The sequence below is a fragment of the Microvirgula curvata genome (assembly GCF_054781615.1).
Genome location: NZ_BAAGUB010000036.1, coordinates 278,713 through 336,383 on the forward strand (window position 1 = coordinate 278,713; position 57,671 = coordinate 336,383).

The 57,671-nt window shown below is 64.7% G+C and carries 46 protein-coding genes (1 of these 46 running past the window's edge); 26 read left to right on the forward strand and 20 right to left on the reverse strand.

Features of this window, described 5'->3' with window-relative positions:
• Window positions 1-51 precede the first annotated feature (51 nt).
• Together ACYVG8_RS18275 and ACYVG8_RS18280 are read right to left on the reverse strand one after the other, a co-directional pair.
• Complete coding sequence (locus ACYVG8_RS18275; RefSeq protein ID WP_028498217.1) at window positions 52-369, reverse strand: TFIIB-type zinc ribbon-containing protein; 318 nt, start codon at window positions 367-369, stop codon at window positions 52-54.
• A 42-nt stretch (window positions 370-411) separates the two neighbouring features.
• Window positions 412-2,694: a heavy metal translocating P-type ATPase gene (locus ACYVG8_RS18280; RefSeq protein WP_460746506.1), complete on the reverse strand. Its 2,283-nt coding sequence runs from the start codon at window positions 2,692-2,694 to the stop codon at window positions 412-414.
• A 104-nt stretch (window positions 2,695-2,798) separates the two neighbouring features.
• Here ACYVG8_RS18280 and cadR point away from each other — a divergent pair, with 104 nt between their 5' ends.
• The 5 genes from cadR to ACYVG8_RS18305 all read left to right on the forward strand — a co-directional run bounded on the left by cadR (window position 2,799) and on the right by ACYVG8_RS18305 (window position 8,165).
• Complete coding sequence (gene cadR / locus ACYVG8_RS18285; protein WP_028498219.1) at window positions 2,799-3,260, forward strand: Cd(II)/Pb(II)-responsive transcriptional regulator; 462 nt, start codon at window positions 2,799-2,801, stop codon at window positions 3,258-3,260.
• 384 nt (window positions 3,261-3,644) lie between these two features.
• Window positions 3,645-4,622, forward strand: a complete 978-nt coding sequence (locus ACYVG8_RS18290; protein ID WP_028498220.1) for an ABC transporter substrate-binding protein — start codon at window positions 3,645-3,647, stop codon at window positions 4,620-4,622.
• 104 nt (window positions 4,623-4,726) lie between these two features.
• Window positions 4,727-5,629 carry an ABC transporter permease gene (locus tag ACYVG8_RS18295; RefSeq protein ID WP_028498221.1) on the forward strand — a complete coding sequence of 301 codons (903 nt, stop codon included), beginning with the start codon at window positions 4,727-4,729 and terminating at the stop codon, window positions 5,627-5,629.
• Window positions 5,626-6,420 carry an ABC transporter ATP-binding protein gene (locus tag ACYVG8_RS18300; RefSeq protein ID WP_028498222.1) on the forward strand — a complete coding sequence of 265 codons (795 nt, stop codon included), beginning with the start codon at window positions 5,626-5,628 and terminating at the stop codon, window positions 6,418-6,420. The genes ACYVG8_RS18295 and ACYVG8_RS18300 overlap by 4 nt, the downstream gene beginning before the upstream one ends.
• Window positions 6,421-6,575: 155 nt before the next feature.
• Complete coding sequence (locus ACYVG8_RS18305) at window positions 6,576-8,165, forward strand: DUF342 domain-containing protein (protein ID WP_460746508.1); 1,590 nt, start codon at window positions 6,576-6,578, stop codon at window positions 8,163-8,165.
• Window positions 8,166-8,330: 165 nt separating this feature from the next.
• Here the strand turns inward: ACYVG8_RS18305 and ACYVG8_RS18310 are convergent, their stop codons facing one another.
• On the reverse strand, window positions 8,331-8,747 hold the full coding sequence (locus ACYVG8_RS18310) for a VOC family protein (protein ID WP_460746509.1): 417 nt from the start codon (window positions 8,745-8,747) through the stop codon (window positions 8,331-8,333).
• 278 nt (window positions 8,748-9,025) lie between these two features.
• On the opposite strand from ACYVG8_RS18310, the gene ACYVG8_RS18315 reads away from it, so the two are divergent.
• Window positions 9,026-10,603 (forward strand): methyl-accepting chemotaxis protein, encoded by a 1,578-nt coding sequence (locus tag ACYVG8_RS18315; RefSeq protein ID WP_281660281.1) that lies wholly within the window; start codon window positions 9,026-9,028, stop codon window positions 10,601-10,603.
• A 45-nt stretch (window positions 10,604-10,648) separates the two neighbouring features.
• On the opposite strand, the gene ACYVG8_RS18320 is transcribed toward ACYVG8_RS18315, so the two are convergent.
• The 4 genes from ACYVG8_RS18320 to ACYVG8_RS18335 form a co-directional block, all read right to left on the reverse strand.
• A complete protein-coding gene (locus ACYVG8_RS18320) occupies window positions 10,649-12,241 on the reverse strand; it encodes an ABC transporter substrate-binding protein (RefSeq protein ID WP_036385221.1) in 1,593 nt (530 codons plus the stop codon).
• Window positions 12,242-12,369: 128 nt separating this feature from the next.
• Window positions 12,370-12,684, reverse strand: coding sequence for a helix-turn-helix domain-containing protein (locus ACYVG8_RS18325; RefSeq protein WP_028498225.1), 315 nt, complete (start codon window positions 12,682-12,684; stop codon window positions 12,370-12,372).
• Window positions 12,685-12,779: 95 nt separating this feature from the next.
• Complete coding sequence (locus tag ACYVG8_RS18330; RefSeq protein ID WP_107890251.1) at window positions 12,780-13,124, reverse strand: helix-turn-helix domain-containing protein; 345 nt, start codon at window positions 13,122-13,124, stop codon at window positions 12,780-12,782.
• Between the two features lie 242 nt (window positions 13,125-13,366).
• A complete protein-coding gene (locus ACYVG8_RS18335; RefSeq protein ID WP_028498227.1) occupies window positions 13,367-15,169 on the reverse strand; it encodes an acyl-CoA dehydrogenase C-terminal domain-containing protein in 1,803 nt (600 codons plus the stop codon).
• Window positions 15,170-15,463: 294 nt separating this feature from the next.
• Between ACYVG8_RS18335 and ACYVG8_RS18340 the strand changes: the two genes are divergently transcribed.
• The 6 genes from ACYVG8_RS18340 to ACYVG8_RS18365 all read left to right on the forward strand — a co-directional run bounded on the left by ACYVG8_RS18340 (window position 15,464) and on the right by ACYVG8_RS18365 (window position 22,101).
• A complete protein-coding gene (locus ACYVG8_RS18340; protein ID WP_028498454.1) occupies window positions 15,464-16,012 on the forward strand; it encodes a DUF2062 domain-containing protein in 549 nt (182 codons plus the stop codon).
• Window positions 15,999-16,559, forward strand: a complete 561-nt coding sequence (locus tag ACYVG8_RS18345) for an NUDIX domain-containing protein (RefSeq protein ID WP_028498228.1) — start codon at window positions 15,999-16,001, stop codon at window positions 16,557-16,559. Before ACYVG8_RS18340 ends, ACYVG8_RS18345 begins: the two co-directional genes overlap by 14 nt.
• Entirely contained in the window at window positions 16,549-16,854 is a 306-nt protein-coding gene (locus ACYVG8_RS18350; RefSeq protein WP_084299822.1) for a PilZ domain-containing protein, read from the forward strand. Before ACYVG8_RS18345 ends, ACYVG8_RS18350 begins: the two co-directional genes overlap by 11 nt.
• Window positions 16,855-17,076: 222 nt before the next feature.
• On the forward strand, window positions 17,077-19,005 hold the full coding sequence (locus ACYVG8_RS18355) for a PrkA family serine protein kinase (RefSeq protein WP_028498230.1): 1,929 nt from the start codon (window positions 17,077-17,079) through the stop codon (window positions 19,003-19,005).
• A 278-nt stretch (window positions 19,006-19,283) separates the two neighbouring features.
• Complete coding sequence (locus tag ACYVG8_RS18360) at window positions 19,284-20,561, forward strand: YeaH/YhbH family protein (protein WP_028498231.1); 1,278 nt, start codon at window positions 19,284-19,286, stop codon at window positions 20,559-20,561.
• Window positions 20,562-20,580: 19 nt separating this feature from the next.
• Window positions 20,581-22,101 carry a SpoVR family protein gene (locus ACYVG8_RS18365; protein WP_460746512.1) on the forward strand — a complete coding sequence of 507 codons (1,521 nt, stop codon included), beginning with the start codon at window positions 20,581-20,583 and terminating at the stop codon, window positions 22,099-22,101.
• A gap of 2 nt (window positions 22,102-22,103) precedes the next feature.
• Here the strand turns inward: ACYVG8_RS18365 and hemH are convergent, their stop codons facing one another.
• The 4 genes from hemH to ACYVG8_RS18385 all read right to left on the reverse strand — a co-directional run bounded on the left by hemH (window position 22,104) and on the right by ACYVG8_RS18385 (window position 28,820).
• Window positions 22,104-23,126, reverse strand: a complete 1,023-nt coding sequence (gene hemH / locus ACYVG8_RS18370; protein ID WP_051528665.1) for a ferrochelatase — start codon at window positions 23,124-23,126, stop codon at window positions 22,104-22,106.
• A 79-nt stretch (window positions 23,127-23,205) separates the two neighbouring features.
• Window positions 23,206-25,560, reverse strand: a complete 2,355-nt coding sequence (locus tag ACYVG8_RS18375; RefSeq protein ID WP_460746513.1) for a DNA translocase FtsK — start codon at window positions 25,558-25,560, stop codon at window positions 23,206-23,208.
• A gap of 757 nt (window positions 25,561-26,317) precedes the next feature.
• Window positions 26,318-27,430, reverse strand: coding sequence for an anhydro-N-acetylmuramic acid kinase (locus ACYVG8_RS18380; protein ID WP_028498233.1), 1,113 nt, complete (start codon window positions 27,428-27,430; stop codon window positions 26,318-26,320).
• Window positions 27,431-27,485: 55 nt separating this feature from the next.
• Entirely contained in the window at window positions 27,486-28,820 is a 1,335-nt protein-coding gene (locus ACYVG8_RS18385) for a M23 family metallopeptidase (protein ID WP_028498234.1), read from the reverse strand.
• Window positions 28,821-29,112: 292 nt separating this feature from the next.
• Here ACYVG8_RS18385 and ACYVG8_RS18390 point away from each other — a divergent pair, with 292 nt between their 5' ends.
• Genes ACYVG8_RS18390 through recJ form a run of 3 tightly spaced genes read left to right on the forward strand, consistent with a single transcriptional unit; the run spans window position 29,113 to window position 32,280 of the window.
• A complete protein-coding gene (locus ACYVG8_RS18390) occupies window positions 29,113-29,520 on the forward strand; it encodes a hypothetical protein (protein WP_028498235.1) in 408 nt (135 codons plus the stop codon).
• Complete coding sequence (locus tag ACYVG8_RS18395) at window positions 29,517-30,530, forward strand: hypothetical protein (protein WP_028498236.1); 1,014 nt, start codon at window positions 29,517-29,519, stop codon at window positions 30,528-30,530. The genes ACYVG8_RS18390 and ACYVG8_RS18395 overlap by 4 nt, the downstream gene beginning before the upstream one ends.
• 58 nt (window positions 30,531-30,588) lie before the next feature.
• Window positions 30,589-32,280, forward strand: a complete 1,692-nt coding sequence (gene recJ, locus ACYVG8_RS18400; protein ID WP_028498237.1) for a single-stranded-DNA-specific exonuclease RecJ — start codon at window positions 30,589-30,591, stop codon at window positions 32,278-32,280.
• A 354-nt stretch (window positions 32,281-32,634) separates the two neighbouring features.
• Here the strand turns inward: recJ and hrpA are convergent, their stop codons facing one another.
• The 3 genes from hrpA to ACYVG8_RS18415 all read right to left on the reverse strand — a co-directional run bounded on the left by hrpA (window position 32,635) and on the right by ACYVG8_RS18415 (window position 39,489).
• Window positions 32,635-36,510: an ATP-dependent RNA helicase HrpA gene (gene hrpA, locus ACYVG8_RS18405; RefSeq protein ID WP_460746515.1), complete on the reverse strand. Its 3,876-nt coding sequence runs from the start codon at window positions 36,508-36,510 to the stop codon at window positions 32,635-32,637.
• A 65-nt stretch (window positions 36,511-36,575) separates the two neighbouring features.
• Window positions 36,576-37,244 (reverse strand): response regulator transcription factor, encoded by a 669-nt coding sequence (locus ACYVG8_RS18410; RefSeq protein ID WP_028498240.1) that lies wholly within the window; start codon window positions 37,242-37,244, stop codon window positions 36,576-36,578.
• Window positions 37,213-39,489 carry an ATP-binding protein gene (locus tag ACYVG8_RS18415; RefSeq protein ID WP_051528666.1) on the reverse strand — a complete coding sequence of 759 codons (2,277 nt, stop codon included), beginning with the start codon at window positions 39,487-39,489 and terminating at the stop codon, window positions 37,213-37,215. Before ACYVG8_RS18415 ends, ACYVG8_RS18410 begins: the two co-directional genes overlap by 32 nt.
• Before the next feature lie 177 nt (window positions 39,490-39,666).
• Here ACYVG8_RS18415 and ACYVG8_RS18420 point away from each other — a divergent pair, with 177 nt between their 5' ends.
• The gene (locus tag ACYVG8_RS18420) at window positions 39,667-40,461 is read left to right on the forward strand and encodes an alpha/beta fold hydrolase (protein WP_460746517.1); all 795 of its coding nucleotides are present in this window, start codon (window positions 39,667-39,669) and stop codon (window positions 40,459-40,461) included.
• Here the strand turns inward: ACYVG8_RS18420 and ACYVG8_RS18425 are convergent.
• Entirely contained in the window at window positions 40,458-41,063 is a 606-nt protein-coding gene (locus ACYVG8_RS18425; protein ID WP_107888521.1) for a LysE family translocator, read from the reverse strand. The two genes, ACYVG8_RS18420 and ACYVG8_RS18425, sit on opposite strands and share 4 nt — an antisense overlap.
• A gap of 138 nt (window positions 41,064-41,201) precedes the next feature.
• On the opposite strand from ACYVG8_RS18425, the gene ACYVG8_RS18430 reads away from it, so the two are divergent.
• A complete protein-coding gene (locus ACYVG8_RS18430; protein WP_460746519.1) occupies window positions 41,202-42,647 on the forward strand; it encodes an aminotransferase-like domain-containing protein in 1,446 nt (481 codons plus the stop codon).
• A 3-nt stretch (window positions 42,648-42,650) separates the two neighbouring features.
• Here ACYVG8_RS18430 and ACYVG8_RS18435 read toward each other — a convergent pair whose 3' ends face one another.
• From ACYVG8_RS18435 to ACYVG8_RS18455, 5 genes are all read right to left on the reverse strand, one after another.
• A complete protein-coding gene (locus ACYVG8_RS18435) occupies window positions 42,651-42,905 on the reverse strand; it encodes a PhaM family polyhydroxyalkanoate granule multifunctional regulatory protein (protein ID WP_460746521.1) in 255 nt (84 codons plus the stop codon).
• A gap of 89 nt (window positions 42,906-42,994) precedes the next feature.
• Complete coding sequence (locus ACYVG8_RS18440; RefSeq protein WP_028498245.1) at window positions 42,995-45,271, reverse strand: NADP-dependent malic enzyme; 2,277 nt, start codon at window positions 45,269-45,271, stop codon at window positions 42,995-42,997.
• 273 nt (window positions 45,272-45,544) lie between these two features.
• Window positions 45,545-46,831 (reverse strand): TRAP transporter large permease, encoded by a 1,287-nt coding sequence (locus ACYVG8_RS18445; RefSeq protein WP_028498246.1) that lies wholly within the window; start codon window positions 46,829-46,831, stop codon window positions 45,545-45,547.
• Complete coding sequence (locus tag ACYVG8_RS18450) at window positions 46,828-47,487, reverse strand: TRAP transporter small permease (RefSeq protein ID WP_460746522.1); 660 nt, start codon at window positions 47,485-47,487, stop codon at window positions 46,828-46,830. The genes ACYVG8_RS18445 and ACYVG8_RS18450 overlap by 4 nt, the downstream gene beginning before the upstream one ends.
• 111 nt (window positions 47,488-47,598) lie before the next feature.
• Window positions 47,599-48,603 carry a TRAP transporter substrate-binding protein gene (locus ACYVG8_RS18455; RefSeq protein WP_028498248.1) on the reverse strand — a complete coding sequence of 335 codons (1,005 nt, stop codon included), beginning with the start codon at window positions 48,601-48,603 and terminating at the stop codon, window positions 47,599-47,601.
• Between the two features lie 284 nt (window positions 48,604-48,887).
• Between ACYVG8_RS18455 and ACYVG8_RS18460 the strand changes: the two genes are divergently transcribed.
• From ACYVG8_RS18460 to ACYVG8_RS18500, 9 genes are all read left to right on the forward strand, one after another.
• A complete protein-coding gene (locus ACYVG8_RS18460; protein WP_051528667.1) occupies window positions 48,888-51,248 on the forward strand; it encodes a PAS domain-containing sensor histidine kinase in 2,361 nt (786 codons plus the stop codon).
• A gap of 246 nt (window positions 51,249-51,494) precedes the next feature.
• Complete coding sequence (pcnB, locus tag ACYVG8_RS18465; protein WP_028498250.1) at window positions 51,495-52,844, forward strand: polynucleotide adenylyltransferase PcnB; 1,350 nt, start codon at window positions 51,495-51,497, stop codon at window positions 52,842-52,844.
• Window positions 52,841-53,320: a 2-amino-4-hydroxy-6-hydroxymethyldihydropteridine diphosphokinase gene (gene folK, locus ACYVG8_RS18470; RefSeq protein WP_028498251.1), complete on the forward strand. Its 480-nt coding sequence runs from the start codon at window positions 52,841-52,843 to the stop codon at window positions 53,318-53,320. Before pcnB ends, folK begins: the two co-directional genes overlap by 4 nt.
• A 120-nt stretch (window positions 53,321-53,440) precedes the next feature.
• Window positions 53,441-54,079: a deoxynucleoside kinase gene (locus ACYVG8_RS18475; RefSeq protein ID WP_028498252.1), complete on the forward strand. Its 639-nt coding sequence runs from the start codon at window positions 53,441-53,443 to the stop codon at window positions 54,077-54,079.
• A 29-nt stretch (window positions 54,080-54,108) separates the two neighbouring features.
• Window positions 54,109-54,900: a 3-methyl-2-oxobutanoate hydroxymethyltransferase gene (gene panB, locus ACYVG8_RS18480; RefSeq protein WP_028498253.1), complete on the forward strand. Its 792-nt coding sequence runs from the start codon at window positions 54,109-54,111 to the stop codon at window positions 54,898-54,900.
• A 76-nt stretch (window positions 54,901-54,976) separates the two neighbouring features.
• Window positions 54,977-55,810 (forward strand): pantoate--beta-alanine ligase, encoded by an 834-nt coding sequence (gene panC, locus ACYVG8_RS18485; RefSeq protein WP_107888520.1) that lies wholly within the window; start codon window positions 54,977-54,979, stop codon window positions 55,808-55,810.
• A 36-nt stretch (window positions 55,811-55,846) separates the two neighbouring features.
• Window positions 55,847-56,230, forward strand: coding sequence for an aspartate 1-decarboxylase (gene panD / locus ACYVG8_RS18490; protein WP_028498255.1), 384 nt, complete (start codon window positions 55,847-55,849; stop codon window positions 56,228-56,230).
• A 150-nt stretch (window positions 56,231-56,380) separates the two neighbouring features.
• Complete coding sequence (locus tag ACYVG8_RS18495) at window positions 56,381-56,869, forward strand: ProQ/FINO family protein (RefSeq protein WP_158537409.1); 489 nt, start codon at window positions 56,381-56,383, stop codon at window positions 56,867-56,869.
• Window positions 56,870-57,018: 149 nt separating this feature from the next.
• Window positions 57,019-57,671: the 5' portion of an NAD(P)H-quinone oxidoreductase gene (locus tag ACYVG8_RS18500; RefSeq protein WP_028498256.1), read on the forward strand. The gene runs 316 nt beyond the window's last position; 653 of the gene's 969 nt are visible here — the first part of the coding sequence; it begins with the start codon at window positions 57,019-57,021; its stop codon lies off the right edge, out of view.

Here is a 57,671-nt window from a genome sequence, read left to right on the forward strand (position 1 = left end):
CCCCCGTTCAGCGGGGATGTTTGCTGGTACCCCTGCAGTTCAGCCGCTCTTTCAGTCGAAAATCTCTTCCCAGAACGACTTGCGACGTTTGCCATACTGCTTGTCGCCATGCTTGTCATAACCGTGTTGCGGGTAGCCTTGCTGTTGTGGGTAGCCCTGCTGCGGTTGGGCATGGTGTGACGGTTGTGGTGGCGGCGGTGCCATTTGCGGCGCGCTGGCGGCGGACAGTTGCTGCTGCGAGCGCTCGATGATCTTGTCGAGCTCGCCGCGATCGAGCCATACGCCACGACACTGCGGGCAATAGTCGATCTCCACGCCCTGGCGATCGCTCATGACCAGGGTGGCATCCGGGCAGACGGGACATTTCATGATGGCATTCCTTGTGTGAAAACAGGGGGACGCTGCCGGGGCTCAGCGGTGGCGGAGCAGCCGCAGGCCGTTGCCGACCACCAGCAGGCTGGCGCCGACATCGGCGAACACGGCCATCCACATGGTGCCCATGCCGGACAGCGTCAATACCAGGAATATCGCCTTGATACCTAAAGCCACGCTTATGTTCTGCACCAGAATGTTGTGAGTGGCGCGCGACAGGCGGACAAAAGCCGGCAATTTGCGCAGGTCATCGTTCATCAGCGCCACGTCGGCGGTCTCGATGGCGGTGTCGCTGCCGGCCGCGCCCATGGCGAAGCCGATGTCGGCGCGGGCCAGCGCCGGCGCATCGTTGATGCCGTCACCGACCATGCCGACCGATGCATCCCGGGCCAGCAGCGACTCGATGGCGGCCAGCTTGTCGGCGGGCAACTGGTTGCCGCGTGCCTCGTCGATGCCGACCTGGCCGGCAATGGCGGTCACGGTATGCTGGTTGTCGCCGGACAGCATCAGCGTGCGCACACCCAGCGCATGCAACTGGGCAATCGCCTCGCGGCTTTCCGGCCGCAGCGTGTCGGCGACCGCGAACAGGCCGAGCACTTCGTGTTCGCTGGCCAGCAGCACCGTGCTCTTGCCGGCGGTCTCGAAGGCCTGCAACTGTGCCTCGATGGCCGGTGAGCACACGCCGCGTTCTTCGATCAGCCGGTGATTGCCCAGCCAGTATGTCTGTCCGTCGATGGTGCCGTGCACGCCGCGGCCGGGCAGGGCGGTAAACCCGTCTACCGGGGCGGCCAGTTCGCTGCGGCCATCGGCAATTGCCTGCGAAACCGGGTGGTCCGACCGGGTGGCCAGCGAGACGGCCAGCCGCTCGGCATGGGCCGGCGGGGTATCCCCCTGCGGGGCGAAGTCGGTACGCACCGGCCGGCCGGCCGTCAGCGTGCCGGTCTTGTCCAGCGCGATCCAGCCCAGGCGGCGACCCTGTTCCAGATAGGTCCCGCCCTTGATCAGGATGCCGCGTCGCGCGGCCAGCGCCAGCCCGCTGACAATGGTCACCGGGGTGGAAATGACCAGGGCGCACGGGCAGGCGATGACCAGCAGCACCAGCGCGCGATAACTCCATTCCAGCCAGGCGCCGCCGGACAGCAGCGGCGGCAGCAGGGCCACCAGGATGGCGAACACCAGCACCGCCGGCGTATAGATGGCCGCGAAGCGGTCGACAAAGCGCTGGGTTGGCGCCCGCGCCCCCTGGGCTTCCTCGATGGCGTGGATGATGCGCGCCAGCGTGCTGTTGCCGCCGGTCGCCGTCACCCGGTACACCAGTTCGCCCGAGGTGTTGACCGTGCCGGCAAACAGCGTGTCGCCGATGCCTTTTTCCACCGGCAGGCTTTCGCCGGTGATGGCGGCCTGGTCGACGGCGGACTGGCCGCTTTCCACCTCGCCATCCAGTGCGACGCGCTCGCCGGGGCGAACCCGGACCCGGGCGCCGACCGGCACCTGCGCGGCGTCACACTCGGCCCAGCCGTCGGCGGTTTCGACGCTGGCGGTCGGCGGCGACAGCGCCAGCAGACCGCTGACCGCATTGCGGGCCCGGTCCAGCGAGCGCGCTTCGATCCACTCGGCCAGTGTGAACAGCACCATGACCATGGCGGCTTCCGGCCACTGGCCGATCAGCATGGCGCCAGTCACGGCGATGCTCATCAGGGCATTGATGTTCAGGGTCAGATGGCGGATGGCGATCCAGCCCTTGCGATAGGTGCCGAGCCCGGCCAGCAGGATGGCCACCACCGCCAGGGCGGCGATCAGCCAGTCGGGGCCGCCCCGGCTGAATTCGACCGCCTCGGCGGCGGCGGCAAATACGCCGGCCAGCGCCAGCGGCAGACCGCGCCGGACCGGGCCGGGCGCAGCCTGCGGGGCGGCATCGAGCGGTTCCGGCGTCAGGCCGAGCCCGCGCACCAGTGCCAGCAGGTCGTCCAGCGCCTGCGGCTGGTGAGCCAGGGTCAGCACGCGCTGCATCAGGTTGAAGCGCAGCCAGCCGACGGCCGGATGCGCGCCGAGCGCCTTGCGGATCAGGGCTTCCTCGGTCGGGCAGTCCATTTCGCCGATACGGACTGCGGTGATCACCATGCCCGGGGGAACCGGCTCGTCCGCCACGGTGATGACGGCCGGGGCATCGCTGCCGCAACTGCCGCAGCAGGCTGTCGGCGCCGGGGCGTGATCGTGTGCAGGGCCGTGCTCGTGCCCATGATCGTGTCCGTGGTGACGATCATGGTCATGATCGTGGTGATGATCCTGCCCGTCGTGCCGATGTGAGGTGTGTTGTGCCATGACGAAGTCCGGTGTGACCGCTAAGATGATCCTATTCCACACCGTGAAGTGGCTACAGGGTCAAGCCCGGTATTGCACTTCGTTCTCATCCCGGAGCGTTCATCATGAGAATCGGCGAACTTGCCCGCCAGGCCGGCTGCCCGGTCGAAACCGTGCGCTATTACGAACGCGAGGGGCTGCTGCCGCTGGCAAACCGCAGCGAAGGCAACAATTACCGCGTCTACGACCACACCCACCTGGAGCGGCTGTTGTTTATCCGCCGCTGCCGGGCGCTGGACATGACCCAGGACGAGATTCGCGTACTGCTGGCGGCGCTGGACAGCCCGGAGGCCGATTGCGAGACGGTCAACCGGTTGCTGGATGCGCATCTGGCGCATGTCGAAGCGCGGATTGCCGAGCTCGACCGTCTGCGCGGACAGCTCGAATCGCTGCGCCAGGCATGCCGGACCGCCAGTGCCGCGCGCGACTGCGGGATCCTGCAGCAACTCAATCGTGCCGGCGAGACACCGGCCTCACCGGCTGCCGATGGCGACCACAGCCATATTCCGGGTGTGCATCATCGCTAGCCGGCAGGCAGGTTGACCGCATATCCTGCCGGTAGACGGGTGAAAAACGGTGAATTTTTGTGCCGGATGCCGTTAATGACACACATCGTGCTGCATGAAGTGATTCATGATTATTTTTGACCTCGATTTCAGCATGATCATCCAGCAATGACGGGTTTTGAGCCGGGTTTTCCGGCTTGCAGCAAGGCGACTGCAACGAAATAGCCTTTTTTGCGTACCGGAGGCAATTAAGTCCGGAGAAGGGCGCAAACCGTGCACGGGTTTTGCAATAAAATTGCCCGCGATTTAATGTGCATATGCCATTGCGCGTATTTCCCCAACGGGGCACACCGTCACACACCCTGTGAGGGGTGCCCCTTGTGAACCCATTACCCGGAAACGATCATGATCCCTGTGTCCCGTCGTATTGCCCTGAGTTGTCTGGCCGCCGGCGTGCTGGCCGCGTTTACGCTTCCCGCCATGGCGGCTGAACAGAAATCCGTCGCGGTGACGTCCATCGTCGACCACCCGGCGCTGGATGCCGCCCGCAAGGGGGTCGAGGACGAACTGAAAGCCGCCGGCTTCGAACCGAACAAGCAGATCAAGTACCAGTACCAGAGCGCCCAGGGCAACACGGCGACCGCGGCGCAGATCGCGCGCAAATTCATCGGCGACAAGGCCGACGTGATCGTCGCCATTGCCACGCCGAGCGCACAGGCCGCCGCTGCCGCGACCAAGACCATCCCGGTGGTGTTCACTGCCGTGACCGATCCGGTCGCAGCCAAGCTGGTGCCGGGCTGGAAGCCCAGCGGCACCAACGTGACCGGCGTGTCCGACATGCTGCCGCTGGAACCGCAGATCGACCTGATCCTGAAGGTCAAGCCGGGCGCGAAGCGCGTCGGCATGGTCTACAGCCCGGGCGAAGTGAACTCGGTCATCGTGGCCAAGGAACTGAAGGCCGCCCTGGCCAAGCGCGGCATGACGCTGGTCGAGGCCGCTGCGGCCCGCACCGTCGACGTCGCACCGGCGGCCAAGAGCCTGATCGGCAAGGTCGACGTGATCTACACCTCGACCGACAACAATGTGGTGTCGACCTATGAGTCGCTGGTGCGCGTCGCCAGCGATGCCAAGATCCCGCTGATCGCCGCCGACACCGATTCGGTCAAGCGTGGTGCCGTCGCGGCGCTGGGCATGAACTACTACGACATGGGTCGCCAGACCGGCAAGATCGTCGTTCGTCTGCTGAAGGGCGAGAAGGCTGGCAGCATTGCGCCGGAGAAGGGCAGCAAGACCGCGCTGATGGTCAATCCGGCCGCGGCGCAGAAGCAGGGGGCGACGCTGTCGCCGGCCCTGCTGAAGGAAGCCAAGGACGTGGTGAAGTAAGACCGGCCGGGCGGAAGCCGGCCTGGCCGCCTTCCGCCCCCGTCGCAGCTTCCGTAGTGCCCGGCCCGCAGCGGTCCGGCTTTGTTGTTTGATTCGAGGTTTGCATGTCGTTCATTTCCGTCATGGGTGCGCTGGAAATCGGCCTGATTTTTGCGCTGGTCGCACTTGGCGTGTTGATTTCCTTCCGTATCCTGAATTTCCCCGACCTGACCGCCGACGGCAGCTTTCCGCTCGGCGGCGCCGTGGCGGCGACCCTGATCGCCGGCGGGCATGACCCGTGGCTGGCGACCGGCCTGGGCACCCTGGCCGGCGCCGGCGCCGGCTTTGTCACCGGCTGGCTCAATGTGCGGCTGAATATCCTGCAGCTGCTGGCCAGCATCCTGGTGATGATCGCGCTGTACTCGATCAACCTGCGCATCATGGGGGCGCCGAACGTGCCGCTGATCGGCGAACCGACCGTGTTCGCCCCGTTCGTGACCGAAGGCAGCGAAAGCGCCTACTGGATTCAGCCGCTGGTGCTGGCCTGCGTGGTGGTCATTGCCAAGCTGGCGCTGGATGCGTTCTTTGCGTCGCAGGCCGGTCTGGCCATGCGTGCCACCGGCGCCAACCCGCGCATGGCCCGCTCGCAGGGCATTTCGACCGACCGCGCCACGCTGCTCGGCATGGCCATCTCCAACGCGCTGATCGCGCTGGCCGGGGCACTGTATGTGCAGACCCAGGGCGGTTCGGACATCTCGATGGGCATCGGCACCATCGTCGTCGGTCTGGCGGCGGTCATCATCGGCGAGACGCTGATTCCGAGCCGCTCGCTGTGGGTGGTGACGCTGGCGGCCGTGATCGGCGCCATCCTGTACCGGCTGTTTATCGCCGTGGCGCTGACGGCCGACTTCATCGGTCTGCAGGCACAGGACCTGAACCTGATTACTGCCGTGCTGGTCGGCTTTGCCCTGGTGCTGCCGACGCTGAAATCGCGGGTACGGAAATCCCTCGGAGGGCGCGGAAAATGATGCAGGCCACTGGACTGACCAAAACTTTCAATCCCGGCACGCCGATCGAAAACCGGGCGCTGCGCGGGCTGGACCTGTCGATCCCGGCCGGCCAGTTCGTCACTGTCATCGGCAGCAACGGTGCCGGCAAGTCGACCTTCCTGAATGCCATCAGCGGCGACCTGATCGTCGATGAGGGCACGCTGTCCATCGACGACAGGGACGTGACCCGGCTGAATGCCTGGCAGCGTGCCGGACTGGTTGCCCGCGTGTTCCAGGACCCGATGGCCGGTACCTGCGAAGGGCTCAGCATCGAGGAAAACCTGTCGCTGGCCTGGCAGCGCGGCGAACGCCGCGGTCTGGGCCGCGCGGTGACGCCGGCGCTGCGCGAGATTTTCCGCGACAAGCTGTCCATTCTGAAGCTCGGGCTGGAAAACCGTCTGACCGACCGCATGGGCCTGCTGTCCGGCGGCCAGCGCCAGGCGGTCAGCCTGTTGATGGCGTCGCTGAAGCCGTCGCGCATCCTGCTGCTCGACGAGCACACCGCGGCGCTCGATCCGAAGACCGCCGCCTTCGTGCTGGAACTGACCGACCAGATCGTGAAGTCGAACCAGCTGACCACACTGATGGTCACCCACTCGATGCGCCAGGCACTCGACCACGGCGACCGGACGGTGATGCTGCATCAGGGTCGGGTGGTGCTGGACGTCAGTGGCGAGCAGCGGGCAAAGATGGACGTGCCCGATCTGCTGGCGCTGTTCGAGCGTACGCGCGGCGAAGTGCTGGCCGACGATGCGCTATTGCTTGGCTAAGCCATGTTTAGCCACGACAATGCCCGGTACGCGCCGGGCATTGTTCATTCATGCCAATGGTGTTGCGGCTTGCCGTAGATCAGAAGTCTTGAGCTATGACTTGAGGCATTGTCTGACGAACGGCAGAATGAATGAAAATTACATGAGGCGACGGTGTGAGCATCCATTTTGAGCTTGGTGGCGAGCAGAAGGCGAAGAGCAGTCAGATTCTGGTCCGTTACGAGCCGGTCGAGGATCCACCGTCGGTACCGCCGGACCGGAACCGCGTGCTGGACGGGCTGGTGGCCAAGGGCTGGAAGGATGCGGCACTGGACGATGTGGCGCTGAAAGCCTTCGTCAATCGCTGCCAGACCGAAAAGGGCGTGATCGCCGCCGCGATCGGCGAGGTGCAGGACGGCGTCTGCGAAGTCAGCGTCGCCGAAGACTCGATGAGTGCCTGGCTGACCATCGTGCCGCCGGCCGGTGGCAAGCCGGTCACGCCGGAAGAAGTGCGCGATGCCATTCGCGCCCGGCGCATCGTACATGGTGTGCAGATGGATACGCTGCGCGCAGCCCTGGTGGCCGGCAGTTGCGACCGCAAGGTGATCGCCCGCGGCGAGCCGCCGACCTCCGGCCAGCCGACCCGTTTTACCAGTGTGCTGGAAGCACCGGTGACGCCGGGCGATGACGACGAATCCACCTCGGTCGACTATCGCAGCATGGGCGTGCTGGTGCTGGTCGGCGTCGGTACCCCGCTGATGCGGCGCAAGCCGGCGCGGCAGGGCCTGCCGGGCAAGGACGTGCTGGGCATGCCGGTGCCGGCCAGTCCGGTCATGGACCTGCCTTTCGCCAGCAGCCTGGTCGGCGTGGCGCCGGACCCGGCCGATCCCGACCTGCTGGTGGCGACCGTGGCCGGTTCGCCGTCGTTTCTGGACAAGGGGGTCAATGTCACCCAGGTGGTCGATGTGGCCGAAGTCGGCCTGACTTCCGGCAATATCGACTTCGACGGCACGCTGAATGTGAAGGGCGATATCCGCGCCGGCATGACCGTTCACGTCGGTGGCGACATTGTCGTCACCGGCACCATCGAGGCGGCCGAAGTGGTCGCCGGCGGCAATGTGTCGGTCAAGGGCGGCATCATCGGCAAATCCGGCGGAGCCGACACCGCTGTCATCCGTTGCGAAGGCAGCGTGGTCGCGCGCTTTATCGAGAGCGCGCGGATCGACGCTGGCGGCTGCGTGCGTGCCGAACGCGGCATCCGCCAGGCCGAGGTGAATGCCGGCGACAGCGTGCTGGTCGAATCGGGCGGCATCAGCGGTGGCAAGACCTGTGCATTGCAGCGCATTCAGGCCGCCGTCCTTGGACAGCCGTCCGGTCTGCCGACCGTGCTGCAGGCCGGTTTCCATCCCGGCGTGCAGGCCGCGCACCAGGAAGCCGAGCAGGCGCGCAAGCACAAGCTGGATGAGCTGGGCAAACTGCTGCAGGTGCTGATCTTCATGGAGCAGCACCGCGACAAGTCCACCCCGGAGATGCTGGAGAAAATCCAGCGCAGTATCGGGCAGATGAAGGGCGAACTGGCCGAGATCGGCTTCAGGCTGGCCGACCTCGAACAGCGGATGACGCTGTCGGGCGGCGCCACGGTGGTGGCGGGCAAGCGCTTTCACGTCGGCGTCGAAATCCGCATCGGCCATCGGCGGCTGGTGATCGACGAGGACCGTATCGGCGGCAAGGCGTGGCTGAAGGGCTCGCAGGTCGAGATCGACTGAGTCGTCCGGAATCTGCGGTCTCGGCAGGCAGATCGTGTCGGGCAGACCGTCGAAGTGGCGGTCGCACGATGGTTGGAACGATGCTGTGCGCTTGATCCGGAAACCTGTTCTCCAGCACATTGCCGATGGCACATGGATGCCTTGAGACTTGGCCGGATACGCCGCTCAATCCGCGACGTAAATCATCCACGACACGCCGAAGCGGTCCTCGACCATGCCGAAACACGGTGAGAAAAAGGTCCTGGCCAGCGGCATCTGCACCTTGCCGCCGTCGCCCAGTGCCGTGAACAGCCGCCCGGCCTCGGCCGGGTTGGCCGGCGTCAGCGACAGCGAGAAGCCCTGGAAGCTGGCCTGCCCCTGACAGTTGCCATCCGAGGCCATCAGCGTGGTGTCGCCGATGCGCAGGCTGGCATGCATGATCTTGTCTTCCGAGCCGGGAGGCATCATGCCGGGTGGGGGTGGCTCTGGGCTTTCCTTCATCCGCATCAGCTGGGTGAGCTCGGCACCCAGCGCGCCCTGATAGAACGCGAGGGCTTCTTCGCAGCGGCCGTTGAAAAACAGATAGGGCTGGATATGCATCATGATGTCTCCTGGTCTGAACGACGCCGGAGCCGGTCGGCTCCGCTTCCCGTTCTAGCCGATGACATGGCCCGCTGACGGGGCAGGCGACGAGCTGCACAGCCAGTGCACGATGCCGGTGCAACATTTCATTACCATTCATGCCTTAATGCACTGTGGCGGGGACGTGCATTCCATCGCATCATTGTTATGATGCTGGACTATTATGGGCGGCGCCTGTGGTGTGGCCACAGAAGGCTCGCCCCTGTCGCTGGCCGGCGACACCATTTCCGGGAGGCTGCATGACCATCGTAAACAAACTCAGGATTTTCGCCGTCGTGACCTGCGGCATGCTCGGCATCGTGCTGCTGACGGTTTTTCTTGAGCTGGGCAAGGCGAAGGACGAACTGGAAACGGCAGGACGGCGTGACCTGTATACCCGCGAGCTGGTGGAGATCAAGGCCAGTGCCCTGTCGACCATCATGCTCGATCCGTCATTGCCGGAAACCGCAGCGGTCATGACGGATGCGGAAAAGACCATCGTCGACCGGCAGGGCAGGATCCTGGCGGCGATCAAGCGTCCGCAGGTGCGTGCCGAATTGCAGAAGATCCTCGATGCCTGGCAGAAATACGACCAAGACAGCCAGGCGCTGATCCAGCTTGCCAAAACGGACGCGGCAGCGGCCAATGCCCGCCTCGTGCCGCTGTACAACGCGCAGTTCAAACCGCTCGGCGAAGCACTGAACGCATTTATCGCCGTACGTTCCGACGAAGCCAGGAAAGGCAGCGCGTCGGCCATGGCCGCGTTCGATCGCGCTTACATGATCACGGTCGCCCTGCTGGCGCTGGCGGCAGTGGTCATCGTCGGCTTCGTGCTGGTGCTGTCGCGGTCGCTGCAGCGCAATCTGCGGCACATGCTCGACAAGCTGAAGCCGCTGAAGGAAGGCCATCTGCATGAACGGCTGCCGACCGCATCCCGCGATGAACTCGCGCAGATTGCCACCGGCGTGAACGAGTTTGTCGGTGAAGTGCAGCAGATCGTGCGCCAGGTTCACGACGGCGCTGATGAACTGACCGTGGCCAGCAGCCAGCTGGCGTCGACGGCGCAGCAGGTGGCGCTGAGTTCCAGCTCGCAGGCGGACTCGGCATCGTCAGTCGCGGCGGCGGTCGAACAGCTGACGGTCAGTGTGGCCTCGATCGCCGATACCAGTGACGAGGTGCGGGTACTGACCAGTACCAGTCTCGACAACGCGGACAAGAGCGGGCAGAGCATTCTGCTGCTGCAGGGCGAGATCGATCATGTCAAGGCTTCGGTCGAATCCATCGCCAGCGAGATCGAGTCGTTCATCGGCAATACCAATGCAATCAGCAACATGACGCAGCAGGTGCGCGAAATTGCCGACCAGACCAATCTGCTGGCGCTGAATGCGGCGATCGAAGCTGCGCGTGCCGGCGAGCAGGGACGGGGTTTCGCGGTAGTGGCGGACGAAGTGCGCAAACTGGCCGAGCGTTCCGCGCTGTCGGCCGGCGAAATTGCCTCGGTAACGCAGGTGCTGAACAGCCAGTCCGAGCAGGTGGTGAAAAGCATTTCCGTGGGGCTGGGCGCACTGGAAACCAGCCGGCAGTGCGTGCAGACCGTGACCGCATCGCTGGAACAGGCCAGCAGCTCGGTGCGCCAGGTCGGGGTCGGGGTCAGTCAGGTAGCGAGTTCGGTGCAGGAGCAGAAAGTCGCCAGCGCCGATATCGCCCGCTATGTGGAAAGCATTGCCCAGATGGCCGAGGAGAACAGCGCCGCCAGCCAGGAAAGCTCGACGGCATCGGCGCGGCTGGAAACCCTGTCCGGCACGCTGAAAGGTGCCATCCGCCGCTTTACGGTGTAAGCCACGGGCCGCCGGAAGCCGGGTCGGGCTTCCGGCGGCCAGCCGTCAGTTGCGGATCGACGTGCCTTCCCACAGCAGCATCAGCGGGCTGATGCGGAAGTTCTGCACTTCCTTGCGGGTCGGCTTGTAGACGATCGAGTGCGCGATCGGACTGAACGGCAGTTCCTTCATGAACACGGCCTGGGCCTTCGAGTACAGCTGGGTCCGCACCTTCGGGTCACTGTTCAGCTTGGCGTCGGTCACCAGCTTGTCGAACTGCGGATTGCACCACTGGGCGTAGTTGCTGCCGCCGATCGAATCGCAGGCCAGCAATGCGCCGAGCCAGTTGTCCGGATCGCCGTTGTCGCCCGACCAGCCATACAGCACTGCATCATGCTCGCCACGCTTGGCGCGCTTGTTGTACTCGCCCCACTCATAGCTGACGATATGGCTCCTGACACCGACCCGGGCCCAGTCGGCCTGGATCATCTCGGCCATGCGCTTGGCGTTCGGGTTGTACGGGCGCTGGACCGGCATCGCCCACAGCGCAATGTCCAGACCGGCCGGCACACCGGCCTTCTTCAGCAAGGCGGCCGCCTGTTTCGGGTCATGCCCCTGGCCCTTCAGTCTGGCATCGTAGCCCCACTGCGTCGGCGGCATCGGGTGATCGGCCAGGATGCCGGTTTCGCCATACAGTCCCTTGAGGATGGCCTGCTTGTCGATGGCCATGTCCAGCGCGCGGCGCACGTCGGTGCGGTCCAGCCATTTCTTTTTGGTATTGAACGCCAGATAGCCGATATTCAGCCCCGGCAGCGATTGCATGCGGATGTGCGGATCGCGCTTCAGCGTCTCGATGTCGGCCGGTTTCAGGTAGGCGGTGACATGACATTCGCCGGACTTGAGCTTCTGTGCGCGCACGGCCGAATCCGGCGTGATCGCATAGACCAGATTGTCGATCTTCACGTCCTTGCCGCGCCAGTAGGCCGGGTTTTTCGTGAAGCGGATGCTGGCATCCTTCTGGTAGCTGCGAAACTGGAACGGACCGGTACCGACCGGTTTCTGGTTGATGTCCTGCGGCGTGCCGCGTTTCAGCAGCTGGCCGGCGTACTCGGCCGACAGGATGCCGGCGAAATCGGTCGCGGTATCCTGCAGGAAGGCGGCGTTCGGCTGTTTCAGCACGAAGCGGACGGTATGGTCGTCGACCTTTTCCACCCGGTCGAGCATCTTGTCCAGGCCCAGGTCGGCGTAATACGGGAATTCGGTCGGGTAGGCCTTGCGGAACGGCTGGTTCGCGTCGGCGTAGCGCGTCCAGGTAAACACGACGTCGTCGGCATTGAAATCGCGCGTCGGCTTGAAATACGGCGTGGTGTGGAACTTGACGCCACGACGCAGGTGGAAGGTGTACACCTTGCCGTCGGGTGACACGGTCCAGCTTTCCGCCAGACCGGGGCGAATGCGGGTCGAACCCGATTCGAATTCGATCAGCCGGTTGTACACGGTACCGGACAGCGCCTGAAAGGTGATGCCGGACGTGTACTGGCCGGGATCGAAGCCTTCCGGACTGCCCTCGGAGCAGTAGATCAGCGTGCTGCCCATGGCCGGTGCGGCCGCGAGCAGGGACAGGGTCAATAAGCAGCGGGACAGGGTAGGGGCTGGCATGGCGGCATATCGTCAGGTCATGAAACGGGCTGACAGTGTATGCCCTGGCGCACCAATTGGGGGAGGGTCCCTTACCCTTTATGCCGAGATTGATCGCCGGCTTGCACGCCGTGCATGAAGCGGGGGGATCAGTAGCCGGGGGCAGCCGCTTCCTGCCGGTGCTGGGCGCTGATGGCTTTCTTCAGGCTCTTGTACAGATCCGGGTGAGTGCTGCGCAGGTAGTCGACCACTTCCAGGTCGTTGCGGCGGACCCGGGACAGATCGATCTGCTCGATATGGACCAGACGCAGCAGCTCGCGCACCGGCTTCGGCATTTCCCGTCCGGATTCGTAGCGCGAGCCACCGGACTGGGTCACGCCGACCCGGCCCCAGAATGTTTGCTGGTTCAGGCCAAGGCGGCGGCGGATTTCCCGCGGATTGTTGATCTTGGTGAAGTTGGGCATCGGCGGCTTTCGCAACGGGGTAGTGACGACACGGGAATCATACATCCGTATTTGTATGTATTCGCGAAATCGCCACACCTACTTGTAAATGGATGTTACCGCTGGCGGGATGTGCCGGATTCGGGCGTGTCGAGCGGCGAGATCTGCCGGGCCGCCCGCGCCGCCTGCACGGCACCATGCAGATGCTTGTACAGGTCCGGGTGCGCCTGCTGCAGATACTCGACGATGGCGAAGTCGTCATTGCGGATGCGCGACAGGTCGAGGCCTTCGACATGAACCAGACGCACCAGCTCGCGGACCGCCTTCGGCATGTCCCGACCGGACTCGTAGCGCGATCCACCGGACTGGGTCACGCCGACGCTGCCCCAGAATGCTTCCTGGTTGAGGCCGAGCTGGTGGCGGAGAAGACGCGGATTGGGGATCTTGTTGAACAGTTGCATCATGGGTCCTTTCGTGCGGCGCACTGCGCGCTGGATACGGTATGGATTCTGCCTGCACGGATGATGCGAAACGGTTAAGCAAAAGAGTTTTCTGTAAACAAGTGTTACCTGACGCCAGCATGAAAAAAGGCACCCGAAGGTGCCATCAGAGAGAACCGGTCCGCCATCGTCGCGACGGCGGTGAAACCCGTCAGTCGGCCGGACAGCGGCACTGTCGCCGCGGCCCGGACCGGCTTGCCGCCTCAGAAGGCGAAGTCTTCCGCGTCGAGGGCCATCAGCGGCTTGGCGCCAGCCTTCAGCGTGACGATCAGCGACTGGGTTTCCGGGAACAGCTTGCTGAAGTAGAAGCGCGCGGTGCTGATCTTGGCATTGTAGAACGCGGCTTCGGCCGAGCCTTCCGCCTTGCCGGCGGCAACCCTGGCCATCCAGGCCCAGAAGTAGCCGTAGGTCAGGTGACCGATCAGGCGCAGGTAGTCGGTGGCGGCGGCGCCGGCCTCGTCCTTGTTCATCATCGCGGCCATGCCGATGTTCATGGTGATCTCGGCGATCTGCTTGTTCAGCGCCGACAGCGGTTCGACGAATTCCTTCAGCTGCGCATCGCCGGCGTTGGCTTCGCAGAACTTGTGCACCATCTTGGTGAACTTGCGCAGCTTCTGGCCCTGATCCATCAGCACCTTGCGGCCGAGCAGGTCGATGGCCTGGATGCCGTTGGTGCCTTCATAGATCTGCGAGATGCGGCAGTCGCGCACCAGCTGTTCCATGCCCCATTCGCGGATGAAACCGTGGCCGCCGAGCACCTGCATGCCCATATTGGTGGCGGTGTAGCCGTTGTCGGTCATGAACGCCTTGGCGACCGGGGTCAGCAGCGCGACCAGGTCGGCGGCGTCCTGGCGGGCGGCGTCGTCGGTCGACTTTTCCTCGATGTCCAGTTGCAGCGCCAGGAAGGCGGTCAGTGCACGGCCGGCTTCGGTGTACGCCTTCTGCGTCAGCAGCATGCGGCGGACGTCCGGGTGGACGATGATCGGGTCGGCCGGCTTTTCCGGAGCGACCGGGCCGTTCAGCGAACGCATCTGCAGGCGTTCCCTGGCATAGGCCAGCGCACCCTGGAATGCGGCTTCGCCGAGGCCCAGGCCCTGCATGCCGCAGCCGAGGCGGGCTGCGTTCATCATGGTGAACATGCAGGCCAGGCCCTTGTTCTTCTCGCCGATCAGGTAGCCGCGCGCGCCATCCAGATTGATGACGGCCGTGGCATTGGCCTTGATGCCCATCTTGTGTTCGAGCGAGCCGCAGAACACGGTATTGCGTTCGCCAAGCGAACCGTCTGCGTTGATCAGGAACTTCGGCACGATGAACAGCGAGATGCCCTTCACGTCCTTCGGCGAATCCGGCAGGCGGGCCAGCACCAAGTGAATGATGTTGTCGCTCATGTCATGTTCGCCGGCCGAGATAAAGATCTTGGTGCCGGTGATGCTGACGCTGCCGTCATCGTTCGGCTCGGCGCGGGTCTTCAGCAGGCCGAGGTCGGTGCCGCAATGCGGCTCGGTCAGACACATGGTGCCGGTCCAGTCGCCGGCAACGATATGCGGCAGATAGGTGGCCTTCTGTTCGTCGGTGCCGTGGGCGTGGATGGCCGAGTACGCGCCATGCGACAGGCCCGGGTACATCGACCAGGCGACGTTGGCCGAGCACTGCATTTCCATGATCGGAAAGCCCAGCACCTTCGGCATGCCCTGACCGCCGTATTCCGGATCGCAATCCAGACCGGTGAAGCCCAGTTCGCAGAACTGCTGGTAGGCTTCCTTGAAACCTGCCGGCGTCTTCACGCTGTGGGTGGCGGCGTCGAACAGGCAGCCTTCCTCGTCAGCGGCGCGGTTGATCGGCGACAGCTCGTTTTCGCAGAACTTGGCTCCCGCTTCCAGATACGAGGCAAACACGTCGGCGGTGGCTTCTTCATAGCCCGGCAGGGTCGGGATGATGTTCTGCACCTCGATCAGCTCGTTCAGCACGAAGTCGAAATCTCGCAGCGGCGCTTTGTAGGCAGGCATGTCGTTTCTCCGGATACGGTGGATGTTGACGCGATCACGTGGTCGACGTCTTTACGTTGAGCGGGAGGGTAGAATCGTCCGGTGGGTGGGGCACCGGTTCTCTCTTCGGTTCTTTGCTTCTCTGATTCTGACCTTGCCGGGCGGCCAAGTGTGCGCCGGCGCCGGCGGAACTGCAGTCTCCTCAAGACCATGGACATAGATTAAACGAGCGTTTGAAATGGTGCAAGCTGATTTCAAACAGGTGTTTGGACATCGGGCGCATGATGTCCGGCCCCCTTCAGCCTAAGGATTCGCATGGCGCGCAAATGGTTCAAGAAATATCTGCCCGGTCCGGAAGAGATTGCCGCCAATCGCTGGCTGTCGTGGCTGGGACCGGCATTGCGCCGGCCCGATCTGTGGCATCTGCACCGGCGCAGCGTGGCGCGCGCGGTGGCAGTCGGCCTGTTCTGCGGACTGATGCCGGGCCCGACACAAATGCTGTCGGCCGGCCTGCTGGCACTGTGGTTGCGCTGTAACCTGCCGGTGGCGCTGGCCACCACGCTGTATACCAATCCGTTCACCATCGTGCCGCTGTATCTGCTGGCATACGAATACGGCAAGCTGCTGACCGGCGCGCGCGGTGGCGAGGTGGTGCCGGCGCCCGAACTCGGGCCGGACGGGATCTGGGCATGGATGGAGGCGCTGGGCCGCTGGGCCCTGTCGCTGGGGCCGTCACTGGCGGTCGGACTGGTTGCGCTGGCGCTGACGCTGGCCGTGCTCGGGTATCTGTTGACCGACTGGGGCTGGCGGTGGTACGTGGTACAGGCATGGAAGAAACGGATACGGGAACGTGGATCTGACTGAACGGAAGCTTGAATCGTCGCTGGCCTATCGGGGTCATTTCTTCAATGTGATGAAGGACACCGTGCGCCTGCCGGACGGGGCCACCTCGCAGCGCGAGTACGTGACCCACCCCGGCGCGGTCGCCGTGTTTGCCGTACTGCCCGATGGCCGTCTGGTGTTCGAGCGCCAGTACCGCTATCCGGTCGGTCGGGCGCTGCTGGAAATCCCGGCCGGCAAGATCGATCCGGACGAGTCGCCGCTGGCCACCGCCCGCCGCGAGCTGAAGGAAGAAACCGGCTATACCGCCAGCGACTGGTGGCAATTGCCAGTTGCCTATCCGTGCATCGGCTATTCGAATGAACGCATCGTCTATTTCGTCGCCGAGGGCCTGAGCCTGGGGGCGCGGGAGCTGGACCAGGGCGAATTTCTCGACGTGCTGCCACTGGCCCTGGAAGAAGTCCGGCGCCTGGCGGCCAGTGGCGAGCTGTGCGACAGCAAGACCCTGACCGGCCTGTACTGGTTCGAGCAGTTCCTCGACGGGACGCTGGCGCGTGAACGTGCCGTTTGATCGCCGGCGCGACCGGCGGCTGGGGCGGCGCCTGCCAGTCTCGCTGCCGGCGCGGATGGAGACGCTGGACGGCGACATCGACGCGCTGTGCATCGACCTCGGTTCCGACGGGCTGGCCCTGCGCAGCGATTATGTGCCACGGGCCGGCGAGCATATCGTCATCGCCATCCAGGCGCCGGACGTCGGCGGCCAGCCCAGTGCACCGCTGCGGGTCAAGGCCGAGGTCCGGCGCTGCAATTCGGTCGGCGGCGGGCTGTACGAGATCGGTTTCCGCATCGTTGAACGGCATGGCTGACGCCCGGCACCATGCAGGATGATTCCGATTTTCCGTCGCGGCCGTGCCGGATGCGTGAAAAGCGAATTTGCCGGGCGCCACGCTGTGCTATATCCCAAGTGAGAACTATCGCGACGTTCCACACTCCAATCACAAAAGGATGCCGACCGGTACCGGAATGAACGGCCTGCCCGTCAGGGTGGGTTCCGGTGCCGAAACGCCCATAAGCACAGGAGCCAGGCCATGAACACCGACATCTTCGAACGTTTCGCCTCTCGCTACGACCGCACCCGGGAAGAGGAGTTTTCCCTCAGCGAGTACCTGGATCTGTGCAAGCAGGACGCGGGTGCCTACGCGTCTGCGGCCGAGCGCATGCTGCTGGCGATCGGTGAACCGGAACTGACCGATACCCGCTCGGACTCGCGGCTGTCGCGCATCTTCATGAACAAGGTGATCCGGGTCTACCCGGCGTTCCGTGACTTCTACGGGGCCGAGGAGGCGATCGAGCAGGTCGTCGCCTATTTCCGCCATGCCGCGCAGGGGCTGGAGGAAAAGAAGCAGATTCTCTATCTGCTGGGGCCGGTCGGTGGCGGCAAGAGTTCGATCGCCGAGAAGCTCAAGGAGCTGATGGAACGGGTGCCGTTCTATGCGATCAAGGGCAGCCCGGTCAACGAGTCGCCGCTGGGCCTGTTCAACATCGACGAGGACGGGCCGATCCTCGAGGAACAGTACGGCATTCCGCGCCGCTACCTGCGCAATATCCCCAGCCCGTGGGCGGTAAAGCGCCTGCACGAGTTCAATGGCGACATCAACCAGTTCCGCGTCGTGCGCCGCTATCCGTCGGTGCTGCGCCAGATCGGCATCTCCAAGACCGAGCCGGGCGATGAAAACAACCAGGACATCAGCTCGCTGGTCGGCAAGGTCGACATCCGCAAGCTGGAGAAGTACGCGCAGGACGATCCGGATGCGTACAGCTACTCCGGCGGTCTGTGCCTGTCCAACCAGGGCCTGCTCGAATTCGTCGAAATGTTCAAGGCGCCGATCAAGGTGCTGCACCCGTTGCTGACCGCGACCCAGGAAGGCAACTTCAAGGGCACCGAGGGCTTCGGCGCGATTCCGTTCGAGGGCATCATTCTGGCCCACTCGAACGAGTCGGAGTGGAAGCAGTTCAAGAACAACAAGAACAACGAAGCCTTCCTCGACCGCATCTATATCGTCAAGGTGCCGTATTGCCTGCGCGTGTCCGACGAGGTGAAGATCTACGAGAAGCTGGTGCGCAACTCGTCGCTGGGCCATGCACCCTGCGCCCCCGGCACGCTGAAGATGATGGCGCAGTTCGCCGTGCTGTCCCGGCTCAAGGAACCGGAGAATTCCAGCATCTATTCGAAGATGCAGGTCTATGACGGCGAAAACCTGAAGGACACCGATCCGAAGGCCAAATCGATCCAGGAATACCGCGATTTTGCCGGCGTCGACGAGGGCATGTCCGGGCTGTCGACCCGCTTTGCGTACAAGATCCTGTCCAAGGTGTTCAACTTCGATCACAGCGAGGTCGCAGCCAATCCGGTCCACTTGCTATATGTGCTGGAGCAGCAGATCGAGCGCGAGCAGTTCTCGCAGGAGATCGAGCAGCACTACATGACGTTCATCAAGGAGTATCTGGCGCCGAAGTACGTCGAATTCATCGGCAAGGAAATCCAGACCGCCTATCTTGAAAGCTATTCGGAGTACGGGCAGAACATCTTCGATCGTTACGTGACCTTCGCCGACTTCTGGATCCAGGACCAGGAGTACCGCGACCAGGATACCGGCGAGTCGTTCGACCGCAATGCGCTGAACAACGAACTGGAAAAGATCGAAAAGCCGGCCGGGATCTCGAACCCGAAGGACTTCCGCAACGAGATCGTCAACTTCGTGCTGCGCGCGAAGGCGAACAATGCCGGCAAGAACCCGCACTGGACCAGCTACGAGAAGCTCAGGACGGTGATCGAGAAGAAGATGTTCTCCAATACCGAGGAACTGCTGCCGGTCATCAGCTTCAATGCGAAGGCCAGTGCGGATGATGCCCAGAAGCACGAAGACTTCGTCAACCGGATGGTGACCAAGGGCTATACGCCGAAGCAGGTGCGTCTGCTGTGCGAATGGTATCTGCGCGTGCGCAAGTCGTCTTGACGCGCGGGCGGCGGCAATTGCCGCCCCGGACTGCTCATGGAGGGGTACAGACGGTGGCCGTGGCGTTGGCACATGCCCGACTGGTAGCGGAATTGTTGGGCATGCAGTCCGCCTGATCCGCCCCGACGCCCTCCGGCCTCGCCACCGCGAGGGAACCCCGCTGCGCTCGCCCGCTCATTGTGGCGAGGCAGGGGGACGGTCCGGGGGCTCGCAGGCACCGCGCGCGTACAGGTGCAGGACCGGCGGCGACAACGCCGGCCAGCCACAGGAGAGAGAACATGTCGCACCTCATCGACCGGCGCCTGAACGGCAAGAACAAGTCCGCGGTCAACCGCGAACGGTTTCTGCGCCGTTTCAAGAGCCAGATCAAGGAGTCGGTGTCGCGCGCCATCAAGGGGCGCTCGATCACCGATATCGAAAACGGCGAGCAGGTCAGTATTCCGGTCAAGGACATCTCCGAGCCGTCGTTCCGGCATGGGTCGGGCGGCGTGCGCGAGGTCGTGCATCCCGGCAATGAAGAGTTTGTCCGCGGTGACCACATTCCGCGCCCGCCGGGCGGCGGCGGGGCCGGCGGCGGTGGCGGGAAGGCCAGCAACGACGGCGGCGGCGAGGATGACTTCGTGTTCCAGCTGTCGCGCGAGGAGTTCCTCAACGTATTCTTCGACGACCTTGCCCTGCCGAACCTGGTCAAGACCCAGTTGCTCGGTACCGAGGAAATGAAGAGCGTGCGCGCCGGCTTCACCAATGACGGTACGCCGGCCAACATCAATATCGTTCGTTCGCTGCGCGGCGCACTGTCGCGGCGCATCGCCATGGGCGCGCCGACGCTGGCCCGGCTGGCCGACGCCGAGGAGCGGCTCGACCAGGCGATCGAGGACGACGACGAGGACGTCATCCTGGTCAAGAGCCTGCGCGACGAGGTGCACAGCCTGCGCCAGCGCTTCCACCGCATCCCGTTCCTCGATCCGTTCGACCTGCGCTACAACAACCGCATCAAGCGTCCGCAGCCGACCAGCCAGGCGGTGATGTTCTGCATCATGGACGTGTCGGGTTCGATGGACGAGCAGAAAAAGGATGTCGCCAAGCGCTTCTTCATCCTGCTGTACCTGTTTCTGCAGCGGCAGTACGAGAAGATCGAACTGGTGTTCATCCGTCACCACACCAGCGCGGTCGAGGTCGACGAGCACGAATTCTTCCATTCGCGCGAATCGGGCGGCACCGTGGTGTCGTCGGCGCTGAACCTGATGCGCAACATCATCGTCCAGCGTTTTCCGACCCAGGACTGGAACATCTACTGTGCACAGGCCTCGGACGGCGACAACTGGGACAGTGACTCGTCCACCTGCGGCCGCCTGCTCGACGAGGCGATCCTGCCGCTGGTCCAGTACTTCGCCTACATCGAGATTACCGAGGGCGAACCGCAGAACCTGTGGTACGAGTACCTGCGCGTGACCGAGCACCACAAGCACTTCGCCATGCAGAAGATCCGCACTGCAGGCGACATCTATCCGGTGTTCCGCGAACTGTTCAAGAAGCAGTCGCAGCGGACCAAGTAGCGCTGTCACAGGGGGTCGCATGAACGACAACACAAGGCCCGTCTCGACGGGATCGGAATGGACCTTCCCGCTGATCGAGGACTACGATCGCGAGATCCGGCGCGTGGCGTGCGACGAATTCGGCCTCGACATCTACCCGGTGCAGCTGGAAGTCATTACCGCTGAACAGATGATGGATGCCTACTCGTCGGTGGGCATGCCGGTCAATTATCACCACTGGAGCTTCGGCAAGCACTTCGTCTCGACCGAAAAGAGCTACAAGCGCGGGCAGATGGGACTGGCGTACGAGATCGTCATCAACTCCAATCCGTGCATCGCCTACCTGATGGAAGAAAACTCGATGACCATGCAGGTCCTGGTCATCGCTCATGCCGCCTACGGGCACAACAGCTTCTTCAAGAACAATTACCTGTTCCGCACCTGGACCGATGCCTCGGCGATCATCGACTACCTGGTGTTTGCGCGGCACTACATCAGCGAGTGCGAGGAACGCTATGGCGTCGAGGCGGTCGAGGAACTGCTCGACTCCTGCCATGCACTGATGAACTACGGCGTCGACCGCTACAAGCGGCCGGCGCGGCTGTCGATGGCCAAGGAGCGGGCGCGCCAGTCCGAGCGCGAGTCCTACCTGCAGTCGCAGGTCAACGACCTGTGGCGCACCATTCCGCGCCGCGCCAGCGCGGATGGTGCCAGCGAGGCAGTGCGCTTTCCGGCCGAGCCGCAGGAAAACCTGCTGTACTTCATCGAGAAATCCGCCCCGCTGCTGGAGCCGTGGCAGCGCGAAATCGTGCGCATCGTGCGCAAGGTCGCGCAGTATTTTTATCCGCAGCGGCAGACGCAGGTAATGAACGAGGGCTGGGCGACGTTCTGGCACTACACCATTCTCAATCGCCTGTACGACAAGGGCCTGCTGACTGATGGCGCGATGATGGAGTTCCTGCAGTCGCACACCAATGTCGTGTACCAGCCGCCGGTGACCAGCCGCTACTACAACGGCATCAATCCGTATGCGCTGGGTTTTGCCATGTACCGCGACATCCGGCGCATCTGCGAACACCCGACCGACGAGGATCGCGAATGGTTCCCGGATATCGCCGGCACGCCATGGCGGGAGACGCTCGATTTTGCGATGCGCAACTTCAAGGATGAAAGCTTCATTGCCCAGTACCTGTCGCCGGCGCTGATTCGCGAGTTCCGTTTCTTTGCCGTGCGCGACGACGACCGCGAGGAATCACTGTACGTGCCGGCCATCCATGATGCGGATGGTTATCGCAAGGTGCGGCAGACGCTGGCCGATCAGTATGACATCAGCACCCATGAGCCGAACATCCAGGTCTGGTCGGTCAATGTGCGCGGCGATCGCAGCCTGACGCTGCGTCACTTCGAGCACAATCGCCGGCCGCTGACCGACAGCGCGGACGAGGTGCTGAAACACGTCGCCCGGCTGTGGGGCTTTGATGTCCGGCTGGAAAGCGTCGATCCGGACGGGCGCGTGACCCAGACCCGCTCGTGCCGGCCGGAGCACTCGCCAGTGGTGTGAACTCAGGCGGCGGGCAACCAGCCGCCCAGTTCGCGAGTGGTCAGGTCGGCCAGTGCGGCGATCCATGCCGGGCTGTCGTTCAGGCACGGGATGGCGTGGAACACCTTGCCGCCGGCGTCGAGGAAGATCTGCTTGCCCTCGATGCCGATTTCTTCCAGCGTTTCCACGCAGTCGGCGACAAAGCCGGGGCAGGCGACATCCACCCGGCCGACGCCGTCGCGGCCAAGCTGTTCCAGTGTTGCCGCGGTATACGGCTGCAGCCACTCGGCACGGCCGAAGCGGGACTGGAAGGTGCAGCGCCACTGGTCGTCGGCCAGTCCCAGCGCCGTGGCCAGCCGGCGGGCGGTGTCCTGGCACTCGTCGTAATACGGGTCGCCCAGTTCGCGCGTGCGGCGCGGCATGCCGTGGAAGCTGGTGACCAGCACGTCCGGGCGGCCGTGCTCGCTCCAGTAGGCATCGATGCCGTGTGCCAGCGCGTCGATATAGCCAGGGTCGTCGCCATAGTGCTTGACCAGCCGCAGCGCCGGGATGTCGCGCAGGGTCAGCATCAGCCGGCACACCTCATCCCATACCGTCGCCGTGGTGGCCGCGCAGTACTGCGGATACAGCGGCAGCACCAGCAGCCGGTCGACGCCCTGTGCCTGCAGGCGGGCAATGGTGGAACGGATTGCCGGCTCGCCATAGCGCATCGCATAGTCGACCACCAGCCCGTCATGACCGCGTGTGGCCAGCGCCCCGGCCAGCAGGCGGGTCTGCTCGCGGGTGTAGACGTCCAGTGGCGAGCCGTCGGCCAGCCAGATGGACGCGTATTTCTCCGCCGATGCCCTGGGTCGGGTGTTCAGGATGATGCCGTTCAGGATCGGCTGCCACAGCAGCGCCGGCAGTTCGACCACGCGCCGGTCGGACAGGAATTCACGCAGGTAGGGTTTGACCGCAGCGGCGGTCGGTGCCGTCGGGGTGCCGAGGTTGACCAGCAGCACACCGATCTTGTCGGCGGAACGGGAAGTTTCGGTCGCTTGGCTCATGACGAAAGGGAAGGGGCGGCAAAGCCCCGATGCTAGTTGATTTGCCGGTAAAAAGCCCGCCGGATGATGATCGGGCTGTTTATTCCTGCGGGGCCGGCGCGAGTACGGTGCGGTTGCCATTGTGCTCGGCCGCCGAGACCAGACCGGCCGTTTCCATCTGCTCGACCAGTCTTGCCGCACGGTTGTAGCCGATGCGCAGGTGGCGCTGGACCGACGAAATCGACGCCTTGCGTGTCTTCAGCACGATGGCGACTGCCTGATCGTACATCGGATCGTTCTCGCCATCCTCGTCGCCGTCGGTCGCGGCAAAGCCGGGAATGTCGCCGACGGCGGACGCGGTGTCCATCGCTGCCTCGCCGGTCAGGATGCCCTCGATATAGTTGGGTTCGCCGGTGGTTTTCAGGAATTCGACCACATGGTGCACCTCGTCGTCGGCGACGAAGGCGCCATGCACGCGCTGCGGATAGCCGGTGCCCGGCGGCAGGAACAGCATGTCGCCCATGCCGAGCAGCGCTTCCGCCCCCATCTGGTCGAGAATGGTGCGACTGTCGACCTTGCTCGACACCTGGAACGCGACCCGGGTCGGGATATTGGCCTTGATCAGGCCGGTGATCACGTCGACCGACGGACGCTGGGTGGCGAGGATCAGATGGATGCCGGCTGCACGCGCCTTCTGCGCCAGCCGGGCGATCAGCTCTTCGATCTTCTTGCCGGCGACCATCATCAGGTCGGCCAGTTCGTCGATCAGCACCACGATCATCGGTTCGACATCCAGCGGCTCCGGCTGCTCCGGCGTCAGGCTGAACGGATTCGGAATGGACTCGCCGTTTTTGGCTGCGTCGCGGATCTTCTGGTTGTAGCCGGCCAGGTTGCGCACACCGAGTTTGGACATCAGTCGGTAGCGGCGCTCCATCTCGGCCACGCACCAGTTCAGCGCATTGGCCGCCTGCTTCATGTCGGTCACCACCGGCGCCAGCAGATGCGGAATGCCTTCGTAGATCGACATTTCCAGCATTTTCGGGTCGACCATGATCAGGCGCACTTCTTCCGGCGTGCCCCGGTACAGCAGCGACAGGATCATGGCGTTGATGGCGACCGACTTGCCGGAACCGGTGGTGCCGGCCACCAGCACGTGTGGCATTTTTGCCAGGTCGGCCACTACCGGCTTGCCGGCGATGTCCTTGCCGAGCACCAGCGTCAGCTTGCTGCTGGCGCTCTGGTAGGCGTCGGCGCCGACGATTTCCGACAGGCGGACGATCTGGCGCTTCGCATTCGGCAGCTCCAGACCCATGTAGGTCTTGCCGGGAATGGTTTCGACCACGCGGATCGACACCAGCGACAGTGCGCGCGACAGGTCCTTCATCAGGCTGACGATCTGCGCGCCCTTGACGCCGACCGCCGGTTCGATCTCATAGCGGGTGATGACCGGGCCCGGGTAGGCCGCAATGACCTTCACCTCGACGCCGAAGTCGGCCAGCTTGCGTTCGATCAGCCGCGATGTGTATTCGATGGTGTCCGGGCTGACGGTCTCCTGCACCGCCGGCGGGGGCGCCAGCAGCGACAGCGATGGCAGCGCGCCGGAACCGGTATCGTGCACCGGCGGGTCGAACAGTGCCTGCTGCTGCGGCGCACGGCGCTTTTCCTCCTGGCGGACGGCCTTGGCCGATACCGGAATCTCCAGCACCGGCGGTTCGATGCGCACCGGCGCCTTGTCTTCCTGGCGTTTCTTTTCCTGCTTGATGGTGACGTCGCGCTGCTGTGCCGTTTCACGACCGATCTTGCGGTCCTGGCGGGCTTCCCACGCATTTTTCAGCTTCAGCAGGCCGTCTTCGATCGCGCCGCCGACCCGCTCCATGACATCAAGCCACGACAGCCCGGTAAACAGCGACACGCCGACTGCCCAGCCGAGCAGCAGGATCAGCAGGGCACCCATCGGGCCGGTCAGGGTACGCAGGCCAAAACCGACAAAGTGGCCGAGCATGCCGCCCGGCGCCAGCGGCAGGTCCAGATGCACGCCGTTCAGCCGCAATGCCTCCAGCCCGCTGGAGGCAATCAGGACCAGCAGGAAGCCGCTGCAGGTAATGGCCGTCACCCGGTCGAGCGCCGGCGACAGCCGGCGGATCTTGCGATAGCCCCAGACGATGGCGCTGCCGAAGAACACCACCAGCCACCAGGCCGACAGGCCGAAGATGTACAGCAGCAGATCCGAGAAATAGGCACCGAACTGCCCGCCCCAGTTGGTCGCCGCCAGCTGGCCGCTGGCACTGTGTGACCACGACGGATCGCTGGGCGAGTAGCTGGCCAGAATCAGTACCAGATAGACGCCGAACGCGACCATCGCCAGCCACCAGGCTTCCTGCAGGAGGCCTGCAATCTGGGGGGGTAAGGGGGTCGGCGCATTTTTGACGACGGCCTTGCGTTTGAAGAAGCGCATGCTGGTCCGACTGGAAAAAACCCCCGGATTATATGCGAAAGCGCGACGCTTGCCGCCAGTCCCTGCAGGCCGGCGAGGAATCCCGGCGCCCCTCCTGCGCTTGCCCCTGCCGTTTATGACAATGACGACGTGCGGACGAGCGAAGCGAGGCTCTCTCGCGGCGGCGAGAGCGGGGAGAGTGGGGGTGAATCAGGGATCCTGCCGTGCCCTGCAGCCAGCGCAATCAGCCGGGCCTGTACCGGCGCCACTCGATCCGTCAGCACCCATGACTGCGCAGCAGGCATGCCACGAAGAACGGACGAGCGAAGCGAGGCTCTCTCGCGGCGGCGAGAGCGGGGAGAGTGGGGGTGAATCAGGGATCCTGCCGTGCTCTGCAGCCAGCGCAATCAGCCGGGCCTGTACCGGCGCCACTCGATCCGTCAGCACCCATGACTGCGCAGCAGGCATGCCACGAAGAACGGACGAGCGAAGCGAGGCTCTCTCGCGGCGGCGAGAGCGGGGAGAGTGGGGGTGGATCAGGGATCCTGCCGTGCCCTGCAGCCAGCGCAATCAGCCGGGCCTGTACCGGCGCCACTCGATCCGTCAGCACCCATGACTGCGCAGCAGGCATGCCACGAAGAACGGACGAGCGAAGCGAGGCTCTCTCGCGGCGGCGAGAGCGGGGAGAGTGGGGGTGGATCAGGGATCCTGCCGTGCCCTGCAGCCAGCGCAATCAGCCGGGCCTGTACCGGCGCCACTCGATCCGTCAGCACCCAGACTACATGGCAGGATAAATCGCGCCGAGCACGCGCGGGCCGGCCGCGCCGGTAACGCCGGGCAGATTGCCGGGCTCGCGGCGGAGGCAGGCGCGCGCCAGCCAGGCGAAGGCCAGTGCCTCTACCTGCTGGGGCGGCACGCCGAGCCGGCCGGTGTGTTCGAGCCGCACGCGTGGCGTCAGCCGGCGTGCAAGCCGGTCCATCAGATCGCGGTTGAAGGCGCCACCACCGCAGACGAAGACCGCGTCGACGTCCGGGCTGCAGGCGAGAATCGCGTCGGCCACGCTGGCAGCGGTCAGTTCTGCCAGCGTGGCCTGCACATCAGCCGGCGCTTCGGTGCCGGACAAGCGGGCATCAAGCCAGCCGGGCGAGAACAGATCGCGGCCGGTGCTCTTCGGTGCCGGCGCGGCGAAATACGGGTCGGCCAGCAGCCATTGCAGCAGCGCGCCGTCGACCCGGCCACTGGCGGCCCAGTCGCCATTCTGGTCGTAGCTGCGGCCAGTGTGGCGCTGGCACCAGGCGTCCAGCAGCATGTTGGCCGGGCCGGTATCGAAGCCGATGACCGGCCGGGCCGGATCGAGCCGGGTCAGATTGGCAATTCCGCCAAGATTGAGAATGACACGGGACTCGCCACTGGTGGCAAACAGCCCGGCATGGACGGCCGGTACCAGCGGCGCGCCCTGGCCGCCGGCCGCCAGATCGCGGCTGCGGAAATCGGCGACAACGTCGATGGCACAGCGCTCCGCCAGCAGGGCGGGCGCGTTCAGTTGCAGGGTATAGCCGTGCTGTGGCGCGTGGCGCACGGTCTGGCCATGGCAGCCGACCGCACGGATCGCCGTCGCCGGCATGTCGCAGCGTGCCAGCACGGCGTCGACGGCGTCGGCATACAGCGCGCCCAGCATCAGTGACAGGCGCAGGCTTTCGTCCAGCGCGTCGCCATCGCCGCCCGGCGCCTGCAGCGCCAGCAGGCGCGGCGCCAGTCCGGGCGGATACGGCCGGTGGGCATCGCCGACCACCCGGGGGTGCCCGCCGGCGAAGTCGGCCAGCACGGCATCGACGCCGTCCATGCTGGTGCCGGACATCAGGCCGATAAAGTATTCGGAAGGACCGGACATGAAAAACCCCGCGCGTTGGCAACGGGGTGATTGTAGCGGTTGCCGGCCGCCGGAGTCAGTCCAGCCGCGCCAGCGTGATGGTGTTCGGCGCGCTGGCGACGACGTCGATCTGCTGGTTCAGCGCGACATTGGCCTTGCGGAATGCACTGAGCGCGCTGGCGGTCAGACGGGGCGCCGGCACGGCATTCACCGTCGGATCGACCGGCGTGCCGCCAACCCGGACCTCGAAGTGCAGGTGGGCGCCGGTCGACCGCCCGGTCGAGCCGACATAGCCGATGATGTCGCCGGCCTTTACCGTCTGGCCACTGCGGTAGTTGCCGAACCGGCTCATGTGCGCATAGACGGTTTCATAGCGGTTGTTGTGTCGCAGTCGCACCACATTGCCGTAGCCCGACTCGGTGCCGGCGTTGGCGACCGTCCCGTCGGCTGCCGCGCGGATCGGGGTACCGGACGGCGCGGCGTAGTCGATGCCCTGGTGCAGGCGCAGACCGCCGAGCACCGGGTGGCGCCGGTAGCCGAAGCCGGAACTGACGCGTGCATTGTCGACCGGGCGGGCATCGAAGCCCTTCTGCAGCGGCTGACCGTTGCTGTCGTAATAGCTGCCCGACTCGTCGTCGTGTGCCGCGTAGTACGCATGCCAGGTACGGTTGCCGCGCTTGACCTCGGCGGCCAGCACGCGGCCGGCGCCGATGGTTTCGCCGTCGTAGTACAGGGTCTGGTAGACCAGGTTGACTTCGTCGCCGCGCTGCAGCGAGTCGAGGTCGATCTGGTCGGAGAAAATTTCATCGAGCTGGGCGCGGACATCCTTCGGCAAGCCACTGCTGGCCGCCGAACTGGCAAACGACTTCAGCACGCGGACCGACGACGGCGTGTCGATGGCCACCGCCTCGATGGCATCGGCATTGACCGCCCATTCGCCCGATGCGGTCTTGCGGATGTTGATGAGGTTCTTTTCGCCGTTCTGGTCATCCTTCAGATAACGGACGGCAAACAGCTCGCCGGCGTCATCGGTCTGGATATGCAGCGTTTCGCCTGCCGGCAGGCGCAGCAGGCCCTGGCCGACGCGGCTTTGCTTGATGAACCCCATGGCTTCGCTGGCACTGACGCCCATGCGCTGCATGACGCCGGACAGTGTATCGCCGCGCGAGATGGTGTCGGCGCGCCAGTAGCGCGTGCCGCTGGACGCCGGCATCTCGAAGCGCGGCAGGGCCAGCGACTGGGTAACGGTTTCCACCTGCACGTCGAGGCTGGCATTGCCCGGCGCCACGGCAAATGCGGTGGCGACACCGAGCAGCAGCGGCATGGCCGCAACGGCGAGCCAGCCGGCATGCGCCAGATGGAAGTTGTATTCGTGGTTTTGCGGGAATCTGAGCAGTTTGCGATAATCCATTGTGCTGGTCTTTAGCTTGGTTGCATGCCTCTCCGCACGCGCCCAAGGTTCGGTGACCGGGAGCCCCGGCCGCTCCCTGCTTGCCGGGACCCGTCGAGTAGGGGTCGAAACAGCGCACGATTCTATAAGAAATCGCAGGCATGGTGAACCGGATTTTTGCAATGAAAATTACATAAATCAAGTGCTTGTCGATATGCCGGCGGCCAGAATGGCCTGCCCTCCACCCCGCTCCGCACCCCGTGTGGCGGGGATCAACCCTTGTGCCGCGCGGTCTGCGGCGTCGATGGATCCCATGAAAGAACTCCTGCTTTTTCTCGGCAAACTGGTCGCCCTGTTTGTCACCGCATCCGGTTGGGTGGTGCTGTTCGGCATCGGCTGGACCTATTTCACCTACGTAAAACCGTTCTATGACGAAGCAGGTGTCATGCGGCAGCAGTTCGAGCAGGCGGTCGTGGCCGGCGATACGGTGCCGGCGCTGGAGAAGCGCTTCGCCCCGCCGCCGCCGGCTGCCGGCCATCCGCCGCTGGCGGCGCCGGAAATCGAGCGCATTCCGCCTGAAAAGGGCGGCGGCATTCCGCGCTACGTCATGCGCTGGCAGCGTACCGCCGGTCCGCTGGTGGTGTTCGGCATCGTGTTCCACTTCAGCGCCATCGCGCCGAATCCGAGCATGAACAACGGCCAGCCGTACGGGCAGCAATGACGCTGGACCTGCTGCTGCCCGGGCTGGCGTGGCCGGCCGACAATGTCAGCGACGTCACCCGCGACCTCGACCTGCCGGCACTGGGCTGGCTGCTGTCGCGGGCGACGTTGTCGCCGCACGCGACAACGGCATTCGAGGAGGTGGCCGCCGGCCTGTTCGGGCTCGAACAGGCACCGGTGGCGCGGATCGGCGGCCTGGCTGACGGTCTCGACACCCGGCAGGGGCACTGGCTGCGGGCCGATCCGGTGTTCCTGCGGCCGGAACGCGATGCACTGGTGCTGGCCGACAGCGGGATCATGCATATCGAACAGCGCGAGGCCGATGCACTGGTCGCGGCACTGAACCGTTTCTTCGTCGGGGACGGGCTGGTCTTTCATGCTCCGGCGCCGGATCGCTGGTATGTCGAGCGGCCATCGCCGTTTGGCGCCAGCTTCACCCGGCTGGAGTCGGTGATCGGTGACAATATCGACCGTCACCTGCCGCGTGGCGCCGAAGCGATGCAGTGGCACCGCTGGCTGAACGAAGTGCAGATGCTGCTGTTTGCCGAGCCGGTCAATGCCGAACGCGAAAGCGCCGGTGAGCCGGTCATCAACAGCGTCTGGTTCTGGGGCGAGGGCGACTGGCCGTCGGTCACGCCGACCTCCCGCTACCGGCAGGTGCTGGCGGATGCGCCGCTGCTGCGCGGACTGGCTTCGCTGTCCGGAGTCGAAAGCGGTACGGCGCCCTTTGCCTTTGCCGGACTGCCGGCCGGAGCGATGGACGGCGATACGCTGGTGCTGATCGACCGGCTGGAGGGCGCGGCGCAGTATCGCGATGCCTGGGGCTGGCGTGAGGCGCTGCAGGCACTGGAGCGCGACTGGTTCGTGCCGCTGGCTGCCGCGCTGCGGGCCGGCCGGCCCGGTCATCTGCGCATCCTGGTGCCGGGTCCGCGCGGTTTCAGCGCTACACTGACGCCGGCCGCGCGCTGGCAATGCTGGAAACGGCCGCGTACGCTGGCCCGATTGTTGTAATTCTTCCGCGAGCCATCGCCGTCCGCTTCCGTGGCGGCGTGGCGCGCCTGCAAAGCCTATGTCCCTGATCGTTACCCGTCCCGTACCCGAACAACTGGCCAGCCACCTGGCCGGGCAGGGCCTGTCCCCGCTGATGGCGCGGCTGTATGCGTCACGCGGTGTCGACGACGCCATCCAGCTCGACTACACCCTGACCCGGCTGCTGCCGTTCCGGCAACTGAAGAACGCCACCCGCATGGCCGCCCGGCTGGCCGATGCCATCGCCAGGCGGCAGCGCATGCTGATCGTGGCCGACTACGACGCCGACGGGGCCACCGCCTGTGCGATCGCGGTCAAGGGCCTGCGCCTGCTGGGCGGGGTGGTCGAGTTCATCGTGCCCAACCGCTTCGAATACGGTTACGGGCTGACGCCGGAAATCGTCGACCTGGCGGCGACGCGCGAGCCGGACCTGATCATCACCGTCGACAACGGCATCGCCAGCGTGGCCGGGGTCGATGCGGCACGGGCGCGCGGCATTGAAGTGCTGGTGACCGACCATCACCTGCCCGGCGACACACTGCCGGATGCGCTGATCGTCAACCCGAACCAGCCCGGCTGTCCGTTCCCGTCGCGCAACCTGGCCGGTTGCGGCGTGATGTTCTACGTGCTGATGGCGCTGCGTGCCGAGATGCGCGAGCGGGGAGTCTGGGGCGATCCGGCCGGGCAGCCCAATCTGGCGCCGTTGCTGGACCTGGTGGCGCTCGGCACGGTGGCGGACGTGGTGCGACTGGATGACAACAACCGCATTCTGGTCGAGCAGGGGCTCAAGCGCATGCGCGCCGGACGCGCCTCACCCGGCATCCGTGCACTGTTCACGGCCAGTGGCCGGCCGATCCACAAGGCATCCAGCTTCGACCTTGGCTTCATGCTCGGGCCGCGGCTGAACGCGGCCGGCCGGCTCGACGACATGCGGCTCGGCATCGAATGCCTGCTCAGCGACGATGAAGAACAGGCACTGCGACTGGCGCGCGAGCTCGACCGGCTGAACAAGGAGCGGCGGCAGATCGAACACGGCATGCAGGACGAGGCACTGGCCAAACTGGCCGAAGTCGATCCGGCCGAGCACTACACCATCTCGCTGTACCGTGACGACTGGCACCAGGGCGTGGTCGGCATTGTCGCCTCCAGGCTGAAGGAGCGTTTCCATCGTCCGGCACTGGTGTTCGCACCCGGAGACAGCGGCGAGATCAAGGGCTCGGGCCGTTCGATTCCCGGCTTCCACCTGCGCGATGCGCTGGATCTGGTCAGCAAGCGGGAACCGGGGGTGCTGAAAAAATTCGGCGGCCATGCCATGGCGGCCGGGGTGACGCTGGACGAGGCCGATTTTTCCCGCTTCGTCACCGCTTTCGAGCAAGTGGCACGCGAGTGGCTGGACGCCAGCATGCTGACCCGGCGCATTGAAACCGACGGCGCCATCGCCGCCTGCGACATGCGGCTGGAAACGGCGCTGCAGCTGGCGTCGACCGCCTGGGGCCAGGGTTTTCCGGCGCCGAGTTTCCGCGATCACTTCCGCGTGCTTGGCCAGCGCATTGTCGGCGAAAAACACCTGAAGCTGACGCTGGGCAAGGATGGCGCCGAGTTCGAGGCCATGCTGTTCAACCAGTGTGACTGGCTGCCGGAACGGATCGAGGCGGTATTCCAGCTCAATGCGAATGAATGGCGCGGAGAACAGGTATTGCAGTTGTTTGTGGATTACTGGCAGGCAGCCTGAAAATCGGAAATGGTCTGCAATGCAGGACAGTATTGCAGATGCAGGTCTGGATAATTCTGTTTAATAAATCAGAATTATCTGACTGTGTTGCGGATTGACTTCAAGCCCGTCGTTGCTGATGATTAAAGCCCTGATCAGGGTTTTCTTAATCTTTCAGGCCGGGAGGTCAAAATGGACCCGTGGGATGTTTGGGTTAATTCGTGGTGGCACGGTTGAACAGCTGGGATTTTTTACTTCCCTTCTTAACCTTCATGTAACAGGGCTGATCATCCAGCAATGGATTACGGTTTTCATTTGATGAAATCCGTTAGTCGCATGAAAAAATGGCATGGCGCAAGCCATGCCATTTCTGTGTCAGCTGCCGAGTTTCAGTTCCTGCCAGCTTTTCTCCAGCCGCTTGACCGATACCGGGTACGGCGTTTTCAGCTCCTGGGCGAACAGCGACACGCGCAGCTCCTCGATCTGCCAGCGGTAGTCGCGCAGCTGCTCCGGCGCGCCGTCGCGCGCATCGAGCTCGGCAACCTTGTCGGCCCAGCGGTTCCACAGGCCGGTGACTTCCGCGCCGCGCTGGCCGTCGCGCTGGCTGTTGGCGGCATACTTCTCCATGCGCAACTGCTTGGCCTTCAGATAGCGCGGCAGCTGCGGCAGTTGCGACCACGGTGTCGCCAGCAGGAAACCCGGGTAGACCAGTTCCCGCAGCTCGATGGCCAGTTTCGGACCGAGCTTGTGCCGTTCGGCCATCTGTACCGTCTTTGGATACTCGGCGGCAATGGCATTCAGCATCTGCGTGACCGCCTGGGTCACGGCCGGCAGCCGGGTGCGGGCGCGCTTCTTCTGCTCGTCGAAGGCCTTCTTGCTGCGCGGCAGCGCATCCTCGCCGATAAAGGCGCGGTCACAGATGCACTGGATCGCATCATCCAGCAGCGCATCGGCATTGGCGACGCCACGCAGTTGCAGGGCAATCTGGGTGAAGCCGGGCAGTCCCTTCTGCATCTGCTTCATGTGCTCTTTCAGCTCACGCTGCAGCAGGCAGATCACGCCGCGCCGATGGGCGCTCTCGGCGGCCTGCGCGGTGTCGAACAGGCGCAGGGCAATGCGCTCGTCCTCGCAGCACAGCGCCGGGAAGCCTTCCAGTTGCTGGCGACCTCGGGCGAACTTGATGCTTTCCGGCAGATCGCCGACATCCCAGGCCTGGACGTCGTCGCGCTCGAACTCGGCCGACGAGTCACGGAAGGTCAGTTGCGCTGCCGCGCCGAACTGCTTCTGCAGCGCCAGCAGATCGCGGCCCAGCCCCAGCTCCTGACGACCGTCGTCGAGCACGCGGATATTCATCTGGCAGTACGTCGGCAGCGCGGACGGATCGAAGTCGGTTGCTTCCAGTGTCAGGCCGGTCGCCTTGCGGACAAAGGCCGCCAGTTGCGGCAGGATCGGGGCGTCCTGATCCGGCTGAGAAGCAAGGAAGCGGGTGACGAAGTCCGGCACCGGCACGCAGGCACGGCGGCTCTGCTTCGGCAGTGACTTGATCAGCAGCGTGAGTTTTTCGCGGATCATGCCCGGCACCAGCCATTCCAGCCGTGCGCCGGGCAGCCGGTTCAGCACCGCCAGCGGCACGTCGACGGTCACGCCGTCGAGCGGGTGGTTGGGCTCGAAGCGGTACTTGAGCTTCAGCGGGCCGTCGTCGCTGTCCAGCGTCGGCGGAAACTGTTCTTCGGTAATGTTCTCCGCCGCGTGCTGCATCAGGTATTCGCGGGTCAGGAACAGAACCTGCGGGTCGTCGCGCTCGGCACTTTCGCGCCAGGCATCGAAGCTGCGCGTGTCGCACAGTTCGGCCGGCAGCCGTTCGTCGTAAAACGCGACCAGGGTGTCCTCGTCGACCAGCACATCCTGGCGGCGCGCCTTGTGCTCCAGTTGCTCGACCTCGCGGATCAGGCGCTGGTTGTGGCGGAAGAACGGCGCATTGCTGTTCAACTGGCCATTGGCCAGTGCTTCGCGGATAAAGATCTGCCGGGCTTCGGCCGGGTCGATGCGGCCATAGCTGACCATGCGGCGCGGCACGATATTGAGGCCGTACAGGGTCACGCGTTCGCTGGCAACCACTTCGCCGCGGGTTTTTTCCCAGTGCGGCTCGAAGTAGTGGCGCTTGACCAGGTGCAGGGCCAGTGATTCGACCCATTCCGGCTGGATCACGGCGACCGAGCGCGCATACAGGCGGCTGGTTTCGGTCAGTTCGCCGGCGATCAGCCATTTCGGCCTGGCCTTGCGCAGGCCGGAACCGGGGAAAATGTGAAAGTGGATGCCACGGGCGCCGAGGTAATCGTCGCCGTCCATGGATTTCATGCCGATATTGCCGAGCAGGCCGGTCAGCAGCGCCTTGTGCAACTGCTCGAAGGTGGCCGGGGTATCGTTGGCGCGCAGGTCGAGATCGCCGGCGATCTGCGACAGCTGGCCGTGCAGCTCGCGCCATTCGCGCATGCGCAGATGCGACAGGAAGTGGTCATGGCACAGCTGTACCAGCTGCTTGTTCGATTTCTTGTGTTTCAGGGCGTCGTCGAAGAAGTCCCACAGCGCCAGATAGCTCTGGAAATCGGACTTGTCGTCGGCAAAGCGGGCCTGCGCGCGCTCGGCGGCGTCGCGGGCGTCGAACGGCCGCTCGCGCGGGTCCTGGATCGACAGCGCGCTGACCAGGATCAGCATTTCGCGCAGGCAGTGGAAGTCGCGCGCGGCCAGCAGCATGCGGCCGATCTTCGGGTCGACCGGGATGCGTGCCAGCTCCTTGCCCAGCGGGGTCAGCTCGCCCTGTTCGGTCACCGCCCCCAGCTCGTGCAGCATGTCGTAACCATCGGCGATCAGTCGCGACGACGGCGGTTCCAGGAACGGGAAGTCGGCCACCGCGCCGAGCCGCAGCGCGGCCATGCGCAGAATGACTGCCGCCAGGTTCGAGCGGATGATTTCCGGGTCGGTGAATGCCGGGCGGGCGTTGAAGTCGTCCTCGTCGTACAGCCGCACCGCCACCCCGGCTTCGACCCGGCCACAGCGACCGGCGCGCTGGCGGGCCGCGGCCTGCGAGATTTTTTCGACCAGCAGCTGTTCGACCTTGGCGCGCGGGGTATAGCGCTTGACCCGCGCCAGACCGGTGTCGATCACGTACTTGATGCCGGGCACGGTCAGCGAGGTTTCCGCCACATTGGTGGCCAGCACGATGCGACGGCCACCGCCGGGCTTGAAAATGCGGTTCTGTTCTTCGTTGCTGAGGCGGGCGAACAGCGGCAGCACGTCGTAGCGGGTAGTGATGCGCGCCTTGCGCAGCGCCTCGGCGGTATCGCGGATTTCGCGCTCGCCGGGCAGGAACACCAGAATGTCGCCGGCGCCGAGGCGGGCGATCTCGTCGACGGCGTCGACGATGGCGTCCTCCATCTCGCGTTCGCGATCGTCCTCGTCGCGCTGGGTCAGCGGCCGGTAGCGGATCTCGACCGGATAGGTGCGGCCGGACACCTCGATGACCGGGGCGCCATTGAAATGGCGGCTGAAGCGGTCGGCGTCGATGGTAGCCGAGGTGATGATCACTTTCAGGTCCGGGCGACGCGGCAGCAACTGCTTGAGGAAACCGAGCAGGAAGTCGATGTTCAGCGAGCGCTCGTGCGCTTCGTCGATGATGATGGTGTCATAGGCGGACAGGAAGCGGTCGGTCTGGGTTTCGGCCAGCAGGATGCCGTCGGTCATCAGCTTGATGAAGCTGGCGTCCGAGGTGCGGTCGGTGAAGCGGACCTTGAAGCCGACCAGCTCGCCGATGCTGGAGTGCAGTTCGTCGGCGATGCGGCTGGCAACGGCGCGTGCGGCCAGGCGTCGTGGCTGGGTATGGCCGATCAGCCCGCGCGTGCCGCGGCCGAGGGCCAGGCACAGCTTGGGAATCTGCGTGGTCTTGCCGGAGCCGGTTTCGCCGCAGACGATGACCACCTGGTGCTTGTCGATGGCGGCAAGCAGCGTGTCCTTCTTCTGGTTGACCGGCAGGATCGGGTCGAACTCGGGTTCCGGCAGCCGGGCACGGCGTTCGGCGACGCGGGCGGCCGAGCGTCCGGCCTCGGCCTGCAGCTGCGCGGCCAGGCGTTCGGCGGGCTTGCCGGCCTTCAGCCGGTCGGCGAGTTCACGGCGACGACGGGTCAGCGCCTGGCGGTCGCGGGCGGTGCAATCGGCTATCAGTCGGTCGATCGGGTCGAGCAGTTCGCGGGACATCGGCGGCAAAGTCAGGGGCAAAACGGGCCATTATACGCGCCGGCCGCGGTCCGGCACGGTCCGGCTCAAGCCGGGCCGCTGGCCAGTCGTTCGGCCAGTCGCTGGTCGGACAGCGCCATCAGGTACAGCCGCACCAGATCGGCCAGGGTCAGCACTTCGAGTTTGCTGTAGACGTTGGCGCGGTGCGCCTCCACCGTGCGCGGCGACAGGTCGAGAATCAGCGCGATCTCGCGGCTGGAGCGGCCATCGACGATATAGCGCAGGATTTCCAGTTCGCGCCGGGTCAGCCGGGTCAGCTGCTCCTCGATTTCGCGGGTCTGGGTCAGCTTGACGTGGCGGTCGATGCTGCTCTGGATGCCGCGCCGCACGGCATTGACCAGGGCCAGCTCGTCGATCGGCTTGGTCAGAAAGTCGATGGCGCCGGCCTTGAACGCGCGACTGCATTGCTGGACATCGCCATGACCGGTCAGAAACACCACCGGCACGTCGATGCCTTCCTCGTTCAGTGCCTGCTGGAGTTCCAGCCCGCCCATGCCGGGCATGCGCAGGTCGAGTACCAGGCAGCCGATCTGGCCGGGCTGGTAGGCATCGAGGAACTGGCGCGCCGATGCATACGGCACGGCCTGCAGGCCGTGGGAACGCAACAGCAGGGTGACCGAGTCGAGGACGGCGGGGTCGTCGTCGACGACGTGGATGGTCGGATCACGTGGAGTAGGGGAGGCTGGACTGAGCATTCGGGCTGGAATCGGCTGATGGTCGGCTGGCGACCGGGATTTCAATGGTGAACAGGGCGCCACCGGCGCTGCGGTTGCTGGCCCTGATGGAACCTTCGAACGATTCGACGATGGACTGGCAGATGGTCAGGCCCAGGCCCATCCCCGACGATTTGGTGGTAAAGAACGGATGGAACAGGCTTTCCAGCGTTTCCGTGTTGAGCCCGGTGCCATTGTCGCCGACTTCCAGTTGCACATGCTTTGCGCTGGCTCGGGTTCGGATGAAAATTCGTCCCCAGGGCTCGATTGGCTTGATCGCGTCCAGTGCGTTGCGCAGCAGGTTCAGCACGACTTGCTCCATCTGGATCGAATCGGCCTCGACCAGCGGCAGCGGCTCGGTCAGGTCGGTATCGATGGTGACGGCCGCGCTGCGCAGGTCGAAATCGGCCAGCGCCAGCACGTCGCTGATCAGGCGGTTCAGGTCCAGTGTTGCCCGCTGGGTGGACTGGCGCGAAACAAAGGCCCGCAGCCGCTTGATGATTTCCCCGGCACGCTGTGCCTGGTTGGCCGTCGCGCGGATCGCATGGCGGATGGTGTCGAACTCCGGTTCCTCGTCCGCCAGCAATCGCAGTGCCGCTTGATTGTAGTTGACGATGGCCGTCAGTGGCTGGTTGATTTCATGGGCGATGCCGCTCGCCATTTCTCCCATGGTATGCAGCCGGGCAACATGGGCCAGATGGGTTTCGTGTTCGCGCAGGCGGCGCTGGCTTTCTTCCAGCGCGGCGCGGGCGCGCAGGCGGACCGGGCCCATATTGCGGAAGGCGAACACGGCGCCGGTGACATTGCCGGCCGGATCGAACAGCGGCGACACATTGCCTTCCAGCAGCAATTCCTCGCCATTGGCCTTGATCATCAGGCTGTTGTCGGCCAGATCGATGGCATGGCCGGTCGACAGGCTGAGGGTGAACGGATTGGCCGGAATGGCCTGGGCAAAGTCGTAGCGCAGCCGCACCACGTCATCGACCAGGCGACCGACCGCCTCGGCCTCGATCACCCCGCTCAGCGCCGAGGCCATCGGGTTCACATATTCGATGCGCCGGTCGATGCCGAAGGTGATCACGCCATCGTTGATCGCCTGCAGCGTGACGCTGGCCCGCTCGCGGCTCTTGAACAGCTCGGCGGTGGCCTGGCGGGCGACGCGGCGGTGCTCGGCACGCTGCAGCAGAAACAGCACGCCAAGGAATACGGCAGTCAGATTGGTCAGCGTCAGCAGCGCGAACGGCAGCATGTTCAGCTGCACCGGGGTGATGGTGCGGCTGACGGTCAGCTCGAACGGCTGGTGGCGGCTGGACAGATTGCGGCTGTACTTCAGCGTGAACAGCGAAATCATCGGTCCCGGCGGCGCCAGGCGTCCGTTGTCGTACAGCAGGGCGCCGGGGTGGCTTTTCGGCAGCTGGTGATGCCACAGCGCAATGTGGTCCTGGTTGCGGTCGAGGCCGAGCGTGGCCAGCAGCCGCTCGGTGTTGACCAGCAGCATCAGCAGGCTGTCCGATCCGCTGGACGAGTAATGCGGGATGCCGTGGGTCTCGATGATCTTGCTGAACGCGTAGCTGCGGCCGCCTTCTATCTGGGTGAAGCCCTGTGACGGCACCATCACGCCGGAGGTCAGGGCGGCCGTGATCGAATCGCGCAGCGCGCTGTCGTGATAGGCATCCAGTCCGATGATCGGGCGGGCGGCAATGATGTCCGGCTCGATCAGGGTGATCGGGTAGTACAGGTCGCGTGGCGGTGCGTCACGCAGTGGTGACGGCCGCTTGCCGGCAAAGTCGCGGATATGGAACGGCCGGCCGATTTCGGCGCTCATGTCGGCCTCGAAGCGCGCCCGTTCCTTGCCGTCGACCCGGCGCAGCAGCTCGATGGTGTACAGGTGCGGATTCAGCCGCAGCATGGCGGCGGAAAAGCGCCGGACCTGTTCGAACGACAGGCGGTCGAAGGTGCCGAACAGCGCCGACAGGCCATTGAGCACGCCTTCGTTGCGGTCGAAGCGTTGCGACAGCTGCAGGTACAGCTCTTCCGTGTCCTGGACGAACTTGCGCTGCAGGCGCTGGTGTTCGAGCTTGTACCAGCCGATGCCGGTCACCAGTTCCATGACCAGCCAGACTGCGCCGGCCAGCAGCCAGTAGCGCGTGGGCAGTGTCCGCAAGGCTTCGCCGAGACGGGGACGTTCGGGTCTGTCGCGTGGCAGGTTCTTTTTCAGGGGGCCCATGCAGGTACGGCTTCCGACAGGACCAAGACACGCGGATCATGACAAAAGCCGGAGAGCGGCTCAATGGTTAATTCCGTTTGTCCGGACCGGCGCGACCGTTTTTTCGGGTCCGGCATGCCGGACCCCGGATTCCGGGTGCTAGACTGTCAGACAATAATTGAACGATTGTTTGAATTCATGCGTGAACTGATCCATTTTGCCCATGCCAACAGCTACCCGGCCGGCTGCTACCGCAAGCTGCTGGAGACGCTGGGCCACCAGTACGATATCGCCTGTATCGAGCGCATCGGCCACGACCCGCGCTTTCCGGTCAGTGACAACTGGCCGCATCTGACCGACGAACTGATCCAGTCGGTCGAACGCCTGGGGCGGCCGGTCTATGGCGTGGGTCACTCGCTGGGCGGCGCCCTGACCGTACTGGCTGCGCTGAAGCGGCCGGAGTTGTTCGCGGGCGTGGTGATCCTCGATTCGCCCATCCTGTCGGGCTGGCGCTCGCGCGGACTGTGGCTGGCCAAGCGGCTGGGCCGGATCGAGCGGGTCACGCCGGCCCATATCGCGCTGGGGCGGCGCGACCAGTTCGACAGCGTCGAGGCAATGCATGCCCACTTCGCCAGAAAGCCGCTGTTCGCCCGCTTCGACCCCGAGGTGCTGGACGACTATGTCCGCTTCGGCAGCGAACCGAGTGGCGACGGTGTCCGGCTGACCTTCCGCCCGGAGATCGAACACAAGGTGTACTGCACGCTGCCGCATATCTTTCCGCGCATCGCCCGTCCGCTGGCCATGCCGGCGGTGTATCTGGCCGGTGCCGCATCCGATGTCATCGGCCCGGCCGATCTGCGCTTCGTCGAGCGCCGGTTCGGCATGCGCGTCGAACCGGTGCCCGGCAGTCACCTGTTTCCGCTGGAGCTGCCGCAGGGAACCGCCGAGGAGATTCTGCGCGTGCTGGCGGCCATGTCCCGCCAGCCCGGTTAGGCCAGCGCCGGCAACTCGTCCACCAGCAGCCACAGTGCCGTTGCCGCCATCAGCGTCGCCATTACCGTATTGAACACGCGCAGGGCGGCCGGGCTGGACAGCCAGTGGCGCAGCCGGTCGCCGGCCAGCGCCCATACCGCGATGCACGGCAGGTTGATCGCCGCGCAGACCAGGCCCAGCCACAGTGCCGTCGCCGGGTCGTGGCCGTCGCGCGGCATGAACAGGATGGCGGCGTTCAGCACCATGATCCAGGCTTTCGGGTTCACCCACTGGAACAGGGCGGCGCCGAACAGGCTCATCGGCCGGGCGCTGTCGCGCGCTTCCGGGCTGCCTGCGCGCAGGATCTGCCATGACAGCCACAGCAGGTAGACACAGCCGGCGACCGCCAGCGGCAGGCGGACCGAATCCATGCCGGCCAGGATGAAGACCAGCAGCGTGGCGGTCAGCGTGACCTGCACCGCATGGCCGATGCTGACGCCGAAGACGTGCGGCAGGGTACGCTGGAAGCCGAAATTGACTCCCGAGGTGGCCAGCATCAGGTTGTTCGGGCCGGGGGTGATCGACATCACCGCGACATAGCTCAACAGGGCGAAATCCAGCATGGCAGGGATCCTTTGGTAGATGGACACCATGGTAAAAGGCCCCGCCGGATGGTTACAGATCCAGTAATAACGTATTGTATTGGTGCCAATTGCATTTGTTTTCAACTGTAACCCGTGTTTTGCCACCGGATTGTCACCATGAATACGACCGCCACCCCCGACCTGCCGTACTACCTGCGCGTTGCCGACGAACTCGGCGATGCCATCCTGCGCGGGACGCTGGCGCCGGGCAGCCGTCTGCCATCGGTGCGACAGGCGTCGCAAAGCCGGCAGTTGAGCCTGAACACGGTGGTGGCTGCCTACCGCACGCTGGAGGATCGCGGGCTGGTCGAGGCGCGTCCGCAGTCCGGCTACTACGTGCGTGCCCGGCTGCCGTCGCCGCGTGGCGCGCTCGGCTCGCCGGTGGCCGAACCGGCCCGGGCCACCTCGGGCGACGTGCTCGACCTGATCGGGGCGGTACTGGGCTCGCAGCAGCGGCCGGACTTTATCGATCTGGCGCTGGCCTGTCCGCGCGGCGGCGATTTCTACCCGGGCGGCAAGCTCGCCCGCATCCTGTCCGGCCTGCTGCGCCGGCAGCCGGAACTGATCAGCACCTATTCGATGCCGCCGGGGTCGGAACGCCTGCGGCAGCAGATTGCCCGGCGCGGGCTCGACCTCGGCATGACGCTGGCTCCGGACGATATCGTGCTGACGCATGGCTGCATGGAAGGACTGCAACTGGCGTTGCGCGCCGTGACCCGGCCGGGCGGGACGGTCGGGCTGGAGTCGCCCACCTATTTCAATCTGCTGCCGTTGCTGGCCAGTCTCGGACTCAAGGCGGTGGAGATTCCAACCGATCCGCAACACGGCATGTCACTGGATGTGCTGGAGCTGCTGCTGTCGGAAAAGCGGCTGGATGCGGTGGTGGCCATGCCGAACGTGCACAATCCGCTCGGCTTCAGCATGTCGCTGACGGCCAAGCAGCGGCTGGCGCGACTGGTCAACGACTACCGGGTACCGCTGATCGAGGACGCGCTGTATGCCGAGCTGCAGTTCGCGCCGGCGCTGGCCCCGGCGGCCAAGGCGTTCGACCGCAATGGCTGGATCATTGTCTGCGCCAGCTATACCAAGACGCTGGCGCCGGACTTCCGGGTAGGCTGGGTCGAGGGCGGGCGCTTTGCCGCCGACATTCGCCGGCTCAAGTTCAGCTCGTCGGTCGCCGAACCGGCGGTACTGGCGGAAACGATCGGGCTGTTTCTGGAATCGGGCGGCTACGACCATCACCTGCGCAACCTGCGCCGGCGCTACGCCGACCAGGTCGAGCGGCTGCGCGGCATGGTCGGTGAATTTTTCCCGGTCGGCACGCGGGCGACGTCGCCAAGCGGCGGCTTTCTGGTGTGGGTGGCGTTGCCGGAGCAGGTGGATACCGTGGCCTTGTGCCACGCGGCGCTGGCCGAACGCATCAGCGTCATGCCGGGCACGATGTACTCGCCGTCCGGCCGCTACGCGAATGCGATGCGGCTGTCGTGCTGCTATCCGCTCGACGCCCGCTACAGCGCCGCGCTGGCACGGGTCGGCGAGCTGGCAAAGCAGCAACTGGGCTGAGCGTCAGCGCGGCGGGGCGTCGTCCCGGGGCTTCAGCGCTGCAATCGCCGCCTTCTGCATTTCCAGTGCCTTGATCTGCATCGACAGCATGCCCATGCTCATGGTCAGCCAGTTTTCGATCACGCGCAGTTCGCCTATCTTGCGTTCGATTTCCTCCTCGCTCAGCGGGGGCATGAACGGCTGCATCGGACTGCCACCCTGCGGCCAGAACTGGCGCAGGAAAGCAAACGGATCGGACGGGTTGAAATCGGCGCTCATGACGGCTCCAGGCAGTTTGAACCAAAGAAAAACGGGCAACCCGCAAGGGGTTGCCCGTTCAGTATAGCCCTGGTGCCGGCCGGCGAGGATTACGCCTGTTCGATCGCCCCGACAGCGGCGATGGCCACCATGTTCAGGATGCGGCGGACCGACGAGATCGGCGTCACGATGTGGACCGACTTCGACAGGCCCATCAGGATCGGGCCGATGGTCACGCCGTCGGAAGCCGACACGCGCAGCAGGTTGTAGCTGATGTTGGCGGACTCGACGTTCGGCATCACCAGCAGGTTGGCGCTGCCCTTCAGCGGGCTGTCCGGCATGGCCTGGGCACGGATGTGCTCGACCAGAGCGGCATCACCCTGCATTTCGCCGTCGACTTCCAGGTCCGGCTGGCGTTCGCGGATCAGGTCCAGCGCGTCGCGCATGGTCTGGGCCGAGCACAGGGTGCCGCTGCCGAAGCTCGAATGCGACAGCAGGGCCACCTTCGGCGCGATGCCGAAGCGGTGCATTGCCTGGGTGGCCATGCGGGTGATGTCGGCGATCTGCTCCGCGCTCGGTGCCGGGTTCACGTAGGTGTCGGTGACGAAGATGTTGCCGGTCGGCAGCAGCAGCGCGTTCATCGCGCCCAGCGTCGGGCAGTCATCGGCCATCGGGATCACCTGACGGATCAGCTCGAGGTGCATCGGGTAGGTACCGAAGGTACCGCACACCATCGCGTCGGCTTCGCCGCGGCGAACCATCAGCGCGCCGATCAGCGTGGTCTTGCGCGACACTTCGCGACGGGCCAGCTCGTGCGACACGCCCTGGCGCTTCATGATCTCGTAGTACTCGCTCCAGTATTCCTTGAAGCGCGGATCGTTTTCGTTGTTGACCAGCTCGAAGTCGATGCCCGGGCGCAGCTTCAGGCCCAGCTTCTCGATACGCTGTTCGACCACCGACGGCCGGCCGATCAGGATCGGGAAGGCGAGGCCGGTCGACACGATTTCCTGGGTGGCGTGCAGGATGCGTTCGTCTTCACCCTCGCACAGCACGACGCGCTTCTTGTCCTTCTTGGCCGCGGCGAACACCGGCTTCATGAACAGGTTCGTCTTGTAGACGAACTGGGTCAGCTTCTCGATGTACGCATCCATGTCCTCGATCGGACGGGTGGCGACACCGGAATCCATGGCGGCCTGGGCGACGGCCGGCGCGATCTTGATGATCAGGCGCGGGTCGAACGGCTTCGGAATCAGGTATTCCGGGCCGAAGCTCAGTTCCTGGTTTTCGTAGGCGCTGGCGACCACGTCGTTCTGCTCGGCCATGGCCAGATCGGCAATGGCGCGCACGCAGGCGAGCTTCATTTCCTCGTTGATCGTCGTCGCGCCGACGTCGAGCGCGCCACGGAAGATGAACGGGAAGCAGAGTACGTTGTTGACCTGGTTCGGGAAGTCCGAACGGCCGGTGCAGATGATGGCGTCCGGGCGGGCTTCCTTCGCCAGCGGCGGCAGGATTTCCGGTTCCGGGTTGGCCAGGGCCAGGATCAGCGGATGCGCGGCCATGGTCTTGACCATTTCCGGCGACACCAGTCTCGGGCCGGACAGGCCGAGGAAGATGTCGGCATCGACCATCGCGTCGGCCAGCTTGCGCATGCCGTTGTCGTCGATGGCGAAGCGGGCCTTGGACGGATCGAGCTTCTCGTCACGACCCTTGAAGATCACGCCCTTCGAGTCGCAGGCGATGATGTTCTTCGGCTGCAGGCCGAGGGCCACCAGCAGGTCGAGGCAGGCAATGGCGGCGGCACCGGCGCCGGACACCACCAGGCGTACCGAGCCGATGTCCTTGCCGACCACGCGCAGGCCGTTGAGCACGGCGGCAGTGGTGATGATCGCGGTACCGTGCTGGTCGTCGTGGAACACCGGAATGTTCATCTTCTCGCGACACTTCTTCTCGATGTAGAAGCACTCCGGCGCCTTGATGTCTTCAAGGTTGATGCCGCCGAAGGTCGGTTCCAGCGAGGTGATGATGTCGACCAGCTTGTCCGGATCGTGCTCGTCGACTTCGATGTCGAACACGTCGATGCCGGCGAACTTCTTGAACAGGACGCCCTTGCCTTCCATGACCGGCTTGCCGGCGAGTGCGCCGATATTGCCCAGGCCCAGCACGGCCGTGCCGTTGGAGATCACGGCGACGAGGTTGCCACGCGCGGTCAGGGTGTTGGCTTCAGCCGGGTTTTCCACGATGGCGTCGCAAGCGGCGGCGACCCCGGGGGAATAGGCGAGCGCAAGGTCACGCTGAGTGGCGAGCGGCTTGGTCGGCGAGACCTGGATCTTGCCGCCAGTGGGGAAACGGTGATAGTCGAGGGCGCTCTGGCGCAGTTGCTCGTCCATGAAAGACACTCCTGGTTGAGGCTTTTCGGTTGTGAACACGGTGGTATTGTTGTCTGACAAGTTCGCCGCGAGCCGACCATTATAGCCATTCAGCGGCGTGACAAGCCATTGGTATGACCGATTTTGATTTCGGTCACCGGATGGCCAGAAAAACGTCAAATGTCAGATATTGAAAATGCATGAAAGATAACGCACGCGGGCGGCCAGAAAAATGACCGCCCGCGCGCCGGACTGTGCGTCAGTCCCGCCGTGGCGGGGACGGGCAGCGCAGGATCACGACATCATGCCCAGCGTTCTCGGCAGCCACAGCGAGATGGCCGGCACATAGGTGATCAGCACCAGGAAGCCGAGCATGGTCAGCAGCCATGGCCAGACCGCCTTGGTCAGCTCGGTGATGCCCATCTTGGTGATGCCGCTCGCCACGTAGAGGTTCAGCCCCACTGGCGGGTGGCACATGCCGACTTCCATGTTGACCACGATCAGGATGCCGAAGTGGACCGGATCGATGCCGAGGTGCATGGCCATCGGGAACAGGATCGGCGCCATGATCAGCACGATCGACGACGGTTCCATCACGTTGCCCGCCAGCAGCAGCAGCACGTTCACCACCAGCAGGAAGGCGATCGGTCCCATGCCCTGGTTCAGCATCCATTCCGCCATGTTCTGCGGAATCTGCTCGCTGGTCATCAGGAACGAGAACAGCACGGCATTGGTGATGATGTATAGCAGCATCGCCGACATGTTGGCCGAGTCGAGCAGCACTTTCGGCACCTGGCTCAGCTTCATGTCCTTGTACACGAACACCGCGACGAAGAACGCGTACACCGCACTCATGGCCGCGGCCTCGGTCGGCGTGAAGATGCCGGTATAGATGCCGCCGATGACCACCACGATCAGCAGCAGACCCCAGATCGACTCGCGCAGCGCGTGCAGCCGCTGCGATGCCGACGCCTTGGCCAGGCGCGGATAGCCGAACTTGCGGGCACGCCACCAGGTGGTCACGCCGAGCAGCGTGGCCAGCAGCAGGCCCGGGATCACGCCGGCCATGAACAGTTGTCCGACCGAGGTGTTGGTGGCGACCGAATACATCACCATGACGATGGACGGCGGAATCAGGATGCCGAGCGCGCCCGAGGTGGTGATGACACCGGCGCCGAAGCGCGGCGGGAAGCCCTGCTTGATCATCGCCGGCAGCAGGATGGAGCCGATGGCGACCACGGTTGCCGGCGACGAGCCGGACACGGCGGCGAACAGGGCGCAGGCCAGCACGCCGGCCAGGCCCAGACCGCCATGCCAGTGGCCGACCATGCTGGTGGCGAAACGGATCATCCGCCGTGCCACACCGCCGTGGGTCAGGAAGTTGCCGGCGAGGATGAAGAACGGAATCGCCATGATTTCGAACTTCTCGATGCCGGTGAACAGCTTCAGCGCCACCGACGTGATCGGCACGTCGGTCATGGTGAACAGGAAGGTCAGTACGGTCAGACCGAGCGAAATCGAGATCGGCATGCCGGTCAGCATCAGCACGATCAGCAAGGTGAAGATAATCAGCGCGCTCACGATTTGTTCTCCTTGTCGTCGTCACGACGCTGCTTGTCCCACGCCTCGTCGGACAGGCCGGCATGGCCGTGTTCGCGTTCTTCGGCGATCTGGATCGCTTCGCCGATGCTGACTTCGTCTTCGTCGTCCATGCCTTCGACATGGCTGTGGTCATGGTGCGGCAGCTCGCCGGTGCGGATGAAGTTCCACGCCACCTGCAGGAAGCGGAAGCACATCAGGTAGGAACCGACCGGGATGGCCAGATAGACGATCCACATCGGCAGTTCCAGGTCGGCCGAGGTCTGTTCGGTGTGGCCGATTTCCCAGACAAAGTCCGCGCCCAGCGTGCCGACGGTGGCGGTGAACAGCGCACCGGCCAGCAGGCCGAAGATCACGAACTTGTTGCGGTTCGGCGTGGACAGCTTGTTGATCAGCACATCGACACCGACGTGGATGCCGGTACGCACGCCATAGGCGGCGCCGAACTTGGCCATCCACACGAACATGTAGATGCAGAGTTCCTGCGCCCAGCTGAGATGAATGTGGGTGAGATAGGGCTGCAACGCATCGATACCCATGCCGTAGCGGTGTACCACCGCGACGAAAATGAGCAGGGTTGCGGCCCCCATGAGAAAGGCGATCAGCCATTCCTCAAGGTGGTCGAGAAATTTGAGCATGACGGTATCCGGTCGCAGATCACTGCGAAGAGCGGGTATCGGAGGACGCCGGCGCCCGCGGCGGGACGGAAAACCGTCCGCCGTTCGTGTCGGGGCGCCGGGGCAGGGGGCTTACTGCGCCGGGTTGAAGCCGGTGTCCTTGTAGATCGCCTTGATCAGGTCCGGACCGATGCGGTCGGACATCTTCTGATGCACCGGCACCAGCGCCTTCTTGAACGCGGCACGTTCGGCCGGCGTCGGCGTGTAGACCTGGGTCTTGCCGCTGGCCTTGACCCGCGCTAGGTCGTCGTTGTTTTCCTTCTCGGCGATCTGGTTCGCGTAGGTGGTGGCGTCACGCATCGCGCCTTCCAGCGTGGTGCGCACGTCGCCCGGCAGGCCGTCCCAGAACTTCTTGTTCACGATCACCGCATAGCCGAGGTAGCCGTGGTTGGTCAGGGTCAGGTTCTTCTGCACTTCGTGCATCTTCTGGGTGTAGAAATTCGAGATCGGGTTCTCGGTGCCGTCGACCACGCCGGTCTGCAGCGCCTGGTACACCTCGGAGAACGCCATCACCTGCGGCATGGCGCCGAGGGCGCGGACTTCTTCTTCCAGCACCTTGGACGACTGGATGCGCAGCTTCAGGCCCTTCATGTCGGCCGGCGTCTTCATCGGGCGGTTGGACGAGAAGCTCTTGAAACCGTTGTCCCAGAATGCCAGGCCCTTGATGCCCTTGGGTTCCAGCTTGGCCAGCAGCTGCTTGCCGATCGGGCCCTGGGTCACTTTGTGCAGGTCGTTGTAGTCGTCAAAGATGTACGGCAGGTCGAACACCTCGAACTCCTTGGCGCCCAGCGGGCCGAACTTGGCCAGCGACGGGGCCAGCATCTGCACCGCGCCCAGCTGCAGCGCCTCGAGCTCTTCCTTGTCCTTGTACAGCTGGCTGTTCGGGTAGACCTGGACCTTGACCTTGCCCTTGGTGCGTTCTTCGGCCAGCTTCTTGAAGTACTCGGCAGCCTTGCCCTTCGGGGTGTTCACGGCCACGACGTGGCTGAACTTGATGACGATTTCGCCGGCGGCGACGGCGGCTTGCGACAGACCGAGGCCGAGCGCGACGGTCAGGGCGGCTAGTTTGAGTTTCATTCCTGTCTCCATAATTTGTAGAACTATCAGGGTGTTGTTGTTGTGTGTCATGCGAGTGTCCTTTTGTCGGACACTGGGCGGAACATAGTGTGCACAAGACCGGATGGCTATTAGGGAATGCCCTAATGGAATAATAATTATGCTTCCGGACTGGCCGCTGCCGCCCTGCCCGCCGCGGCCGGGCGCGCTACAATTGCCGCCCCGATCACTGAAACGCCGTCCCGTTGCCCCCTGTCTCCGGCGACGCCGGATCAGCCTGTCGCCACCGGCCGGATGGACTCGCCATGCCCCATGCAAGCAATCAGCAGCCTGAAAAGAACAAACCGCGCCGCTGGCGCCCGACGTTCTCGCTGGCCGATTCGCGCGGCGTGGTCTGGTTGCCGACGGCGGCGCTGAGCGTGCTGCTGCTGGTGCTCGGCCTGCTGGGCGCGGCGGTCTGGCGCGACTGGGAAGACGAGCGTCGCGACACGCTGATCCAGGACATCCTGTGGCTGGAACAGGCATTCCGCCTGCGCTTCGACTCGCTGGAAGAGTGGAGCGGCATGATCGGCAGCGAGATTGCCAAGCGCGACATGACGGAAAGCCATTTTTCCGCCGCGGCGAAACTGCTGATCCGGGAAAACCCCGAAATCGCCCGCATCGAGCGGCTGGATACCGACGGTCATGTGCGCTGGCATATCGGCCGCTTTGTCGATGTCCCGCAGCAGGGCGGCGACAAGGGCGGGCGCTACTCGCTGCTCGACACGCTGGACGTGGCACGCCGGCTGACCGAACCAAGCTACAGCGATGTGTACCGGCTGGCCGATCATGAACCGCTGGTCGACCTGGTGGCGCCGATCTATATCGGCAAGCAGTTCGCCGGCGGCATCCGGCTGACCTTCAGCCTCAGCCAGTTGCTGTACCACCAGGTGCCGTGGTGGATCGGGCAGAAATACCAGATCAGTGTGGTCGACCTCGGCGGCGAGGTGCTGGCGACCAAATTCCAGCTGGCCGAGCGGCCCGGCGCGCTGAGCCATGAAATCGAATTCACCCCGCCCGGGCACGGGTTGCGGCTGAAGGCGACCGCCTACCGGGTCGGCGTCGGCATGGCGATGCCGGTGCTTGGCGGCGTGTCCCTGCTGCTGATGGCGCTGCTGGTCGCCAGCCTGTGGAAGATCCGCCTCGACATCAAGACCCGCAACCGGGTCGAGCGTGCGCTGCGGCGCGAAATGGCGCTGCGCAGCGCGATCGAAAACTCGATGAAAAACGGCCTGATCGCGATCGACCTCAGTGGCCGCATCACCCGCGTCAACCGCGCGCTGTGCGACATGCTTGGCGTGCCGGCCGAGATGCTGGTCGGCCAGGCGCCGCCGTATTCCTTCTGGCCGGCCGACCGCCAGGCTGACCTGGACGAGATGCTGACCCGCATCGCCGAGGACCGCATCCCCAGCCTGGGCTTCGAGCTGCTGTTCGAGCGGCGCAATGGCGGACGTTTCGACGTGCGGCTGTACCTGACGCCGCTGGTGGACGAGGGCGGCCGGCAGACCGGCTGGCTGGCGAGCTTCTATGACATCACCGAACACAAGCGCAAGCGGATGGCGGTGGCCGCGGCGCAGGAACGGCTGGCGACGGTGCTCAACGGGCTGGATGCGCCGGTGTGCGTCAGCCGCTGCGTCGACCGGCAACTGCTGTTCTCCAACCGCGCCTTCGAGGAAAACATGGTTCGGGCCGAGCAGGATGCCCCGTTCTGCGTGGTACTGCCGTGGCCGCGCGACACGCGCAACGACGAGGACGTGATCGATTGCGAGCTGACTTTCCCGGGGTCGCCGCGCGTGTACCAGATTCACCGCCGACGCATCGAATGGGTTGATGGCGAGGCGGCATGGCTCGGCATTTATGCCGACATCACTGAATCCAAGCGGCTGGCCGAACGCGAACGCCAGCACGCCGAGAAGCTGCAGAGTACCGCGCGGCTGGTCACCATGGGCGAGATGGCGTCCACGCTGGCGCACGAGATCAACCAGCCGCTGGCGGTGATTGCCACCTATTCGACCGGCTGCCTGAAGAAGATGGACCTGCCCGGTTTCGACCGCGAGCAGTTGCGTGCGCCGCTGGAGAAAATCGCCGAGCAGGCGCGCCGCGCCGGCCAGATCGTTCACGGCATTCGCGGCTTTGTGAAAAAACGGGCACCACAGCTGGCGCCAGTGGACATCAATGCCGTGGTCGAGTCGGTGCTGACGCTGGCCGGGCCGGTGATGCGCGTGCAGGGCGTGCGGCTGGAGGCCTCGCTGTCCGAATGCCGGGCCGCCGACGTCGACCGGGTGCTGATCGAGCAGGTGCTGCTGAACCTGGTCAACAACGCGGTCGAGGCGATGCGCGATGCCGGCATCGCCAAGCCGATGCTGTCGATCTGCACCCGCGAGGCCGGCAGCATGGTCGAGGTCGAGGTGACCGACAACGGCCCGGGTATCGCGCCGGAACTGGCCGAGCAGCTGTTCATGCCGTTCTTTACCACCAAGGCCGAGGGCATGGGCATCGGCCTGAACATCTGCCGTTCGGTGATCGAGTACCACCGCGGCGAGTTCGAACTGGAGCCGGCCCCGGGCGGCGGCTGTCGCTTCCGCTTCCGCCTGCCGGTAAGGCTGGAAACGGCTGGGGTGGTTTGAGGCGGGGCGTGGCGGGAAAGCCTCGGGAGTGGGATAGACAAGAGAAACCGGTGATCCCCAAAAGCCCCTCGCAAGAGGGGCTTTTGTTATCGGTAAAAGTGTGGTTAATTCCGCGCCCGTCCCTGCCGTCATCGCAGTAGCCGGTGACTGCAAACGCCCCCTCCGGCAGAACAGATGAAGCCAAAGCGACGGATGGCGGTATAATCGCCGGCTTCTCTGGCCATCCGTACGAATCCGACCTCCGCGATGATTCGCAAATTTATCAGTCGTGTGCTCCGCCTGCCGGGCAAATCCCGTGGTGCGGCACGCGCCAAGATCATCCCGTTCGCCCAGCACGGTATCCGGCGCGACGAGCTCAGCCCGTCCGCGCTAAAAGTCACTACGCGACTGCAGGAGGCGGGTTTCGACGCCTTCGTGGTTGGCGGCGCGGTCCGCGATCTGCTGATCGGCCATGAACCGAAGGACTTCGACGTCGCCACCAACGCAACGCCGGAAGAAGTGCACCGGCTGTTCCGCCGTTCGCGCATCATCGGTCGCCGTTTCCGCATCGTTCACGTGGTGTTCGGTCGGGACGAGGTGATCGAGGTCACCACGTTCCGCGGCGACGGCAGCGATCTGGAGACCACCGAGTCCGGGCGCATCGTCTCCGACAATACCTATGGCAGCATGGCCGAGGATGCGCGGCGTCGCGACTTCACCGCCAATGCGCTGTACTACAACACCGCCGACGAAACCATTCACGACTATCACCATGGCGTGCGCGATGTCGAAGCGCGCAAGCTGGTGATGATCGGCCCGCCGATCGAGCGCTACAAGGAAGACCCGGTGCGCATGCTGCGCGCGGTGCGTCTGGCGGCCAAGCTCGGCTTCTCGATCGACGAGGCGACCCGCAAGCCGATCGGCCATCTGGCCGGACTGCTGAAGGACGTGGCGTCGGCGCGGCTGTTCGACGAAATGCTGAAGATGCTGCATTCCGGCGCCAGCTGGGCCTGTCTGACCCGCCTGCGCGCCGAAGGGCTGCACAAGGGGCTGTTTCCGCTGCTGGACGCGATCATCGACCAGCCGGGCGGCGAGGACTTCGTCAAGCTGGCGCTGGCACAGACCGATCGCCGGCTGATGGAAGGCAAGGGCATTTCCGACGGCTTCCTGTTTGCCGCGCTGCTGTGGAGCAATGTCAACGCCGAGTGGCAGCGTCGTCTCGATACCGGTGAAAAATCCATTCCGGCCCTGCTCGATGCGATGGACACGGTCGAAGCCAGGCTCGGTGACCGGCTGGCCATCCCGCGCCGCTTCCTGGCGACCATGCGCGAGATCTGGGTGCTGCAGCCGCGTTTCGAGATCCGCAACGGTTCGCGTCCCTACCGCCTGCTGGAACAGCCGCGCTTCCGCGCCGGCTACGACTTCCTGTGCCTGCGCGCCGAAGTCGGCGAGGTGCCGAAGGCGCTGGCCGAGTGGTGGGAGCACTTCCAGTTTGCCGATGGCGACCGTCGCGAATCAATGATGGTCACCGACGAACCGTCACAGGACCCGGCGCGCAAGAAGCGCCGCCGCCGGCGCAAGAAGCCGGCCGGCGATACGCCGGGCGTGGACGCATGACACTGGCTGCCGTGGCGCTGGGGGCCAACCTCGGCGACGCCGCTGCGACCGTGAACGAAGCGTTCGCGCGGCTGGACCTGCTGCCGGCGACCCGGGTGATCGCCCGCTCGCCGCGCTATCGCACCGCACCGGTCGGCTATGCCGGGCAACCGGATTTCATCAACGCCGCCGCGCTGGTCGAGACCACGCTGGACGCCGATGCGCTGCTGGCCGCGCTGCTGGAGATCGAAAGCGACTGCGGCCGGGTGCGCACCTTCCGCAATGCGCCACGCACGCTGGATCTGGATCTGCTGACCTGGGGCGAACTCGTGCGCGATGACCGGGCGCTGACGCTGCCGCACCCGCGCATGCACGAGCGTGCCTTCGTGCTGGCGCCGCTGGCCGACATCGCCCCGGACCTGTCCGTGCCCGGCCGCGGCCGGGTGGCCGAGCTGCTGTCCGTCCTGGATTGCAGCGGTGTGGAACGTATTGATTGACCGGCAGTCAGCCAGCAGGAAGTTGTCTGCATTCCGGCGGTCGTTCGGCCGGTAAATGACGCTATCATGCCCGGGCCCCGTCGTCGTTGCGGCGGCCGGGTGAACCGCCCAGGGAGAATCATGTCGCCATACCGTTATATTGCCGTCGAAGGCCCTATCGGCGCCGGCAAGACCACGCTTGCCCGCCGCCTGGCCGCGCACTGGCAGGCCCGCCTGCTCGAAGAGGTGATCGACGACAACCCGTTCCTGCCGCGCTTCTACCAGGACCGCAAGCACTACGCGCTGCACACCCAGTTGCAGTTCCTGTTGCAGCGGGAAGAGCAGCGCCGCCAGCTGATGGATACCGTCAGCGAGCACCCGGTGGTTGCCGATTACTGCTTCGACAAGGAATTCCTGTTCGCGCAGCTGAACCTCGAGGGCGATGAACTGGCGCTGTATCGTGCATTGCAGCGTAAAGTCCTGCCAGAGTATCCTTTGCCGGATCTGCTGATCGCGCTGGAAGTGTCGCCGGATACGGCGGCCAGACGCATTGCCGAGCGCGGTCTGGCATACGAGTACAACTTTCCGGATGGTTACCTGCGCCGTGTCGCCGAAGCGTATAACGAATTTTTCCATCACTTCGACGGCGCGCCCGTGCTGATCGTCAATACCGACAATCTCAACCTTGTCGACAGTGACGAGGATTTCGAACTGCTGTTGCGCTGTATCACCGACATGCAGGGAACCCGCAGCTACTTCAACAAGGGCGCCGGCGCCTAGGCCCTCCGTCACCAGGATACATACACCCGATGAAAGTCACCGTAAGCACATTGGCCCGCCTGAAGGCCGATGGCCAGAAGATCACCATGCTCACCTGTTATGACGCGAGCTTTGCCGCGCTGATGGATGCAGCCGGGGTCGAAATCCTGCTGATCGGCGATTCGCTGGGCATGGTCGTTCAGGGCCATGACTCGACGCTGCCGGTCAGTCTCGACGACATGATCTACCACACCCGTGCGGTCGCGCGCGGGGCGAAGAATGCACTGGTGCTGGCCGACCTGCCGTTCGGCAGCTACCAGACCTCGCCGGCGCAGGCGTTCGACAGCTCGGTCCGGCTGATGGCGGCCGGGGCGCACATGGTCAAGCTCGAGGGCGGTACGGGCATGGCCGATACCGTGCGTTTCCTGGTCGAGCGCGGCGTGCCGGTCTGCGCGCATATCGGGCTGACGCCGCAGTCGGTCAATGTGTTTGGTGGCTACAAGGTTCAGGGCAAGACCGAAGAAGGCGCTGCCGTGCAACTGGCTGCCGCCCGTGCGCTGGCGGATGCCGGCGCCGCACTGGTGCTGATGGAGGCCGTGCCGGCCGCCCTGGCGCGCCAGGTGACCGAAGCGCTGTCGGTGCCGACCATCGGTATTGGCGCCGGTGTCGACGTCGACGGCCAGGTGCTGGTCATGCACGACATGCTCGGCGCCTTCCCGGGCAAGAAGGCCCGTTTCGTCAAGAATTTCATGCAGGAGGCCGGCAGCATCGCCGGTGCCTTCGAAGCGTATGTCAAGGCAGTGAAGACTGGCGCCTTCCCTGGCGAAGAGCACAGTTTCTGACCTGATTCCCCGACCGGCGCCGTTCGCGGCGCCAGCCCGTTCCCCCCGTTGACCGGGATACCTTTTTCTCAGAACTATGGACATCATCCGCACCATTTCCGATCTGCGCGCCTGGCGCAAGACGGCCGGCCGCCTCGCGCTCGTGCCGACCATGGGTAATCTGCACGAAGGCCATCTGGCGCTGGTGCACGAAGCGAAGAAGCGCGCCGAGCGTGTCGTGGTCAGCATCTTCGTCAACCGCATCCAGTTCGGCCAGGGCGAGGATTTCGACAGTTATCCGCGCACCTTCGAAGCCGACCGTGCCAGGCTCGAACAGGCCGGGGTCGACGCGCTGTTCCTGCCGGACGAACGCGAGCTGTATCCGCGTATCCGCCAGGACTACAACGTCGAGCCGCCGCATATCCAGAACGAGCTGTGCGGCGCATTCCGCCCCGGGCATTTCCGGGGCGTGGCGACCGTGGTCAGCAAGCTGTTCAATATCGTGCAGCCGGACGTCGCCTGCTTCGGCAAGAAGGACTTCCAGCAACTGCACGTGATCAAGTCGATGGTCGAAGACCTGAACATCCCGGTCGAGATCGTGCCGGTGGACACCGGCCGTGCCGACGACGGCCTTGCGCTGTCGTCGCGCAATGGCTACCTGTCCGCCGCCGAACGCGCCGAGGCGCCGCGACTGCAGCGTGAACTGGCGCGCATCCGCGACAGCCTGATCGACGGCGACAACGACTACGCCGGGCTGGAGCAGGCGGCACGCGCAACGCTGGAACAGCATGGCTGGCAGGTCGACTACGTCGAAATCCGCCAGGCCGACACGCTGGAACTGGCCCATGCCGGCGAAAAACGGCTGGTGGTGCTGGCTGCCGCGCGTCAGGGCAAGACCAGGCTGATCGACAATATTGAAATTCATCGCTAGCGGACACGTCGTCCGCGAACACCGGCAGGAACCAGCATGCAACGCATTATTCTGAAGTCCAAGCTGCACCGGGTCAGCGTGACCCAGTGCGAACTGCACTATATCGGCTCGTGCGCGATCGACGAGGATCTGCTCGAAGCCGCGGACATCCGCGAGTACGAAGAAATCCAGATCTGGAACGTCAACAACGGCGAACGGTTCGCAACCTACGCCATCCGCGGCGAACGAGGCAGCGGCATGATCTCGGTCAACGGCTCGGCCGCCCGGCGTGCGGCAGTCGGCGACCTGCTGATCATTGCCAGCTACGGCATGTTCGAGGACGCCGAACTGGCGGCGCACAAACCCCGTCTGGTTCATGTCGACGAACGGAACCGGATCGTCGAATTGCCTGACGGCATCCCGGTCCAGGCGGCGGAATAACGCCGGCAGACGCCTTGTTGAAACCGTGAGTGTGGTTGTCGTACGTCATAAGATGTCAGCTTTAGCAGGCAAACCGGCGTAACACGGCTATACTCGCGGCCAATCCGTTTCATCAGATTTGTTTGATTCATGTCCCAACAACATAATCCCGTGCTCCAACTTGCCCTGCAACAGGCGATGCGTGACAAACCCAAGCGTCAGCAGGTCAAGGAAGCAACCGACCTGATCTACAAGCGCTTTGGCGTGTTGCGTCAATTCAAGCCGTTGGCAATCGGCATCCACGAGGCGCTCATCGCCGAACTGCCCCAGTTTGATCCGGTAGTGGTTCAGCGCGTGATTCAGCGCCACTGTTGCACCGCGCGCTACCTGAAGGCGATGCAGCGCGAACAGTATCGCTACAAGCTCGACGGCAAGCGCGCCGCTGAACTGACCGATGCCGAGAAGGACGACGCCAAGCGTCGGCTGGACGGCATGGGTACCGGCAAGGACGCTGTCGCGGCCCCTGCCGACGCTGCGCCTGCAGCGGCGGTTGCCGATGCAGTGCCGGCCGGCGAACGCCAGCAGGCGATCGAGGAGGTCAAGGCCGAGCTGAACGACCTGATCAAGCTGATCGATGACAGCAAGCCGGCTGCCGAATAGGCGTCGACAGGCTTTCTGCCCGGAAACGGAGCCATTTACTGGCTCCGTTTTTCTTTTTTCGTGCTGCGCTGCAACTCGTTAGTGGTTTGCCGTTGTCGCCGGATCGGGGCAGACTGGATGCTGAATTCATGTCAGAGGAGACAACCGTCATGAGAGCGATCATCCAGACCGCCCCCGGTGATGCCGACACCCTGATCGTCGGCGAACTGCCGATGCCGGAACCGGGGCCCGGCCAGTTGCGCGTCCGCGTGCGCGCGGCCGGCATCAACCGGGCTGACATTGCCCAGCGTGAAGGCCGCTATCCGCCACCACCGGGCGCACCGGAAACGCTGGGGCTGGAGGTGGCCGGCGAAGTCGATGCGGTCGGTATCGGCAGCAAGGATTTCGCGGTCGGCGACCGGGTCATGGCACTGGTCGGCGGCGGTGGCTATGCCGAATATGCGCTGGTCGATGCGCCGCTGGCGGTGCGCTTGCCGGACGAACTCGGCTTTGTCGAAGCGGCAACGCTGCCCGAGACCTGGATGACGGCGTGGCTGAACCTGATCGACCTGGCACGGCTGATGCCGGGCGAGACAGCGCTGGTCCATGCCGGTGCCGGCGGTGTCGGTGCGGCGGCCATCCAGCTGGCCGGCCTGGTCGGTGCGCGCGCGATTGCGACCGCCGGCACGGCTGACAAATGCACATTCTGTCGTCAGCTTGGCGCCGAACTGGCACTGAACTATCGCGACGACGACGTGGTCGCAGCGCTGAAGGCGGCCGGTCGGGCCGATGTGGTGCTGGACCCGGTCGGGGGGGATTCGCT

Bases quoted from the DNA above. Each gene is read 5' to 3' on its own strand.
- ACYVG8_RS18275 (WP_028498217.1), bottom strand. From the start codon at position 369: ATGAAATGTCCCGTCTGCCCGGATGCCACCCTGGTCATGAGCGATCGC.
- ACYVG8_RS18280 (WP_460746506.1), bottom strand. From the start codon at position 2,694: ATGGCACAACACACCTCACATCGGCACGACGGGCAGGATCATCACCAC.
- cadR (WP_028498219.1), top strand. From the start codon at position 2,799: ATGAGAATCGGCGAACTTGCCCGCCAGGCCGGCTGCCCGGTCGAAACC.
- ACYVG8_RS18290 (WP_028498220.1), top strand. From the start codon at position 3,645: ATGATCCCTGTGTCCCGTCGTATTGCCCTGAGTTGTCTGGCCGCCGGC.
- ACYVG8_RS18295 (WP_028498221.1), top strand. From the start codon at position 4,727: ATGTCGTTCATTTCCGTCATGGGTGCGCTGGAAATCGGCCTGATTTTT.
- ACYVG8_RS18300 (WP_028498222.1), top strand. From the start codon at position 5,626: ATGATGCAGGCCACTGGACTGACCAAAACTTTCAATCCCGGCACGCCG.
- ACYVG8_RS18310 (WP_460746509.1), bottom strand. From the start codon at position 8,747: ATGATGCATATCCAGCCCTATCTGTTTTTCAACGGCCGCTGCGAAGAA.
- ACYVG8_RS18315 (WP_281660281.1), top strand. From the start codon at position 9,026: ATGACCATCGTAAACAAACTCAGGATTTTCGCCGTCGTGACCTGCGGC.
- ACYVG8_RS18320 (WP_036385221.1), bottom strand. From the start codon at position 12,241: ATGCCAGCCCCTACCCTGTCCCGCTGCTTATTGACCCTGTCCCTGCTC.
- ACYVG8_RS18325 (WP_028498225.1), bottom strand. From the start codon at position 12,684: ATGCCCAACTTCACCAAGATCAACAATCCGCGGGAAATCCGCCGCCGC.
- ACYVG8_RS18330 (WP_107890251.1), bottom strand. From the start codon at position 13,124: ATGCAACTGTTCAACAAGATCCCCAATCCGCGTCTTCTCCGCCACCAG.
- ACYVG8_RS18335 (WP_028498227.1), bottom strand. From the start codon at position 15,169: ATGCCTGCCTACAAAGCGCCGCTGCGAGATTTCGACTTCGTGCTGAAC.
- ACYVG8_RS18340 (WP_028498454.1), top strand. From the start codon at position 15,464: ATGGCGCGCAAATGGTTCAAGAAATATCTGCCCGGTCCGGAAGAGATT.
- ACYVG8_RS18355 (WP_028498230.1), top strand. From the start codon at position 17,077: ATGAACACCGACATCTTCGAACGTTTCGCCTCTCGCTACGACCGCACC.
- ACYVG8_RS18360 (WP_028498231.1), top strand. From the start codon at position 19,284: ATGTCGCACCTCATCGACCGGCGCCTGAACGGCAAGAACAAGTCCGCG.
- ACYVG8_RS18365 (WP_460746512.1), top strand. From the start codon at position 20,581: ATGAACGACAACACAAGGCCCGTCTCGACGGGATCGGAATGGACCTTC.
- hemH (WP_051528665.1), bottom strand. From the start codon at position 23,126: ATGAGCCAAGCGACCGAAACTTCCCGTTCCGCCGACAAGATCGGTGTG.
- ACYVG8_RS18375 (WP_460746513.1), bottom strand. From the start codon at position 25,560: ATGCGCTTCTTCAAACGCAAGGCCGTCGTCAAAAATGCGCCGACCCCC.
- ACYVG8_RS18380 (WP_028498233.1), bottom strand. From the start codon at position 27,430: ATGTCCGGTCCTTCCGAATACTTTATCGGCCTGATGTCCGGCACCAGC.
- ACYVG8_RS18385 (WP_028498234.1), bottom strand. From the start codon at position 28,820: ATGGATTATCGCAAACTGCTCAGATTCCCGCAAAACCACGAATACAAC.
- ACYVG8_RS18390 (WP_028498235.1), top strand. From the start codon at position 29,113: ATGAAAGAACTCCTGCTTTTTCTCGGCAAACTGGTCGCCCTGTTTGTC.
- ACYVG8_RS18395 (WP_028498236.1), top strand. From the start codon at position 29,517: ATGACGCTGGACCTGCTGCTGCCCGGGCTGGCGTGGCCGGCCGACAAT.
- recJ (WP_028498237.1), top strand. From the start codon at position 30,589: ATGTCCCTGATCGTTACCCGTCCCGTACCCGAACAACTGGCCAGCCAC.
- hrpA (WP_460746515.1), bottom strand. From the start codon at position 36,510: ATGTCCCGCGAACTGCTCGACCCGATCGACCGACTGATAGCCGATTGC.
- ACYVG8_RS18410 (WP_028498240.1), bottom strand. From the start codon at position 37,244: ATGCTCAGTCCAGCCTCCCCTACTCCACGTGATCCGACCATCCACGTC.
- ACYVG8_RS18415 (WP_051528666.1), bottom strand. From the start codon at position 39,489: ATGGGCCCCCTGAAAAAGAACCTGCCACGCGACAGACCCGAACGTCCC.
- ACYVG8_RS18420 (WP_460746517.1), top strand. From the start codon at position 39,667: ATGCGTGAACTGATCCATTTTGCCCATGCCAACAGCTACCCGGCCGGC.
- ACYVG8_RS18425 (WP_107888521.1), bottom strand. From the start codon at position 41,063: ATGCTGGATTTCGCCCTGTTGAGCTATGTCGCGGTGATGTCGATCACC.
- ACYVG8_RS18430 (WP_460746519.1), top strand. From the start codon at position 41,202: ATGAATACGACCGCCACCCCCGACCTGCCGTACTACCTGCGCGTTGCC.
- ACYVG8_RS18435 (WP_460746521.1), bottom strand. From the start codon at position 42,905: ATGAGCGCCGATTTCAACCCGTCCGATCCGTTTGCTTTCCTGCGCCAG.
- ACYVG8_RS18440 (WP_028498245.1), bottom strand. From the start codon at position 45,271: ATGGACGAGCAACTGCGCCAGAGCGCCCTCGACTATCACCGTTTCCCC.
- ACYVG8_RS18450 (WP_460746522.1), bottom strand. From the start codon at position 47,487: ATGCTCAAATTTCTCGACCACCTTGAGGAATGGCTGATCGCCTTTCTC.
- ACYVG8_RS18455 (WP_028498248.1), bottom strand. From the start codon at position 48,603: ATGAAACTCAAACTAGCCGCCCTGACCGTCGCGCTCGGCCTCGGTCTG.
- ACYVG8_RS18460 (WP_051528667.1), top strand. From the start codon at position 48,888: ATGCCCCATGCAAGCAATCAGCAGCCTGAAAAGAACAAACCGCGCCGC.
- pcnB (WP_028498250.1), top strand. From the start codon at position 51,495: ATGATTCGCAAATTTATCAGTCGTGTGCTCCGCCTGCCGGGCAAATCC.
- folK (WP_028498251.1), top strand. From the start codon at position 52,841: ATGACACTGGCTGCCGTGGCGCTGGGGGCCAACCTCGGCGACGCCGCT.
- ACYVG8_RS18475 (WP_028498252.1), top strand. From the start codon at position 53,441: ATGTCGCCATACCGTTATATTGCCGTCGAAGGCCCTATCGGCGCCGGC.
- panB (WP_028498253.1), top strand. From the start codon at position 54,109: ATGAAAGTCACCGTAAGCACATTGGCCCGCCTGAAGGCCGATGGCCAG.
- panC (WP_107888520.1), top strand. From the start codon at position 54,977: ATGGACATCATCCGCACCATTTCCGATCTGCGCGCCTGGCGCAAGACG.
- panD (WP_028498255.1), top strand. From the start codon at position 55,847: ATGCAACGCATTATTCTGAAGTCCAAGCTGCACCGGGTCAGCGTGACC.